This is a genomic window from Spirabiliibacterium falconis, from assembly GCF_014885015.1.
In the GTDB taxonomy this organism is placed as follows: Bacteria; Pseudomonadota; Gammaproteobacteria; order Enterobacterales; family Pasteurellaceae; genus Spirabiliibacterium; species Spirabiliibacterium falconis.
On sequence record NZ_JABMIJ010000006.1, the window covers coordinates 1 to 57671 of the forward strand.

The following is a 57671-nucleotide window of genomic DNA, read 5'->3' on the forward strand; positions in this document are numbered from 1 at the left end:
CAATGACAAGGAGAGTAGAGAAAAAGTAGAAAAAGGCAAGGGTAAAGTGCGGTTAGACCGCACTTTGGCGTGGGATTTTATGAACCGCACTTTTAAAAGTGCGGTTTTGCTAAGGGAATATCTTAAATAAATTGTAGAACTACCATGTAAAGGGCGATAACCAGTAATATTAAACCTAGTAGCGTGTTGGCGAGTTTAGGTTTAAGTACGCCACGAATTTTCATGGAGAAAAAGCTCATAACAAAAGAGCTGATCACGACAATGCTGACGATTGAAAAATTAACATATCCAATTTGCCATGAATTAGCGAGATGAATACTTGGCGTTTTTGAGAGGTAGCCATATAGGCTACCAAGTCCACCGATGACCATCATCCAGTTGGTATAGGCAGAAACTTGATGCGGCTTTACGCTGGGGAGTTGGTTGACTAGCGGCGCCATAATTGAGCCACCTCCGATGCCTGTCATGCCTGCGACACTGCCTCCAAATAAACACACGCCAATGCCTTTCCAAGTGTCATTTGGGATTTTTTCGCCCTCTTTTATGGCTGTTTTGTATGGTGATGTGAGAAATGTTTTGAGTGCCAGTATAAGAAGTGTGACGACAAAAACGGTAATGATAATCCAATCTGCAACTAAAAAACTGATCTCAAAGCCAGCTTGAACGCCGATTATCATTCCAACTGACCATAAGAGCATACTGCGCATATTAATTTTAATTTGTTGTTTATGAAAGGAAATTAAATTAATCAGTGCGGTTCCCATCACAATGGTCAGTGAGGTAGCCGCCACCATTTGTAATGGAATATCAGGGAATAATGTATGTAGTGTTGGCACCATGAGTACGCCTCCGCCAATACCAAACAGCGCGGACATTAAATTTGTCAAGATGCCGCAAATAATCAGAATACAGATAAGTGATATTGTCATAATCGTTATCAAATGGTGTTAGGTTGTACTATTGTGACGGAAATTAGACATTACACGCTATGATCATAGTCATATTTTAACAATATTTTATAACCGCACTTAGTATGGCTCTAAGTGCGGTCATTATTACGCACCCGTATACTTTGGATTTGGTTGTGGAATTCGTGCACCTACATCCACTTTCCATTTATCCAATTTTGCTTTTAGTTTGTTCACAATGTCAGGGTGTTTCGCACTCAGATCATGTTTTTCGCCTATATCATGGTGAATATGGTAAAGCTCTAATCTTCCGTCTTCAAAAAATTCAAGTAATTTCCATTCTCCATCACGGATTGAACAGCCTGGGGTACATCCTTGATTGCTATAATGCGGATAGTGCCAGTAAAGTGCTCTATCAAGTGCGGTTTGCTCTTGGGTCAGGATTGGCAAAATGCTAACACCATCGCAATGTTGTTCTGGTCGCAACGGTAGACCAGCAGCTTCCAGCAAAGTGGGATAGAAGTCAGTTGAGGTAACGGGTGTTTCCAGTAATATATTAGGTGCGATTTTTCCCTTCCAGCGTATAATGAGAGGCTCTCGTGTACCACCTTCATACATCCAGCCTTTGCCTTCACACAATGGCTTATTTGTGGTTGGTGAACCTTCGGCTGTGGCAAGCCCGCCATTATCACTATAAAAGATGACAATGGTATCTTCTTCAAGTCCATTTTCTTTTAAGCAGTCAAGCACACGTCCAATGTTCCAGTCGAGATTTTCCACCATTGCGGCATAGGTCGGATCACTTTGCACGGTGCGACGCAGCACGTAATCATCTTGTTTGTGTATGCAAGGGAAGTGTTCGCCTTTTTCAAATGGATTGATTTGATCAAGCCCTAGACTGCGTGCTTTTTTGCGATATTTTTCCACCAGTTCTGCATAGCACTCAATTGGGGTGTGTACGGCGTAGTGGGAGAGATACATAAACCATGGTTGATCACTGTTTTGTCCTTCGTTGATCAGCTTGATGGCCTCGTCAGTAAGGCGGTCAGTAAGGTATTCACCTTCTGGACCATCTTCAAGAGTTTCAATGCCATAAGGGGAGAAATAGCCTTTAAATGGGTGTCCCCAATCGCAACCACCAATGTTGACATCAAATCCATGTTTATCAGGGTAGGTTTCAAAGCGGCGTTCATCATGTTTGCTTAAATGCCATTTTCCGACATGCCAAGTGCGGTAGCCACCTGCTTTCAAGGCGTTGGCAAGGGAAAATTCATCGGTGCTGAGGTGATCGATATAAGGTACATCGGCAAGTTTGCCTTCTGAGCGTCCACCAAGCCACTGGGTCATGCCTAAGCGGGCTGGATATTTACCCGTTAAAATACTGGCTCGTGTTGGTGAGCATACAGGACAAGAGGCGTAAGCATCGGTAAAACGTGCTCCCTCTTGCGCCAACTGATCTAGGCGTGGTGTTTCATAGAATGTGCTGCCATAGCAGCCAGTGTCTGTCCAGCCGTAGTCATCGAGCAAGATAAATAAGATATTCGGTTTCTTTGCCATAATCATGACTCCTTATTATGATTGTAGCGGTTTGCGATATAGCGATTATAGATGGGCTGAACTTTTAAGTGTAGCCACAGGCAAACTGCAACACAAAGTGCGGTTGTGAGAATAAAATAGGTCCAAAAGTCAGGGGAAACGACATCGTCTGCATAGGCTAATCCCACTTTTGAGAACACGACATAAATTAATGTTGCACACGAAAGTAGAATGCCGCTGGTTAGCAGTGAATAGTTCCACGCATTCATATTGACTTTGGCTTTGTGTGTGGCGAGTGCAGTTTTTGTTTCGCCTGGGCGCACTTTTGCCCATACGATCAACATAATCATTTCAAAGATGAAAAGTAAGCCATACACGTGCATCCAGTGGATATGAATATATTTTTTCAAACCAAAAACCAATAAATAGTATACGATCACATGGAAGATAATCATAAATTTCGCAGCAAATTCGCTCACATGGATACGTTTGCCAAATAAACCGAGTAAAACTAGGCTAACGATTGGAATCGCAATGAAGCCAGTGAATTGTTGTAAGAAAATAAATAAGCCTTGTGGTGCATAGAAGAGGTTAGGGGCAATTACAATGGTGAGTGCTGAGCACGCAATTCCAAAGACTTTTGAGACTTTAATCACTTTCTCATCATCCGCATGAGGATTCACAATCGGTTTATAAATATCAACTGCAAACAGTGTGGAGGCAGAGTTGATCAACGAGTTATACGTTGAAAATACAGCCCCCAGTAATACCGCAACAAATAAACCGAGTAATGGTGCGGGCAAGACATTAGCCACTAAGGTTGGGTAAGCTAAATCTTTACTTTCAAAGCCAGCACCATAAAGGTGAAATGCAATTAATCCAGGGAAAAGTGCAATAAACGGCACAATCATTTTAAAGAAGCCTGCTAATAGCAACCCTTTTTGACCAGCACGCAAGCTTTCTGCACCCAATGCCCGCTGAATGATGAATTGGTTTGTTCCCCAATAGAAGGTGGCAAGCACCATTAAACCTGTGAATACCGCAGCAATAGGGATGGCATCAAGTGTTGAGCTTACGCCAATCGCATCCAGTTTTTCCGTATGTGTTACAGCAATATAGTGTAGGGCTTCAACTAAATTTCCTTGAATTTTATCGCCTAATGCCACTAAGCCAAATACAGGAATCATACAGCCAATGACCAACAGCCCAATGCCATTTAACGTATCAGACACCGCAACGGCTTTCAGACCACCTGCAATAGCATAAATAGCACCGATAATACCAATCACTACAGTACATAGCCATAACGCTTCCATTTTAGACAGCCCAAGCCAATGCTCAATATTGAGAATTTTCATCAATGCCAGTGCACCCCCATAAAGTACAGTTGGGGACCACACAAACAAATATCCAAACATAAAAAGGTAAACTATCAATTTACGAGTACCTTCGCCGTAGTGGGAGCTTAAAAATTCAGGCATTGTTGAAAATGCGCCCCCTAAATACATTGGTAGGAATAAAATGGCTAACAAAATAATACCGCGAATGGCCCAAATTTCCCATGCAAGTGCGGTCATATTCCCTGCATAGGCGACCCCACTTTGCCCAACAAGCTGCTCGGTAGAAATATTCGTTAACAGCAGAGAGCCGGCAATGAATAAGGCACCGAGTTTATTGCCAGCAAGAAAATAGCCGCTAGAGGTTGAAACGGTTCCTTTCGTTTTATACCACGAAAACCAAGCCACAAATGCCATAAAGGCAAAACACGTTATGAATGCAAACATACTTTTCTCCTGTGTTTTAAACATGCCAAATTAGTGTAAAGCGAAGATGCGAAAGCAATTATGATCGCAGTCAGAAACTGAATGTGAAATAACTCACAAAAATAAAAAGTGCGGTTGAAAAGAAATTAAAAATAGTGTGTTTCGTGATTGAGATCACTTGTACTATATGATCATTATCATAACGATTTTCTAACAAAAGCAACTACGCTAAAGTGGCACTCTCCAAGAAGGAAGTGATTTTACAATATATTGATCTTTATGATTATTTTATCTATCGCGCATAAGGTGCTGCAAAGTGCGGTTTAAGGAGCAAATATGTTTGTTACAATTATGAGTTTTCTCGTGGTGACAGGGCTGGTCGCCTTGTTTTCATGGTATAGAACTAAAAATGATGATTTAACCACATCCAAAGGCTATTTTTTAGCAGGGCGTGGATTAGGTGGATTAGTGATTGGCTGTTCCATGGTGTTGACATCATTATCAACAGAGCAGTTAATTGGTGTAAATGCGAATTCGTATAAAGGCAATTTCTCTATTATTGCCTGGACAGTGCAGTCAGTAATTCCGCTGTGCTTTTTGGCGTTATATCTATTACCGAAATACATTAAAAATGGCTACACTACCATTCCAGAATTTTTTGAAAATCGCTTTGACCGCCAAACACGGCTCATAATGTCAACGCTATTTTTGATTTTCTATCTTTTTATTGCTATTCCAACCGCACTTTATACTGGCGCAATTGCGTTTAATAAAATCTTTAATCTGGAGACGATTTTTGGCATTACCTATGCGGAATCAATTGTTTACACTGTGATCGCCATTGGTATTGTCGGGTCGATTTATGCTATTTTTGGTGGCTTGAAAGCAGTTGCTGTATCAGATACCGCTAATGCGATTATCTTAGTAATTGGTGCGTTATTAGTGCCACTTTTTGCCCTTGCCTATTTGGGCGATGGTAGCTTGACGGATGGGATGAAAATTATCACCACAACGCATGTGGAAAAATTCAACGCCATTGGTAGTGCGACAGATGCCGTGCCATGGCCTGCGATGTTTACAGGTATCTTGATTGTTAATTTCTTCTACTGGACAACGAACCAAGCCATTGTGCAACGTGCATTGGGGGCTAGAAATCTGCAAGCTGGGCAAAAAGGGATATTAATTGCGGCACTTTTCTTACTCTTATTACCAATTATTTTGAATTTGCCAGGGTTATTGAGCTTCCACATTGTTGGCCCTGGTCTTGATCCAATTGATTTATCGTATCCAGAGTTGGTTAATCGCGTACTACCAACCGCACTTAAAGGCTTTTTTGTGGCTGCACTATTTGGGGCGATTTTGAGTACATTCAATTCATTTTTGAACTCTGCAGCCACTATTTACTGTAAAGATTTGCTACCGTCTATTAGCCATAAAGTGCGGTCTGAGCAAGAACTTATTCGGCACGCCAAAAAAATCTCAGCTGTTATGGCTGTCATTACGATGATTATTGCTCCGCTCTTAATGTTTGGTACAGACGGTATTTTCCTTGTTGTAAAACGTTTTGCAGGCTTTGTGAACATTCCTATCGTGGCACTCTTCGCGGTGGGGATTTTCAACCGTACTGTGTCAGGTAAAGCGGCACGCATTGCAGTATTACTACACATCATTTTATATTTCACATTAGTGTGGGTATTGCAAGTGAAAGCCAACTTTGTGTACGTTATGGCATGGTTGTTTGTGTTTGATGTGGTTGTGATGTTGGTATTGGGGCAATTCATGAAACGCGTAGAACCTTATCAAGATAGCGTAGTCAACAAAGGGGATGTCGATCTTTCAAATTGGAAATATGCTAAGATGACCGTGGCATCACTGGTATTAGGTTTGGTAACACTCTATTCGCTATTATCGCCAATTGGACTCGCATCAGATTGGGGTAATCCGTCAATGATTTTATTAGCGTATGCTGTTATCCAAATTATCATAATCCTTGTTATGCGTAAAAAAGCATAGGAGTAAACGATGAATAATGTTGTCTATATTTTGTTGGATCAGGTTAGAAAGGATATGCTGGGTGCTTATGGGCATAAAATTGTTAAAACACCCAACATTGATCGACTTGCTAAAGAAGGGATTCGTTTTAATAATGCGTTTACCCCCGCCTCCGTGTGTGGACCAGCAAGGACATCATTATTTACAGGACTAATGCCGTCATCGCACGGCATTATCCGCAATGGTGAAAAAGGCGGTACGGGAGAGATCAGTCGAGATCAAGCTAATATTGCGAATGTGCGTGGTTATAACACCTATGTAGTGGGTAAATGGCATGTCGGAACACGGTCAGTGCCAGAGGATTATGCCATTCAAGGGCATAATTTTGATGGCTATGGCTACCCAGGCAGTGGCGTATATAAAAACTTGGTGTTTGATCAGCCGCCAACACACTCGAACCGCTATAAAGAGTGGTTAGAGGAAAAGGGCTTTGACATTCCTGAAGTGAGCCGCGCTTATTTTGGCGACAACCCGCACTTGCGTGTTCAAGAGTTGTGCGGGTTGCTTTCAGGCACAAAAGAAGCCACTATTCCGTATTTCATCATAGATGAAGCCAAACGCTACATTCAAGAATCGATTGATGAAAACAAACCGTTTTTTGCTTGGGTCAACTTCTGGGGGCCACATACTCCGTGCATTGTGCCTGAGCCGTATTATTCGATGTATAACCCAGATGATGTGGTGCTGGATAAAAGCTTTTTCACACCACTGGAAGGCAAACCAGGTCATTACAAAACCATCTCTAAGATGTGGGGCATGTGGAGTGCCAGTGAAGCGCATTGGAAAGAGGTTATTTGTAAATTCTGGGGCTACATTACCCTCATTGATGACGCCATCGGTGAGCTTTTTGCCTTTTTAGAAGAAAAAGGGCTTTATGACAAAACCTTTGTGGTGGCAACGGCGGATCACGGTGATGCCATGGGCGCACATAAAATGATTGAAAAAGGTGAGTTTATGTTTGAAACCACCTATAACATTCCTATGATTATCAAAGATCCGCAATCAAATCGCGTGAATGAAGAAGATGATAATCTGATTTACCTCCACGATCTCACTTCAACCGTGTTTGATATTGCTGGGCAAGCTGTGCCTGACACATTTGAGGGCGAAAGTTTGTTGCCAATTGTGCGAGAACATAAAAATAATACCCGCAAAGGAGTGTTAGGGCAGTTGGCAGGGCATTTTGTCTATTTTGAACAGCGTATGTGGCGACGCAAAGATTACAAATTGGTGTTCAACGCCAGCGATGTATGTGAACTTTATGACATCAAAAACGATGTGGAAGAATTACATAATCTTTTTTATGACAACGCATACCGTGCGATTAAAAAAGAGATGTTGGAAGAAATGTATGCCGAAATGTTGCGTCTTAAAGATCCACTAGCAAATTGGGTGTATCGCATTATTGATGAAATCTAATTAAGCGAGGTATTTAATGAAATATTATGCAGGTGTTGACATTGGCGGCACGAATACCAAAATCGGGCTGGTGGATGGCAGTTTCAATGTGCTGGTGCAAACTCAAATTAAAACCCTTTCTAGTGAAGGTGCTGAGCGTACTTTTACCCGTATTTGGGATCGTATTAAGCAACTTGCCAGCGAGCAGGGGCTTGATATAACCGCACTTAAGGGGATCGGGTTAGGCATTCCTGGACCAGTTGTGGATAACGCCATCGTTAAAATTGCCGCTAATTTTTCTTGGGGTAATGATTTTAATGCCAAAGCATTGCTGGAACGCATCTCCAATAAACCCGTAAAAGTGGATAACGATGTGCGTGTTATTACCCTTGGCGAAAAATTGTTCGGACAATGTCAAGACTACCAAAATGCAATCGTCATTCCAATTGGTACAGGTGTTGCTTCAGGGCTCATTATCAATGGTCAAGTTGTATCAGGTTCTGTAGGTTTTGCTGGCGAATTTGGGCATATTTGTGTAGAAGAAAATGGCTATAAGTGCGGTTGTGGTTTAACAGGTTGCCTCGAAACCTATGTTTCTGCACCAGGGATTGTGCGTGCGGCGAAAAAAGCACTTAAAGATAATCCAAAGGGCATACTTTATCAAAATTTTCATAACTGCTTAGAACGCCTTGAAGCACACCATGTTTTTGAGTGTGCTCAAGCAAATGATGAAGTTGCTATACATGTGATCGACCAATTTTGCCGCCATCTTGCATTTGGAATGGGGGTATTAGTGAACCTACTCAATCCGCAAGCGATTGTTTTGGCAGGTGGTGTGGCGAAATCGGGCGATTATATTATTCAACGCGTGTGGCATTATCTACCGCACTTTGCACTTGGTGTGTCGCTCAAATCACTTAGCATAAGTGCAACCGCACTTTCAGAGGAAGCGGGAATCAAAGGGGCTGCAGCATTAATGATTAATGACTAAAAGGGCGCAATGCCCTTTTTTATTATCTGTTATCTCTATCACAAATTTATCAATTGCATTTTTTATTCGCTCAAAAGCGTGGCAAAATCAAGCAAAGCAGTTATTGAGATGAATTATGCAAATACCAAATCACGCATTGAAAAATTGTCAATTAACATATCTCCACACACTCGATAAAGGTACAACGATCTACAAACAAGGGGAGCGAGCCAACGAATTTTATTTTGTTGAAAGCGGTTTAATCGGGCTTTATCACACCCTTGAAAATGGCAAAGAAAGTTTGCTGAGGTTATATCAAAAAGGTGATTATTTTGGCTTTCGAACCTTATTTGGCGGGCACTTTTACCATTGCAGTGCTAAAGTGCTGATGGAGGCGGAAGTAATCCGCATTCAACCCCACGATCTATTAAGTTTTTTGAAAGATAATCCCGAAACAGGGCGACAGCTACTTTACACGCTTGCAAATGAGTTGGGCGATGCTGAGCATCGTTTGGCGAAAAGCGCTTATTTAAAAAGTCTCGATCGGGTGATTGATAGCATCTATTTTTTGAGCGAAAACTATCCTGATTATGCGTGGACATACCGTGAAATTGCGGAATATGCCGGTTGTGAAACCGAAACAGCAATCCGTATCGGGCGAGAGCTTAAGCAAAAAGGATTACTGAAAAGCAGCGTGCGTCATCCACAGCGAAAAAATGAACATTAATTGCCATTCGACAGCATTTTGATTCTGTGCAACAATGCCATATAACTTACGTTCAGGAGAAATTATGTTAACGGTATATGGCATCAAAAATTGCGACACAGTAAAAAAAACGCTGCAATGGCTAGCGGATAATGGCATTGAAGCGACACTGTATGACTATCGTCAAGACGGCATTGATAGTGCATTAATAGAAAAGCTAACCGCACTTTTCCCATGGGAGGAGTTAGTCAATAAACGCAGTACCACATGGCGAAACCTTGATGAGACGAACAAAACCGCACTTTGTGAGCACAATATAAGCGATGTATTACTTGCCAACCCAACATTAATTAAACGCCCGATTGTATTGGGCGGTTCTCAGCCACTCATTGGATTTAATGCTCAAACTTATGCCAGTGTCCTTAAGGGGGAATAATGCAACAAGACATACTTGAACTGGCACAAGCCCTTATTCGTCGTCCGTCTATTAGCCCACAGGATTTAGGTTGCCAAGAAATTATTGCGCAATACTTGCAAAAGTGCGGTTTTCAACTCGAGTGGTTACCGTTTGGTGATACCCTCAATCTATGGGCAACTCATGGTAGCACTGCACCGTGTATTGCCTTTGCAGGACACACGGATGTGGTGCCTATCGGCGATGAAAAACAGTGGAAAACACCGCCCTTTTCGGCAGAGATCATCGACGGAATGCTTTATGGGCGTGGTGCTGCGGATATGAAAGGTTCACTGGCGGCAATGGTTATCGCTGCGTGTCATTTTGTGAAACATAATCCAAATCATCAAGGTAAAATTGCGTTTTTGATCACCTCTGACGAAGAAGCGGCTGCGGCCCATGGCACAGTGAAGGTGGTGGAAACCTTAATGCAACGTGGAGAATCCATTGATTTTTGTATGGTGGGAGAGCCGTCAAGCAATCAATTCTTGGGTGATATTATTAAAAATGGGCGACGTGGCTCGCTAACAGGGAATTTGACGATTTTCGGCGTGCAAGGGCATGTGGCATATCCGCACTTAGCGGAAAATCCCGTTCATCATGCACTCAAAGCCCTTGATGAACTGCTGAATATCCACTGGGATCAAGGCAATGCCTATTTTCCGCCTACCAGCTTGCAAATTGCAAATATTCAGGCAGGCACAGGCAGTAATAATGTGATCCCTGGTGAACTTTTCGTGCAATTTAATTTACGCTTTAGTAATGAGCAAACCGCGGAGAAAATTAAACAGCGCGTAACCGCACTTTTAACGCATTATGGCTTGAAATATGATCTGCAATGGCATTTATCGGGCAGTCCATTTTTAACCCCCGAAGGCGAATTTGTAAATGCCGTGAAACGTGCGGTGCAGGCCGTTCTCAATACTACGCCGAAACTTGATACGGGAGGCGGCACATCGGATGGACGTTTTATCGCGCAGATGGGAACGCAAGTTGTGGAGTTTGGGCCGTTAAATCGCACCATCCATAAAGTAGATGAATGTGTGAGTATCCAGGATCTTTATGCACTGGGTGAGGTGCATTATCATTGGCTAACCCAATTATTAGGGCAAGCCGAATGATGTTTACGCCAGAGATGCTGACAGGCAAAAGTCAAGCGCATTTGGTGGAGTTGCCTTCACCGTATGCGTCGCACCATAAATTGCATTATGATACGGTGAGTGCATTTCAAAGTTTGCAACAAAGTGCGGTCAAGGCTGGTTTTGATTTGCAACCCGCTAGCTCATTTCGTGATTTTGAGCGGCAACGGTTGATTTGGAATCGAAAAATGTGTGGTGAACGGAAAGTACACGATGACAATGGCACGGCACTGGATTTCACCCACTGCGATGAATGGCAAAAAATTCAGGCAATTTTGCGTTGGTCGGCAATGCCAGGTGCGAGCCGACATCATTGGGGGAGTGATATTGATATTTATGACCCAACGCGTTTGCCCGTGAATCAAGCGTTACAGCTGGAACCGTGGGAATACCAAAAACAAGGGTATTTTTATGAATTAAGTTGTTGGTTGCAAGAAGCTCTACCGCACTTTGATTTTTACTTACCGTTTAGTTCACTCGTGCACAAAGAAATAGGTCATGAACCGTGGCACATTAGTCATCGTGCAGTGGCAGATAGGGCATTTAGCCTGTTTAGTCCCGATGTATTGAGGCAAAGTTGGCAGGATGAGGCTATTTCAGGGAAAAATGTGCTTATAACGCATTTAGATGCGATTTTTTCACGATTTATTTTATAGAATTAATTTTATATATAATGGAATTATTTTTTATTTTTAAAAAAATGTGATCTCGTCCATATTCTTGATAATTTCATATAAAAACTATTGCCGAGCACCTAACAGCTCGGTATATTTTGTAAACGTGCTTATCATAGCAATATTACAAAAATTAACTTATTTTCATCATCTCCATTTTTAACATTTAGGAGTCATTTATGTCGAATGTATTTGCAAATGTGCAAAAAGTCGGGAAAGCATTGATGCTGCCTGTGTCTGTGCTTCCGATAGCCGGGATTTTACTCGGAATTGGGGCAGCGCACTTTTCATGGATGCCTGACATTGTGTCCAATTTATTTGAACAAGCTGGTGGCTCAGTGTTTGGGCAGATGGCATTGTTGTTTGCCATCGGGGTGGCACTGGGATTTACGAATAATGATGGAGTTGCAGGGCTTGCGGCAACCGTAGGCTACGGTATTTTGATTGCGACGCTTAAAGTCATGGCACCGATTGTTGGCGTTGAATCTATCGATACAGGCGTGCTTGGCGGTATTTTAGTTGGTTGCGTGGCAGCATGGTCATTTAATCGTTTCTTCCGCATTCAACTGCCAGCATATCTTGGCTTTTTTGCAGGCAAACGTTTTGTGCCGATTGTAACAGGTTCATTAACTATTTTGCTTGGTGTGGCATTGGCATTTATTTGGCCGCCCGTAGGGCATGTGATTGATTTGTTCTCCAACTGGGCAGCAGAACAAAATCCACAATTGGCATTTGGCATTTATGGTGTGGTAGAGCGGACGTTAATTCCTTTTGGCTTGCACCACATTTGGAATGTGCCTTTCTTCTTCCAAGCGGGGACTTGCCAAAATGCCAGTGGCGAGGTGTTGCATGGTATTGTCACCTGCTACGTTTCTGCAACAGAGGCAACACGTACGGCTGAAATGGGATATTTTGGGCAGCTTGCTGGAGGCTATATGTTCAAAATGTTTGGGCTACCTGCCGCGGCGATTGCCATTTGGCGAGCCGCAAAACCTGAAAACCGCGCTCGCGTTGGTGGTTTGATGATTTCTGCTGCATTAACATCATTCCTAACAGGGATCACTGAACCGCTTGAATTTTCGTTTATGTTCGTTGCACCTATTTTGTATGTTGTGCATGCGGTCTTAGCGGGTTCTGCCTATGTGGTGACAAACATGCTTGGCATGGTGCATGGTATGACATTCTCCCACGGTTTTATCGACTTTGTGGTGCAATCATCTAATTCGCATAAATTGTGGCTATTCCCAGTGGTTGGGGCGATTTATGCGGTGATTTATTTCACGGTATTTACGGTGTTGATTAAAGCGATGAATTTGAAAACGCCAGGACGTGAAGATGCAACGGTGGAAGCGTCAAGCAGCAGTGAGCAAAAACAAGATGAAATGGCGGCTAACTTGGTAGCAGCATTCGGTGGCAAAGACAACATTAAGAGCTTAGATGCTTGTATTACACGCTTGCGTGTAGGCGTTCACGACATTGCGAAAGTTGATCAAGCGCAATTAAAAGCACTTGGTGCAGCGGGTGTTGTGGTTGTTGGAAGTGGCATTCAAGCGATTTTTGGGACACGCTCTGAAAACCTCAAAACGGATATGGATCATTGGATTAAAGCAAACTAACCGCACTTTTAGTTTAAACCCTGTCATTTGGCAGGGTTTTTTATTATTTAAGATCAGGCTAGAAAAAACACTTGCAATCATGTTAAAAATGCCTATACTAGTAAACTAGTACACAAAATCAAAAAATAGAAAGGATGATACCATGAAATTCGTAAAAGGCTTATTATTCTCTGCACTAAGTGCGGTTGCATTGGCGGGTGGGGCAAACGCTGCAGATAGCGTTAAAAAGGTGGCGATTACCACCATTGTTGAGCATCCTGCCTTGGAAGAAATTCGCAAGGGAATTGTGGATCAACTTGCCAAGGAAGGCTTCATTGACGGCAAAACCATCAAAATTGATTATCAAAATGCGCAAGGCAGTGCGGCAACCGCGGGGCAAATTGCACGCAAATTTGTCGGAGATAACCCTGATGTGATCATTCCTATTACCACACCAAGTGCGCAGCCTGTGGCGGCAGCAACACGCACGATTCCAGTCATTTTTAGTGGCGTAACCGATCCTATCCATGCGAAATTAGTCAAACAATTTGGAAAAAACGCAGGCAATATTGCTGGGGTGTCAGATCAAACACCGCTTGAGCCACAAATTGAGTTAATGCAAGCTTTGGTGCCACAATTGAAAACAATCGGATTTATTTATAGTCCTGGTGAAGCAAACTCCGTTGCGGTGCTTGAAATGCTGGAGAAAGCGGCAAGTCAAAGTGGCTTAAAAGTATTAGCCGTGCCCGCACAGCGTACAGTGGATATTTCAACAGCTGCCGCAAGTTTGGTTGGAAAAGTGCAATTAATTTATACCTCAGAAGATAATAATGTGGTGTCCGCTTATGAAGCACTTTATAAAGTTGCGAGCCAAAACAAGATTCCGCTTGTGGCATCAGATTCGGGTTCCGTGAAAAAAGGGGCTATTGCAGCCATTGCAACAAATCAATACAATATTGGTGTAGAAACGGGTAAACTTGCTGCTCAAGTGTTGCGTGGTGATGCGGTGTCAACGTTGGATACAATTCGAGCCGATCACGATTTAGATTTCTTTTTAAATGTAAAATCTGCAAAAGCGCAAGGTATTGACATTCCGCAAGTGTTACGTGAAAAAGCCACGCAAATTATTGAATAAGGTTAAACATGAGAAAACCGCACTTTAGTTAAAGTGCGGTTTGGTATTTTTTTATGACATCTGTGTTATTTTTAGGTGCGCTGGAAATTGGCTTGATTTATGCCTTAGTCGCTCTTGGCGTGCTCATTTCTTTTCGTGTCTTAGACTTTCCTGATCTTACTGCGGATGGCAGCTTTCCTTTAGGGGGAGCTGTTTGTGCGGTGTGTATTATTCACGGTGTAAATCCTTGGGTGGCGACCATTTTAGCTACCTTTGCAGGTGCACTTGCTGGATTAGTGACTGCATGGCTTAATGTGTCACTCAAAATTTTGCAATTACTCGCCAGTATTTTAGTCATGATTGCCCTTTATTCTGTGAATTTACGCATTATGGGATCACCCAATGTATCATTGCTTGGTGAACCGATTATTTATACGACATGGTCTGGCGACGATTTTGATGCGCTACATTATTGGCAACCCTTAATTGTGCTCGGTTTTGTGATGTTGGGCAAAGTGTTGCTTGATTGGTTTTTTAACACAGAAACAGGCTTAGCGGTGCGAGCCACGGGAGCGAATGCGCGAATGGCGAAAGCACAGGGCATCTCTACGGGGAAAATGGTCTTTCTCGGCATGGCAATTTCCAATGCGTTGATTGCGCTTGGTGGGGCATTATATGTGCAAAGCCAAGGGGGGGCAGATATGTCCATTGGCGTTGGTACCATTGTCATCGGGCTTGCGGCGGTTATTATTGGTGAAACATTATTACCTTCTAAAAAAATGATCGTCATTACATTAGCTGTTGTAGTGGGTTCTATTCTCTATCGCTTTTTTATTGCCATTGCATTAAGTAGTGAAACATTGCGTGAAATTGGCTTTCGCTCACAAGATCTCAATTTAGTTACAGCGATTTTAGTGGTATTCGTGTTGATTGCACCGCAAATGAAAGCAAAAATGCTCGCTCATCGTAGGAGGTAACGGCTATGATGAAATTGATCAATCTGCATAAAACCTTTAATCGCGGCACACCAATCGAAAACCCCGTATTGCGAGGTATCTCTCTTGATATAGCGGAAGGGGAGTTTGTCACTGTCATTGGCAGTAATGGGGCGGGCAAATCGACACTACTTAATGCCATCTGTGGTGATTATCCCGTTGATTGTGGCAAAATTTTTCTCAGTGGTATTGATGTTACCAAGCAGGGCACTAGCCGCCGTGCGGCAATGGTGGCGCGTGTCTTTCAAGACCCTATGCAAGGTACTTGTGAGGGATTAACTATTGAGCAAAATATGGCGTTGGCCTATTATCGTGGACGGCGACGGGGTTTAGGCTTTTTTAGCAACAAAAAAACGCGCGAATTATTTCAAGAAAAGTTGTCAATGCTCAAACTGGGGCTTGAAAATCGCTTACATGATCGTATGGGCTTGTTATCGGGCGGGCAACGCCAAGCGGTGAGTTTATTAATGGCATCATTGCAGCCTTCGACAATTTTATTGCTGGATGAACATATTGCCGCACTTGATCCGAAAACAGCAGATTTTGTCATGACATTGACCGATAAAATTGTGCGAGAAAATAATCTTACGGTATTGATGGTGACCCATTCTATGCGTAAAGCATTAGATCACGGCGATCGCACTGTGATGTTACACCAAGGGCAAGTCGTGCTTGATGTAAGCGGACAGACACGTAAGAATATGGATGTGCCCGATCTACTCGCCATGTTTGAGCGCACGCGAGGTGAACAAATTAGTGATGATAGCCTGTTATTAGGCTAACGCCATTGCAACCACACTGTAAAAAGCACCAAAGTGCGGTTACGTTGATAGTGACCGCACTTTATACGTTCACACGGTTGCTACAAATAAATTCACCTGATTGCCCATCCCATTCAATTTCCGCAATCGTTGCGGTGCTAAAGCCAACTTGCTGTGGACTATCACAAAGTGCGGTAACTAAATCATCTACAAACGGCAAATGTGAGACGATCAACACATTTTTCACGCCTTCATCAAGCAGCGTTTGCAGATAATCTAAGACCAATGACGTGTTGCCATAAGGCGTGAGTGCATCCCATGTTTCGATTTCATTTGGCAAGGCTGTTGCAGTCTGACTTGCCAGTTTGTCGTAGGTTTGCATCGCACGGTAATATGGGCTAACCAACACTTTATCAATATGATTGGCAGCGTCACTTAGCCATAGCCCTTGTTCAATGGCTTGCTTTTGCCCATATTGGGTTAGGTTACGTTGCGCATCCGATGCCGCCATAATTTCCGCTTCGCCGTGGCGCATAATAAAAATTCGCATAGTAGCCTCCTTGTGATTGCATTGTCTCTGTCTATGATTGCATATATTTTGACATGAGGGGAAGCTATCGTAGCACCGTAAAGCACAAATTTTCCAGTTTGTGATCTCGATCTAATTTTAAAATCAGCGTATAATAACGCATATTTTTATGATTGCGCATTGGGCGCAGACAGTTATTTTTTCAATATAACCATTTTTAGGGGTGTAAGAATGTCGAGAAGACTAAGAAGAACAAAAATCGTTTGTACTATGGGGCCTGCAACGGATCGCGATAATAATCTTGAGAAAATTATTGCAGCAGGGGCGAATGTAGTGCGAATGAATTTTTCCCATGGCACACCAGAAGATCATATTCAGCGTGCAGAGCAAGTGCGTGCGGTGGCGAAAAAATTAGGTAAACAAGTTGCGATTTTGGGCGATTTACAAGGGCCAAAAATCCGTGTTTCTACCTTTAAAGACGGTAAAATCTTCTTAAATATTGGGGATAAATTCACCCTTGATGCCGATTTGCCAAAAGGTGAAGGTAACCAAAGTGCGGTCGGGCTTGATTATAAAGAGCTACCAAAAGATGTAGTGCCTGGCGATATTCTATTGCTTGATGATGGCCGTGTTCAGTTAAAAGTCTTATCCACTGAAGGCAATAAAGTGTTTACCGAAGTGACGGTAGGCGGTCCATTATCGAATAACAAAGGCATTAACAAACTGGGTGGCGGGCTTTCTGCCGATGCGTTAACGCCAAAAGATAAAGCCGATATTATTACTGCGGCAAAAATTGGGGTGGATTATTTAGCAGTTTCATTCCCTCGCAATGGTGCCGATTTGCACTATGCTCGCCAATTAGCAAAAGAAGCGGGGCTAAATGCAAAAATTGTTGCCAAAGTTGAGCGTGCTGAGGCGGTTGCAACTCAAGAAGCAATGGACGATATTATTTTAGCGTCAGATGTGATTATGGTGGCGCGTGGCGATTTGGGCGTTGAAATTGGTGATCCTGAATTAGTGGGCGTACAGAAAAAATTAATTCGCCGCTCGCGTCGTTTAAATCGCGTTGTGATTACTGCAACCCAAATGATGGAGTCGATGATTAGCAACCCAATGCCAACACGTGCTGAGGTCATGGATGTGGCAAATGCGGTGCTAGATGGTACAGATGCGGTAATGTTATCAGCTGAAACAGCAGCAGGGCAGTATCCATCAGAAACAGTATCTGCGATGGCGAAAGTGTGCTTGGGTGCAGAAAAAATGCCAAGTGTTAATGTATCACGCCATCGTATGGATTTAACATTTAACAGCATTGAAGAGTCGGTTGCGATGTCTGCAATGTATGCGGCGAACCATTTAGAAGGTGTGCGTGCGTTAATTGCTATGACCAGCTCTGGTCGTACCGCACTTTTAATGTCGCGTATTAGCTCTGGCTTGCCAATTTTTGCCCTTTCTCGCAATCAAGAAGCCCTGAATTTGTGTAGCTTATATCGCGGTGTAACGCCGGTGTTCTGTGAGGAAATTAGCCGCACTGTTGAAGGCGCGAAAAGTGCGATTGCATTATTGAAAGACAAAGGTTATTTGGTCACAGGCGATTTGGTTTTATTGACGCAAGGTGATGAGCTTGCAGCAGGGAATACCAACACATGTCGTACGTTAGTGGTTGAGTAATCTTAACCGCTATGATAAAAAGCCATTGCGTTCGTCAATGGCTTTTTTGTTTCTAGGCTAAATGCGGCTCAATCAGGCTCACCATCATGGCGATATGGTCATCACGGTCATTTAAGGCAGGAATATAGCGGTACTCCTGTCCGCCATGCTGCATAAAAAGGGTTTTATTTTCTTCAGCAATTTCTTCTAAGGTTTCCAAACAATCCACGGCAAATCCGGGGCAGACGACTGCTACACGCGTGTATTCACCCGTTTTAGCAATATTTTCAAGCGTTTCGTCGGTATAAGGTTGTAGCCAAGGTTCCTTACCAAAGCGAGATTGAAACGTGACTTTCCATTGCAGCTCGTTCAGTCCAAGTGCGGTGGCTACTGCAAGTGCGGTTTGCTGACAGTGTTGAGGATAAACATCCCCCTCATCGGCATAACGTTGTGGGATACCGTGAAAAGAGAATAGCAATAACTCATCTTCTCTGAGCTCACCAATACTATTTACAAGTGCGGTAATATAGTGCGGATGATTATAGTAATGATGAATAAATGCCAGTTGAGGGATAAAACGGTGCTGTGTTAGGCTTGCAGCCAATGCGTCAAACACGCAGGCGGTTGTAGTCGAAGAATATTGTGGGTATAACGGCAGCACAACGATTTTTTCCCCCCCTTGTTGGATGAGATTATCAACCGCACTTTGTATGGATGGTTCACCATACGTCATACCCAGCTCGACAATACAGCCTTGCTTGGCAAACTGGTGCTGTAATTTTTGTTGCTGTGCTCGGCTAATTGCGAGCAGTGGCGATCCTTGCGCTGTCCAAATGGATTGATACAGTTTTGCCACCCGTGGAGAACGAGAAGGTAAAATAATACCATTGAGAATGAACGTCCATAACCAACGTGGGGCATCAATGACCCTACGATCAGACAGAAACTGACGCAGATAACAACGTACCGCACGTGTGGTGGGGGCAGAGGGAGTGCCTAGATTAACTAATAAAATACCTGTTTTCATTACTGTCCTTATCAAGGTTGTGCTTTAACCACTTGCAATGTCAGCCTGCTTTGGCACACTAACCGCTGGCTGCCATCTACAATAGCGATATGCCATACATGTTGTGTTTTGCCAAGACGTAACGGAGTGGCGCGAGCATATATTGTATTGCCTACTTTCACAGGGCGAAGATGGCTGGCGTTAATTTCACTACCTACCACCGCAAATCCTTTTTCGACGCAGCATAATCCTGCTAATGAGCCAACGGTTTCCGCCAGTAGTACAGAGACACCGCCGTGCAAAAAACCCATCGGTTGGCTGCACTGTTGTGAAACGAATAAACTGGCTTCGAGAAAATCGTCGCCCTGATTGATAAACGTAATGCCCAAATGGCTGACCGCACTTTGGGCACATAGCGCATTAAGATCATCTATACTCAAATCACGCAGCCACATTTTCATTCTCCCATAAGGATAATAGTGCTTGAATAGGGTGCTTGGCGGTGAAATGTGCCATGCGTTTTACCTGAGAGCGGCATGAATAGCCCGTGGCAAGGCAATATTCAGCTGGGCGAGCAGTGATTTTGTCTGCCCAAGAGAGTTGATAAATGGCTTTTGACATCGCAATATGTTGGCTTTCATGTCCAAATGTGCCAGCCATTCCGCAGCAGCCAACGCTTTCGCATTCCAGTTGTTGATCAAAATGAGCAAAAATATGCTGCCATAAATGCCCACTGTTTGGCACGGCGGTAATTTCTGTGCAATGTGGATAAAGATACCATTTATGCGGTGAAAATGCCTGTTTTGGTAAGGTGTTGGAGTCCAATTGTTGGCTGAGCCATTCATTAACCATCTGTACATGAAAGCGATGTTCATTACCTAATATTTCGCGGTATTCATCCCGATATGATAAAACAATCGCAGGATCAACACCCACCAGAGTAATACCCAATTCACTGATACGATTGAGAAATGTGCCTTGTGTTTGTGCTGTTTTAGCAAAACGTCGGAGAAAGCCTTTGATGTGCTGTGCTTTACCGTTGGGTTTGAACGGAAGTACATAAGCCGTAAAGCCTAATTTTTGTGCTAAGCGGACAAAATCGCCGACAACGCGAGCATCATAAAACGAAGTAAAGGGATCTTGCACCACCAAAACCGATTTGGCTTTTTCTTGAGGGCTGAGTTGCGCTAATTTTTCCAATGAAAACTCAGGGCAGCCGCACTTTTGTAGCTGCTCGTTCAGTGTTGGCGTGCTGAGTTGTGGCAAATCCACCATGCCGAGCGTTTTTTCAGCGAATATCGTTGTGAATGAATTAGCCGTCAATGCGTTAGCGATTTTCGGCATTTTAGCCATCAGCGGCGCATAAAGCTCAACGTTCGCGACCACGTGATCTTTGAGTGGACGCAAATAGCGTTGATGATAAAAATGATTGAATTTCGCACGAAATCGTGGCACGTCAATTTTGATCGGGCATTGGCTAGCACACGCCTTGCACGCAAGGCAGGTGTCCATTGTGGCTTTAACTTCGTGAGAGAAATCGTACTCTCCTCGCCATTTCTCCCAACTGTTACGCCATTTCGCCACGAGATCTCGCACACTGACCGCACTTTTCGTGTTGAAATCAAGCGCATCAGGTTGCACACCTTGCTCGCTTAACAGCCGCAACCATTCTCGCACCATTGCCGCACGCCCTTTAGGTGAAAAAGTGCGGTCGCGGCTGACTTTCATGGAGGGACACATTGGGCTATGCACATCATAATTAAAGCATAAGCCGTTCCCGTTGCAGTTCATCGCACCTGCGAATTGTTGACGTGTTTGTATCGGGATTTGACGGTCAAAATCGGCACGCATTGGTGATAAAACAGGGTAAAGTGCGGTGTCGTTTTCGAGTGGCGTGCAAATTTTGCCAGGATTGAGACGATTTTGTGGATCAAACCACGTTTTGATTTGACGCAGTTGTTGCCATAGTGTTTCACCAAAAAAGCGTTGTGCATAGCCAGAACGCATGCCTTTGCCGTGCTCACCCCAAATCAAGCCACCATATTTGGCGGTTAGTTCAACCACCTGATCTGAAATAGTTTTAAGCAACCGCACTTGGTGTTCATCGCATAAGTCGAGTGCAGGGCGTACGTGTAATACGCCAGCGTCCACATGCCCAAACATGCCGTATTGTAGGTGATGTGAGTCCAGCAGGGCACGAAATTCGGTAATGTAGTCCGCTAAATGTTCTGGCGGTACGCAAGTGTCCTCCACAAAAGGAAGCGGTTTGGCATTGCCTTGTGTATTCCCCAATAACCCCACCGCTTTTTTACGCATGGCATAAATTTTTAAGATAGAAGGAAGATCATCACAGCGTTGATAACCAATAATTCCCCCTTGCTTAGCGGTGATAGCATTATCTAGTTTTGCACATAATGTGCTAACACGTTTTTCGATTAATTGTGGATTATTACCTGCAAATTCGACAATATTTAGCCCAACGATTGGATTCGCTTCCTCTTCTGTTAATAACTCGTTGACCGAGTGCCAAATAATATCGTGTTTCGCAAGGTTTAGCACATTGGCATCGACGGTTTCCACGGAAAGTGCGTTAGCTTGCACGAGCAAAGGAGCACTACGCAGGGCAGAATCGAAAGAGTCGTATTTAATATTGAGCAAAGTGCGGTATTTCGGGATAGGCAACAAATTGAGCTTTGCTTCACACACAAAAGCAAGAGAGCCTTCTGACCCCGTTAATATACGGCTTAGGTTAAAGTGTGTTAATTCATCGTTATACACATTTTTGAGATCATAACCTGTGATAAAACGGTTGAGTTGTGGCAAATCATGTAAAATAGTGTGGCGATGTTTACGGCACTGTTGTGCAATATTGTGGTGTAATTGATAAGCAAAAGGAGAAAGTGCGGTTTGATTTTGTTCTAATGCATCAAGACTTAGCGATTCTGTTGTTAAAATTTCGCCATTAATCAGGACGGATTTGAGGGCAAGCACGTGATCAGAGGTTTTTCCATATTGTAGTGATCCTTGCCCTGATGCGTCAGTGTTGATCATCCCACCAATGGTGGCTCGATTGCTGGTTGATAATTCTGGTGCAAAAAAGAGCCCATAAGGTTTTAAATAAGCGTTGAGTTGATCTTTTACCACCCCTGCTTGCACGCGTACCCAGCGTTCTTGCACATTAAGTTCCAAAATGTCAGTCATATGGCGGGAAAGATCAACAATAATATTATTATTCAGTGCTTGCCCATTGGTGCCTGTGCCTCCCCCGCGTGGGGTGAACGTTAGCGTAGCAAAGTGCGGTTGTTGTGCCAGTTTTGTAAGCCGCACCACATCGGCAATATTTTTAGGAAATAAAATCGCCTGCGGGAGCTGTTGATAGACACTGTTATCCGTTGCAAGACTAAGACGAGCAGCGTAGTCAGAGACAATATCCCCTTCAAATTGTTGCACTTGTAATTGTGCAAGATAAGATTGTGTTATGTGGTTTAAAGCAGGAACGGTGTGCAAGCGTGGCAACATAATGAATATCCAACAATAGCATTTAAATTAAAAATAGCGTAAAATAGTGTTAAATTTTAACATATTTGGCTATTTAAAAAAGCAAAATGCGATGTTTACACCCAATTTTATTAGGCATCGCTTATCTTGAAAAGTTCAAAAAATAGGCAATAAAACGTGAGATAACATGCTTTTTTGATTGTTTTTTAGTCAAAAGACGCTATTTAAAAGTCAATTTGGTTGATTTTCGGCTTTTTGTCGTTGATAATAAACGAACACTCAGAAGAGCAATCTTCAGAGCTTGTTAGTCTGTATAGAGTTGCTCTATAAAACGGATTAGCCGATTAACTTATATTAAATTTATTAAATCGGCGAATACTTAACTCAAATTAAAGAGGACATTGAAATGAAAAAAACAGCAATTGCATTAGCTATTTCTGGTTTTGCGTTAGCGTCAGTAGCTCAAGCTGCTCCACAAGCAAACACTTTCTACACAGGTGTTAAAGCAGGTTGGGCAAAATATCACGACGGCGTGAAAGTTGGTAGCAACGTTGTTAATGAAGGTCAATATGACAAAACTCGTCGTAACTCTGTAACTTACGGTGTTTACGGTGGTTATCAAATTAGCCCTAACTTCGCAGCAGAATTAGGTTATGACTACTACGGTAGCTATGAATTAAAATCACCAGGTGCAGATAAATTCAAACACACTGCACACGGTGCTAACTTAAGCTTGAAAGCAAGCTACCCAATCGTAACTGATTTAGATTTCTATGCGAAAGTGGGTGCAGCGTTAGTCCACTCTAACTACAAATTTACAGGTAAAGTTGCTGAGAAAAAACACTCTAACCGTGTTTCAGCTCTTTTCGCTGGTGGTTTAGAATATGCAATCACACCAAGCCTTGCTTTCAACGTTGAATATCAATGGTTGAACAATGTAGGTAAATTAAAACTTGATGAAAAAACTGTTGACTATCGTCCAGACATCGGTTCTGTAACTGCAGGTTTAACTTACCGTTTTGGTCAATCAGTTCAAGCACCTGAAATCGTAACTAAAAAATTCGCATTCAGCTCTGATGTATTATTTGCATTCGATAAAGCGGATTTAAAACCAACTGCAGCACAAGCAATCGACACCATGACTGCTGAAGTTGCTCAATCAGGTCTTAATAACCCTAACTTCAACGTTGCTGGTTACACTGACCGTTTAGGTTCTGATGCTTACAACTTAAAACTTTCTCAAAAACGTGCTGAAACTGTGGCTAACTACTTAGTGTCTAAAGGTGTTCCACAAACTAACGTTTCTGCAGTAGGTTACGGTAAAGCAAATCCTGTAACAGGCAGCAACTGTGACGCAGTTAAAGGTCGTAAAGCACTTATCGCTTGTTTAGCGCCAGATCGTCGTGTTGAAGTAGCTGTACAAGGTGCTAAAACTTTCAAAATGTAATCATTGATTACATATAACGTTAAAGATAAAACCCAGCTACGGCTGGGTTTTTTAATGTGTAACCAAAAGTGCGGTTTGGCATAAAAAACGGTATAATGCGCACGTTTATATCGTATTGGAATCATTTTATGGAAAAAAAGCAAGATCCAAATATTCATCTTTACCCAGAACACCACCATACACATTTTGTGCCTATTGTTGTCACAATCGCGTGTTCAATTGTTATTCTGGCTGGTGTTAAAGCAGCATCAGATCTATTAACCCCCCTATTATTAGCGTTATTTATTGCGATAGTTTGCTCGCCGTTAATAAAAAAAATGATGCGGTATAAAATTCCGCAATGGCTGGCAATTGCGATTTTACTGCTGGTTATTTTTATTGGCTTTAGTATTTTTGCCTCAATGATTGGTGCATCGATCAACGAATTTACTGCCTCATTACCTGAATATAAGATTTTACTTTCGCAAAAAATGCAATGGATTTTAAAATGGGCACATCACTATAATCTTAATGCCTTAATTCCACAGCAAAAATTAGCTGAAAGTTTTGACCCGAATATTGTGATGAATGTTATCAGTAATGCTTTAGGTCAAGTGTCTGGCATGGTGAGTGACATTTTTGTGCTATTTTTAATCGTAGTGTTTATGCTTTCAGAAATTCCACTAGCAAAACGTAAGCTAAATTATTTGGTCAGTGGGCAGACAGTTGGTGAGCAGCGTCAGGTCAAAAGTGATGTTTATCGTGTAGTGGACGGCGTGATTCAATATCTGTCCATAAAAACAATCACCAGTTTGATAACGGGCATTGTAATATATATCGTGTTGAAATTGCTTGGCATACAATATGCTATTTTATGGGGAACATTGGCGTTTTTACTTAATTATGTGCCCAATATTGGCTCAATTATTGCAGCTATACCTGCAGTGGTTCAGGCATTTATTTTAAATGGCGTGCTTGAAGGGGTTGTGTTAATTGCCATTTATACCGCAATAAATATTGTTGTAGGGAGTGTCGTCGAGCCGAAAATGATGGGTTCTCGCCTTGGTCTTTCGACATTGATTGTTTTTATTTCGTTGATTTTTTGGGGCTGGTTACTTGGCATTGTGGGAATGTTTCTCTCCGTGCCACTTACTATGGCAACCAAAATCGCTTTAGAAGCGAATCCTGCCACAGAAAAATTAGCTTATATTTTAGGTAATGGTGAAAAATAAGGATTATGAAATTTATTCACGTTTAATGTGAAAATATCCACGTTGACTTATTCCCCATCGCTGTTTATTTTAGACGTCTAAACATCTAAAAATAACAATGTTGGGGTTTTTTATGAGTTATGCAAGAGAAATAAATGCGTTAAACCAAAGTGTGGCAGATTTAAATGGAAAAATTAATATCTCTTTTGAATTTTTTCCGCCTAAAAATGAAAAAATGGAAACCTTATTATGGGATTCAATTGACCGATTAAAAACCCTCAAACCTAAATTTGTATCAGTAACGTATGGTGCAAATTCAGGCGAACGTGAACGAACTCATAGTATTGTAAAAGCGATCAATCAGAAAACAGGCATTGAATCAGCACCGCACTTAACAGGTATTGATGCAACACCTGATGAGTTACGCCAAATTGCACAGGATTATTGGGATAGTGGCATTCGTCATATTGTGGCATTACGCGGTGATGAGCCTGCAGGTTATGACAAAAAGCCATTTTATGCCAACGATTTAGTAGCTCTTCTACGCAGTGTAGGAGATTTTGACATTTCAGTGGCGGCATATCCCGAAGTTCACCCAGAGGCAAAATCTGCTCAGGCAGATTTACTTAATTTAAAGCGCAAAATTGATGCAGGTGCTAGTCGCGCTATCACACAATTTTTCTTTGATATTGACAGTTATTTGCGTTTTCGTGATCGTTGTGCCACTGTGGGCATTGATGTGGAAATTGTGCCAGGGATTTTGCCTGTATCGAATTTCAAACAATTGCAACGTATGGCTAAAATCACCAACGTTAATATTCCAAGTTGGATGAGAAAAATGTATCAAGGATTGGATAATGATCAAACCACGCGTAATTTGGTCGGTGCAAGTATTGCTATGGATATGGTCAAAATTCTTTCGCGTGAAGGCGTTAAAGATTTCCATTTTTACACCCTAAATCGTTCTGAACTGACGTATGCCATCTGCCACACACTTGGTGTGCGTCCTGATATGACTTAAGCTAGAACAATTTTTTGCTATACTAAGGGCATGATGCCCTTTTTTATTGGAGTTCTTTGTGGATATTATTTTGCGTAAAGTATTGTTAAACGCTTTATTGCCACCGTTTAATATCATTTTGCTGCTACTATTTGCGGGTGCGTGCTATTATGTTGACTGGAAAGTTATCGCACGCATAAGTGCGGTTTGTGCAATAGCATTACTCTTTTTGTTAAGCACCCCGTTTGTGGCGCATCATCTACAAAAATCCCTGACGTCACGGTTAACCCTACCCACGTTAGATGAATTTAGCCAAGGTGATCTGATCATTGTGCTCGGTGGTGGAGTGCGAGAAAGCGATCTTGGCATCCATGAATGCACGATTAGTGGTTTGCCGCTTGAACGTATGCGTTTTGGTGCTCAACTGCATAAAAAAGTGCGGTTGCCGTTGTTGGTTTCAGGTGGTAGTCTATTTGATTGTGAGGCAGAAGCCGATGCAATGGCACGCGAATTTGATTATTATTTTAATATCCAGCCCAAATGGATTGAAAATAAATCGCATACAACCACTGAAAATGCACGCTTTAGTCGAGAACTACTGGAAAAAGAAGGAATCAAGCAGCCAACTATTGTGCTCGTAACAAATGATTGGCATATGCAACGGGCAAAATTTTTGTTTGAGCGACAAGGTTTCACGGTTTTGCCAGCAATGGTCAACACGCAAGTAGAACTTGATAGTGGCATCATTAATATTATTCCTCAAGCATCTGCATTGCTAAGTAGCCAGCAGGCATTGAAAGAGTGGTTAGGGTATTGGGTGCTGAAATGGAATCTGATGAAATGAAAAAGTGCGGTCATCGACCGCACTTTGCGTTTTATTTTGCAATACGTTTATATTTCATGCGTTTTGGTTCAACGGCATCAGCACCAAACGTTTTCTTCTTCCATTCCTCATAATCTGAGAAATTGCCTTCATAGAAGGTGACTTCACCTTCATCGCCGTAGTCTAAAATATGGGTTGCAATGCGGTCTAAGAACCAGCGGTCATGGGAAATAACCAATGCACAACCTGGGAACTCTAAAATCGCATTTTCCAACGCACGCAGTGTTTCTACGTCAAGGTCGTTGGTCGGTTCGTCGAGTAATAACACATTACCGCCCGCTTGTAATAATTTGGCTAAATGCAATCGACCTCGCTCACCACCTGAGAGTTCGCCGACACGTTTTTGTTGATCGACACCTTTAAAATTAAAGCGACCTACATATGCACGGCTTGGAATTTCAAAATTTCCGATTTTCATAATGTCCAAACCATTTGATACCTCTTCCCAAACGGTTTTTGTATCATCCATTTCATCACGGAATTGATCGACACATGCCAGCGTTACAGTTTCGCCGACGATAATCTCACCACTGTCGGGTTGCTCTTGACCAGATAGCATTCTAAATAATGTGGATTTTCCTGCACCATTAGCACCGATAATACCAACAATCGCCCCTTTCGGAATCGTGAAAGACAAATCATCAATCAAAGTGCGGTTGCCATAGCTTTTGCTAAGGTTTTTCACTTCAATGACTTTATCGCCCAAACGTTCACCCGGTGGAATAAAGAGCTCATTGGTTTCATTGCGTTTTTGATATTCGCTAGAATTAAGCTCTTCAAAGCGAGCCATACGTGCTTTGCTTTTCGCTTGGCGACCTTTTGGATTTTGGCGAACCCATTCAAGTTCTTTCTCAATGGATTTTTGACGCGCACTTTCGCTGGCGGCTTCTTGCGCAAGCCGTTTTTCTTTTTGCTCCAACCAAGATGAATAATTTCCTTCCCAAGGAATGCCTTCACCACGATCAAGCTCTAAAATCCAGCCCGCTACGTTGTCTAGGAAGTAGCGATCGTGGGTAATGGCAACCACAGTCCCTTCATAATCATGCAAGAAACGCTCTAACCATGCAACGGATTCGGCATCTAAATGGTTGGTTGGCTCATCAAGTAAGAGCATATCAGGTTTTTCTAATAATAAGCGGCACAACGCAACACGGCGACGTTCCCCCCCTGAGAGGTTTTCAATTTTTGCCTCCCAATCAGGTAGGCGTAAAGCATCAGCGGCTCGTTCAAGCTGGTTATCGAGATTGTGTCCATCATGCGCTTGAATGATGGCTTCTAACTCGGCTTGTTCGGCTGCTAACGCATCAAAATCAGCATCGGGATCGGCATAAGCAGCATAAACGTGGTCCAAACGTGAAAGTGCGGTTTTTACTTCACTGACGGCTTCTTCGATCGCCTCTTTTACTGTTTGTTGCGGGTCAAGTTTGGGTTCTTGCGGTAAATAGCCTATTTTAATGCCAGGTTGTGGGCGAGCTTCACCTTCAATGTCTTTATCGATACCCGCCATAATGCGTAGTAGCGTTGATTTTCCTGCGCCATTTAAGCCTAACACGCCGATTTTTGCGCCTGGAAAAAAGCTCAGGGAAATATTTTTCAAAATGTGTCGTTTTGGTGGGACAACTTTGCCCACACGGTGCATAGTATAAACAAATTGGGTTGACATAATCATTCCGTTTTGGTGATGTGAAAAATGCTGTTATTCTAACGTAAAAGTGCGGTTTAGGCTAGAAAGTAGGATGACCGCACTTTGATTATCTAAGAGTGAGGAAAATATAGCCATTATAGGCAATATAACAGAGGAGCAATAATACCCCAGCCCAGCGATGAATATGCCCACTTGGTGCGCGATAGCGATAACCAATGACAAATAGCAGTAAGGTGAGCAGTAGCATCACAGGCATATCGCGATAAACCACATCAAACCCTGCGTGCATCGGTTTAATCGTGCCAGCCAGCCCTACCACAGCAAGCGTGTTGAACATATTTGAGCCGATCACATTGCCGAGAGCCAGATCGTGCTGTTGCTGACGAGCAGCAGAGATAGAGGAGGCCAGCTCAGGCAAGGAAGTGCCAATCGCAATGACCGTTAAACCAATAATTAAATCGCTTACGCCAAGTGCTTGTGCGATATACACTGCGCCCCATACCAATAATTGCGAGCTGGCGACTAGCAAGAGTAATCCAACACAGAGCAACAAGAGAGCTTTTCCAAGACTAAGTGAGGGATCAATTGTGATTTCATCTTGCGGGAGATATTTTGCACGTAGCCCTTGATAAATACTCCACGCCATAAATGCGACGAATAGCAGTAATAGCATGATACCATCAAAGCGTGATACGTTGCCGTCGTAGAGTAAGCCGATGGAGATGAGTGTAACCAGTAAAAGTAAGGGAAGCTCTTTGCGTAGGGTTGCGGGAGCGACTAAAATGGGGCTAATAATTGCCGTAACCCCTAAGATTAAAGCCAAATTGGCGATGTTTGAGCCATAAGCATTGCCCAGTGCAATACCTGGCGTACCTTCAATTGCAGAGGTGACGGAAACGACGATTTCAGGGGCAGAAGTACCGAACCCGATAATTAACATGCCAATTAAAATTTTCGGCATACCGAAATGATTGGCAACCGCACTTGAGCCTTCCACGAAGCGATCGGCACTCCACACCAAGACAGCAAGTCCGATGATGATAGCGAGAATGGCAAATATAAGCATCATTAGCGTTATCCTTAAATACAAAAGTGCGGTTTTAGATAAAAATAAAGCCCGTAATTGAAAGACAATTAAGGGCTAAGCTCTATTGGCTATAAAAAGCATTTTACAAAAGGAGACAAATAAAAAGCCAACCAATAGAGAAAAATGGCTCCTCCTGCTGGACTTGAACCAGCGACATACGGATTAACAGTCCGCCGTTCTACCGACTGAACTAAGGAGGAATAAATTTTGTTATCGCATTACGATTAAGGCTGGCTATCTTAGTGATTTCTCATGGGCTTGTCAAGCCTGAAAAGTCAAAAAATGTCAGATCACCAACTGCAATTTTATATCCACATGAGCTGTGGATAACATTGTGGATTAGTTTTATGATAATCCTGCGAATAGTAGAAATAATCGGGCTTAAAAGCATGCGAATAAAATTTGATTATAAAATAACTTTTTGTTACTTATCAATAAGATATAAAAAATCCAGTCTTTTTTTAAGAATTTTTTTGCAAAATTTGAAGTAGAACACTTGACATTAAAAAGACTGTGCAAAACGCACATTTTTGTTTTCGTTTTTTAATCGTTTCAGCACCATTTATACCGCACTTTAGGTAGTGTCGATGCTGAATAACTGCGATAAGAATTTTCAAAAAAACTATGCTAAAATCATTTAAATTTTTTTGTCATTGAGTAACACATGTCGAAAACGCACTTAAAAGCCAAACCCTTTAAATTACACAGCGAATTTTCGCCCTCAGGCGATCAGCCGCAAGCAATAGAAAAAATCATTGAGGGCTTAGAAAATGGCTTGGCGCATCAAACCTTGTTAGGGGTGACGGGATCGGGTAAAACATTCACGATGGCTAATGTGATTGCTCGCCTTAACCGCCCAGCGATGGTGTTTGCACCGAATAAAACGCTTGCCGCACAACTTTATGCTGAAATGAAAGCGTTTTTTCCTGAAAACGCGGTGGAGTATTTCGTATCGTATTATGATTACTATCAACCCGAGGCCTATGTACCTGCCAGCGATACATTTATTGAAAAAGATGCTTCGATAAACGATCAAATTGAGCAAATGCGCCTATCGGCGACCAAATCTTTTCTTGAACGGCGAGATACCATCGTGGTGGCATCCGTGTCAGCCATTTATGGTTTGGGTGATCCTGATTCCTATTTGAAAATGATGCTCCATCTGCAAGCTGGGGAAATCATCAACCAGCGTGATATTTTAACTCGACTGGCTGAATTGCAATACACCCGCAACGATCAAGCCTTTCAGCGGAGCACCTTCCGTGTGCGTGGGGAGGTGATCGACATCTTCCCCGCCGAGTCGGAAGACGAAGCACTACGGGTTGAGTTATTTGATGATGAAATTGAACGACTGAGCTTATTTGACCCGCTCACTGGTCATAATTTTGGAGCTATTCCACGTTACACCATTTACCCGAAAACGCACTATGTTACCCCACGGGAGCGCATTTTGCAGGCGATTGAACACATAAAACAAGAGCTTGCCGAACGGCGTGAATATTTGTTGAAAGAAAATAAACTGCTTGAAGAGCAGCGCATCACGCAGCGCACCCAGTTCGACATTGAAATGATGAACGAGCTTGGTTATTGCTCGGGGATCGAAAACTATTCCCGTTACCTTTCAGGGCGTAAAGCAGGCGAGCCACCGCCGACGCTATTTGATTATTTACCCGCCGATGGTTTGCTTTTTATTGATGAATCTCACGTTACCATTCCGCAAATTGGGGGGATGTATCGTGGCGACCGTTCTCGTAAAGAAACCTTAGTAGAATATGGTTTTCGCTTGCCGTCCGCGCTGGATAATCGCCCGCTGAAATTTGAAGAATTTGAGCGTCTTGCGCCGCAAACCATTTATATTTCTGCCACACCAGGGTCTTACGAGCTGGAAAAATCAGGCGGTGAGGTGATCGACCAAGTGGTACGCCCAACGGGGTTACTCGATCCCGTGTTGGAAGTGCGCCCAGTGTCCACCCAAGTTGACGATTTATTATCTGAAATTAAAGTGCGGTCAGATAATCATGAGCGTGTGTTAGTAACTACATTAACAAAACGCATGGCAGAAGATTTAACGGATTACTTAGAAGAACACAATGTGCGAGTTCGCTATTTGCACTCTGATATTGATACCGTCGAGCGTGTCGAAATTATCCGTGATTTACGACTTGGTGAGTTTGATGTATTGGTTGGGATTAACTTACTGCGTGAAGGATTGGATATTCCAGAAGTGTCGCTGGTCGCTATTTTGGATGCTGATAAAGAGGGCTTTTTGCGTTCGGAGCGTTCGCTGATTCAAACCATTGGCCGTGCTGCGCGCAACCTAAACGGCAAAGCGATTTTATATGCTGACACCATTACCCATTCTATGCGGAAAGCCATTGACGAAACAGAGCGGCGGCGTGAAAAACAGATGGCATTTAATGCAGAACATGGTCTCACACCGCAAGCACTGAATAAAAAAGTCGGTGAATTGCTTGATATTGGGCAAGGCGGCTCACGCAAAAGCAAACAAAAAGGACAACATAAACAAAAATTGGCCGAATTGGTGGCGAATAGTCTTGATATGCCGAAAAATGCCAAAGAATTTGAACAACAGATCAAAAAACTTGAGCAACAAATGTATCACCATGCTCAAAACTTGGAGTTTGAACAAGCTGCCGCCGTGCGTGACCAACTCCACCAACTGCGGGAGCAGTTTGTAAAACTGTAACGGATAACGATGAAACAGGAAAAAAACAAAAAAATGAAAGTGCGGTCTGACGTATCGCCGATGCAACAAACATTACTTTCGCAGCTTGATGATGTGATGTTGGCTGACAAACAACGTTTACGGCGGCGGATTTTGGGCATGGCAAAAGTGCCTGAAGGCGGACAAAGTGCGGTGGCCGCTGAGATTGTGCGGGATATTGAACACGCACAACAGCGTTTGTCACAGCGACAAACCGCACTTTGTATCGAATACCCTGATTTGCCTGTCAGTGCACGACGTGAGGAAATTTTAAACACCATTCGAGATCATCAAGTGGTGATTATCGCAGGGGAAACAGGCTCGGGGAAAACCACGCAGCTGCCGAAAATGTGCCTCGAACTCGGGCTTGGCACTAGGGGGATGATTGGGCACACGCAGCCACGACGAATTGCCGCACGCTCGGTTGCCACGCGTATTGCCGACGAGCTGAAGTCGCCACTGGGCGAGTTGGTGGGGTTTAAAGTGCGGTTTAGCGATCACGTCAGTGATCATTCACGCATTAAATTGATGACCGATGGGATTTTGCTGGCAGAAATTCAGCAAGATCGTTTTTTGAATGCCTATGATACGTTGATCATTGACGAAGCTCATGAGCGTAGTTTGAACAATGATTTTATTTTAGGCTATCTCAAACAATTGTTGCCTAAACGTCCAGATTTGAAGGTGATTATTACCTCGGCGACCATTGATGTGGAGCGGTTTTCAAAGCATTTTAATCATGCGCCGATCATTGAAGTGTCAGGGCGTACCTATCCTGTGGAAGTGCGTTATCGTCCATTGACAGACAATGACGACGGCGATCAAATTCAAGGCATTTTAGCCGCTGTTGATGAATTGCAACGAGAAGGGCGAGGTGATATTTTGGTGTTTTTAAGCGGAGAGCGGGAGATTCGCGACACCGCCGAGGCACTAGCTAAGCATCAGCTTAAGCACACCGAGATTTTACCACTTTATGCTCGCCTTTCGGCACAAGAGCAGAATAAAATTTTCCACCCAACGGGAAGTAACCGCATTGTGTTGGCGACTAACGTAGCGGAAACCTCGCTGACGGTGCCAGGCATTAAATATGTGATTGACCCAGGTACTGCACGCATTTCACGTTATAGCTACCGCACTAAAGTGCAACGTCTGCCGATTGAGGCGATTTCGCAAGCCAGTGCCAATCAGCGTAAAGGTCGCTGTGGGCGGGTGAGTGAGGGGATTTGTATTCGCCTTTATTCTGAAGAGGATTTCAACGCACGCCCTGAATTTACCGATCCTGAAATTTTACGCACCAATCTAGCGTCGGTGATTTTGCAAATGACCGCACTTGGGCTGGATGACATTGAGAAATTCCCTTTCGTGGATGCCCCCGATAGACGTTATATTCAAGATGGCATCAAGCTGCTTGAAGAGCTGCAAGCATTCAAAACCATTAAAACCCGTGTGGGGGATAAACGTATCTTGACTGAGGACGGCAAGCGATTGGCGACGTTGCCAATTGATCCGCGCTTGGGGAAAATGGTGCTAAGTGCGGTCAAGTTTAGTAGCCTGCGTGAGATTATGATTATCGTCGCTGCGTTATCCATTCAGGATGTGCGAGAACGTCCGCAAGAAAAGCAACAAGCCGCAGATGAAAAACACCGTAGGTTCTTAGATGAACGCTCAGATTTTATGGCGTATCTGAATTTGTGGGAGTATTTGCAAACCCAGCAAAAAGCGTTGAGCAATAATCAATTCCGTAAATTGTGCCGTGCGGAATTTTTGAATTATTTACGCATTCGTGAATGGCAAGATATTTATCACCAACTGCGCTTAAGCGTGCGTGAAATGGGGCTGCATATCAACAGTGTGCCTGCCGATTATGCTGCAATACACCACGCATTATTGACAGGATTACTTTCTCACATTGGCATGAAAGAGGCTGAAAAACAGCAATATCTTGGGGCTCGCAACACACATTTTGCCATTTTTCCGAATTCTGCCCTGTTTAAGAAAAACCCAAAATGGGTTATCGTGGCGGAATTGGTGGAAACGAGCAAATTATGGGGACGGATTGCGGCGAAAATAGAGCCTGAGTGGATTGAGCCATTAGCACCGCACTTAGTTAAATCCAGCTTCAGTGAACCGCACTGGGAGAAAAATAAAGGGGCGGTTATTGCTCAGGAAAAAGTGGTGCTATATGGTTTGCCGATTGTGATGAATCGCCCTGTCAATTATGGTCGCATAGATCCCGTTGAAAGCCGAGAGATCTTTATTCAATCGGCACTTGTTGAGGGAAATTGGCATACCAAACACAAATTTTTTGCTCAGAATTTGAAGTTGATCCGTGAAATTGAAGATCTCGAGCACAAATCCCGTCGGCGAGATATTTTGGTGGACGAGCGAGAGTTGTTTGCGTTTTATGATCAGCGCATTGCGCCCGAAGTGGTCTCTCAAAAGCATTTTGACCGCTGGTGGCAACATGTCTCTAAAAGTCAACCTGAGTTGCTCAATTTTGAAAAATCCTTTTTAACCCGTGATGCTGCGCAAACGGTCAGCCAGCTTGACTTCCCGAATTTTTGGTATCAAGGAGACATCAAACTCAAATTGAGTTATCAATTTGAGCCTGGAAGTGACGCAGATGGTGTAACGGTGCATATCCCGTTGGCATTACTTAATCAAATTGAGCCACAAGGATTTGATTGGCAAATTCCAGGGCTTCGCCGTGAGTTGGTGATCGCCTTAATTAAAGGATTGCCAAAATCATTACGTCGTAATTTTGTGCCTGCACCGAATTATGCGGAGGCTTTTTTAGGGCGTGCAGAGGCGATGTGTTCCCCACTAGTGGAAAGTTTAAGTTATGAGTTACGCCGTATGACAGGGGTTTTGGTGGATGTGGATGAATGGAATTTTGCGCAATTACCTGCACATTTAAAAATGACATTTCGGGTTGTCGATGATAAAGGGCGGAAAATTCAAGAAAGTGCGGATCTGGATGCCTTGAAGTTTGCATTAAAAGATCAAGTGCAAGCAACACTTTCTGCGGTAGCAGATGAGGGTATTGAACAAAGCGGCATTCATATTTGGAATTTTGATACCTTACCGCACTTTTATCAGCAGAAAAAGCGGGGTTACAGTGTGAAAGCCTATCCCGCATTAGTTGATGAGCAAGATGCGGTTGGAATCAAATTATTTGAAACCGAATTTGAGCAAATGTGCGCAATGCAAGCAGGATTACGCCGTTTATTGTTGCTCAATGTGCCATCACCGATTAAATATTTGCATGAAAAATTACCGAATAAAGCGAAATTGGGGCTTTATTTTACGCCGTTTGGACAAGTGCTAGCTTTAATTGATGACTGCATTGCCTGTGCAGTGGATAAATTAATTGCGGATTTCGGCGGTGTGGTATGGCAAGAGGCGGAGTTTGAACGCTTGCGTGATCATGTTCGCGAGCATCTCAACGAGGTGACGGTGGATATTGCGCAGCAAGTTGAACAAATTTTAAGCCTTAATTTTCAAATTAGTAAACGGCTTAAAGGTAAGCTCGACTTCACGATGGCATTTGCCCTTTCAGATATTAAAGCTCAGCTTGCTGGGCTAATTTATCCGCACTTTGTGCAGCAAACAGGCTACGCTCGCTTGCCTGATGTTTTGCGCTATTTAAAAGCGGTAGAAAAACGGCTTGATAAATTGGTTGTTGATGTTAATCGTGATCGTGCAAATATGTTGCGTGTTGAACGAGTTGCTCAGGCTTATCAACACTTGCTGGCAAAATTGCCAAAATCGAAGCCAATGCGTGATGAGGTGTTGGAAATTCGCTATATGATTGAAGAATTGCGTGTTAGTTTGTTTGCACAACAGCTTGGCACGCCGTATCCTATTTCAGATAAACGGATTCTCAATACGATCAATGAACAAAGCTGACCGCACTTTGCATTTTTGCATGAAAAGTGCGAGCAATCTGTGTTATGTTGATCGTAAAAATGACAAGGAGAGAATATGCACTGCCCATTTTGTTCTGCCATTGATACCAAAGTGATCGACTCACGATTGGTATCTGATGGTTATCAGGTGCGCCGTCGGCGTGAATGTCTTCAGTGCCGAGAGCGATTTACAACTTTTGAATCGGCGGAATTGATTATTCCTAAAGTGATTAAAAATAACGGTAATCGTGAGCCATTTGATGAAAACAAATTGCGTTCTGGGCTTTCGCGGGCACTGGAAAAACGCCCCGTCAGTGAAGAAGATGTACAAAAAGCCGTTAATCATATCATTCACGAGTTGCAAGCCACAGGTGAGCGAGAAGTGCCGAGTCAATTTGTGGGAACGCTAGTGATGAATGCACTGAAAAAATTGGATAAAGTAGCATATATCCGTTTTGCCTCGGTTTATTTAAGTTTTGATGATATTCAGCAATTTGGTGATGAAATTGCCAAGCTGACAGAAGAGAGTGATAAGGATTAACATGACAGCGGCAGAATTTGATCGCAAAGCAATGCAACGTGCTATTGATCTCGCATGGCAAGGGCAATTTACCACGACACCTAACCCGATGGTCGGGTGTGTGATTGTTAAAAACGGCGAAATTATCGGTGAGGGTTATCACCAAAAAGCAGGCGAGGCGCATGCCGAAGTCGCTGCACTACAAGATTGTGCGGCACGTTGCATCAACCCACATGGTGCAACAATGTATGTGACGCTGGAGCCTTGTGCACATACAGGCCGCACGCCACCGTGTGTAGAGCGTATTTTAGCCGCACAACCTGAGCGTGTCGTGATTGCGCTGGAAGATCCGAATCCTAAGGTGGCAGGAAAAAGTATTCAGCGGTTACGTGAAGCGGGCATACAGGTGGAGGTTGGTCTGCTCGCTTCTCAGGTAGAGGCACAAAATAAAGGCTTTTTAAAGCGAATGCGTACAGGTACGCCGTATGTTCAACTCAAAATGGCGATGACCATAGATGGCAAAACGGCAACCGCCAGCGGTGAGAGCCAGTGGATCACCAATGCCAAATCACGCCAAGATGTGCAACTGCACCGTGCTCAAGCGTGTGCGATTTTATCTGCAAGTGGCACTGTATTGGTGGATAACCCTAGTTTAAATGTACGTTGGAACGAATTACCAAGTGCGGCTCAAGCAAGTTATCCAGAAAACATGGTGCGTCAACCTGTTCGTATTGTGATGGACTCTAAACACCGCATTCGTCCTAACTTGAAACTATTTGAAATACCAAGTGCGGTCTGGTTGGTGGGTGCGGATAATATAGAGCGTGATCTTAGTGCATTTCCTGACTATTGCCGAGCATTACAACTGCCACATAATGAATCACAATTGCCGGCATTAATGAGCGAGCTTGGCAAACGGGAAATCAATACGGTATGGATTGAAGCGGGGGCAAATTTGGCAGGTTCGTTGATTGCTTCAGGCGTGGTGGACGAGCTCATCGTCTATATTGCGCCGAAATTACTTGGCGATCAAGCACAAGGCTTGTGCCACTTGCCAGATGTGCATACCCTTGCGGGCGCACCGCACTTTATCTTGTGTGGTTGTGAACAGTTTGATGATGACCTTAAAGTCATCTATCGCCCGAAAATCAAGGAGTGAGAATGTTAAAAAAAATCCTACAAGCCATTGTTGTTGGGTTATGTGCTGCGGCGATTGTACTGCTGGCTCTCCCCATTTTAGAAAAGCGAGATTGGACGTTTGGGTATCAGAAAAACACAATTGTCAGTTATGCCCAAGCGGTACATATTGCTGCACCTGCGGTGGTGAACGTGTATAACCAGTCACTGCAAAACCGCACGTTGGAGCAACATTCCAGCGATCAACTGCGCGTGAATAATCTGGGCTCTGGGGTCATTATGCGCAAAAATGGTTATATTCTTACTAATCGCCATGTCATTGAAAATGCTGATCAAATTGTGGTTGCGTTACAAAATGGACAAATTTTTGAGGCACATCTGATAGGCTCTGATACATTAACTGATTTAGCCGTACTGAAAATCGAAGCAGATAATTTGCCTACGATTCCACAAAATTCACAACGTCAATTGCGAGTGGGCGATGTTGCACTGGCGATTGGCAATCCATATAACCTTGGGCAGAGTGTGAGTCAAGGGATTATCAGCGCACTCGGACGCAGTGCATTAGGTGAAATTGGGCGGCAAAATTTCATTCAAACAGATGCGTCCATTAATCGTGGTAATTCAGGTGGTGCATTGATCAACACCGCAGGTGAATTGGTCGGAATTAATACGCTCACGCTAGGAAAAGATCAAAATGAGATTGCTGAAGGTTTGAGCTTTGCGATTCCCGTGAGCATTGCGAATACTATTTTGGATAAAATTATCAAAGATGGGCGTGTTATTCGGGGCTTTTTTGGGGTGGAGAGTCAAATTTTTTACAACAATAATGAGCAAATTGGATTAGATAAACAAGGCGTGTTAGTGACAGCCGTAACCCCAAATGGCCCTGCTGCCCGTGCAGGTATTTTACCTGGGGATTTGATTAAACAATTTGATCAGCAAACCGTGAATTCGCCAACAGAATTAATGCAGAAAATTGCTGAAATGAAGCCGGGTAGTCGAGTTAGTGTAGAAATTGAACGGTTAGGCAACGTTATCGATGTGCCAGTGACCATCGCAGAATATCCACGCAGTGAATAAAAAGGAAAGTGCGGTATGACAACAACGAGCCATTTTTTTGCCTGCCTTGATCGCCTTAAGCTCATTCAGCGTTGGTCATTAATGCGTAAAATAGAACAGGAAAATCTTGCTGAACATAGCTTGCAAGTTGCGCTGGTCGCCCATGCACTGGCGGTGATTAAAAACCGATTTTTTAACGGTGATGTCGTGCCAGAAAAGGTAGCATTGGTTGCACTTTATCACGATAGTAGTGAAATTTTTACGGGTGATTTGCCGACACCCGTGAAGTATTTCAACCCAGAAATTACCAGTGCGTATAAGGAAATTGAAGCACAAGCTGAGCGGCACTTGTTATCCTTGTTACCGCCAGCGTTGCAAGCAGATTTTGAGCCAATTTTGTGCAGTGAACATATTGATGCACAAACCCACCACCTAGTGAAGCAAGCCGATGTGATTTGTGCGTTTATCAAAGCCAAATCGGAGCTTGAACACGGTAATCAAGAATTTAAACCAGCCCTATCACGTCTCGAAAAACTCTTATCTCAATGGCATAGCGATGAAATGGCGTATTTTCTGGATGTATTTGTCCCTAGCTTTGGCAAAACGATAGATGAATTTGCGTTGTGATGAAAAGTGCGGTTAGACCGCACTTTTGTTTTGCTTATAGCCAGAAATAGTATGCTAAGAGACCGATCACTAGCACACAGAATATATTCAACACGATCCCCACTTTTGCCATATCAGATTGTTTGATATAGCCTGTGGAATAAACAATCGCATTGGGTGGCGTAGCGATGGGGAGCATAAAGGCACAGCTTGCCCCACACGCAATAATGGCAGCTAATGCAATTGGCGGTGCGTTAAGGCTGTCGGCAACGGAAATAAAAATAGGCATTAGCAATGCCGCACTGGCAGTGTTTGAGGTAAATTCAGTCAAAAAGATGATAAAGCAGGTCAGCACTAATGTGATGATTAACCAATGTTTATTTCCGATAAATTGCACGATGCTGTCGGCAAGAATATGGCTTGCACCTGAACTTTTAAGTACCACGCTTAATGTGAGCCCGCCGCCAAAGAGTAGCAATACGCCCCACTCGACGTGTTTTTGCACTTCGCTCCAGCGTGCCACCCCACTGGCAGTGAGTGCCACTACCGCAGTTAATGCGATAATGCTATCAAAGCTTTGAATTTTCTCGCTTAAATTTAACAGTGTTGTCAACATAGGGTTAATGAGCGAGCTGAAAACCAGGATAAGTGCGGTCAATCCAAAAATAATCAATGTTAACCATTTTTGTCGATCAAGTGTGACTTTTTCCATGTTAAATGTGAATTGAATATTAAAATTAGGGCGTAAGATAAGCCATAGTGCAATAATCATTGATGGCATTAATAGCATCATCACTGGAAAGCCATATTTCAGCCATTCGGCAAAGGAAATATCTAATTGTGAGGCTAAAATGGCATTGGGCGCACTGCCAATGAGCGTGCCGATCCCACCAATGCTTGAGCTAAACGCCATACCAAGCAGAATAAAAATATATAAAGTGCGGTTTTGTTTATAATCAATATCACGCAATAGCCCTAAGGTGAGGGGTAACATCATTGCAGCTACTGCGGTATTATTGATCCACATGGATAAAAATGCAGTAACCGTGAAGAGATATACCACCGTTAATGCTAAATTACCTCCAGCGAGGCGGATAATATAGTGTGCGATGAGCTTATCTAACTCTTGTAGACGCAACACCGCTGCTAACACAAATCCACCAAAAAACATAAAAATGATCGGCGTGGCGAAAGGGGCAAGTGCCGCTTTGGTATTGATCAGCCCCAGTAAGATTGCTACAACGGGCACCATCAGGGATGTTACCGTGATATTAAATGCCTCGGTCAACCATAAAATGCCGATGAAACATAACAGTGCCAAGCCGCGATTCTCAGTTGGTGAGAAAGGTAACGTATTACATAAAATAAACAGCAGAATGACATCCAATAGAAAAATAATCCCACTGCGGTAGGATTTTAATCGTTGCCAGTAATTTGATGATGTTGTCATAGTTTTATCCTAATAGATTATTTTAGGTATAATTTTTAACATAATCACAACTAAAAATAAAAAATCTTTTATATGATGTGTGAACTGGGTTACAGTTTATGTGATGTTAATGCGATTTTCATCGTGTTGAAAATGAAAGTGCGGTCAGACCGCACTTTGCTATTTATTGTGTGGATTGCGTGTATTCGCGTTGACTAAGTTACGCATTAATAGTGCATAATTAAGATCAAGATCGGCAGGCACTTCAAGAAAGACAAAATGCCCATCACCAAGAGCCGCATCGACATGTTCACCTTTACGATTGAGCATTTTTTCAATTTTGAAGACTACGTTGCCTTGCGGTGTCATCATTTCAACTTCGTCGCCGAGCAAAAATTTGTTTTTCACCGCCACTTCCGCCAGATTCTCTTTGCGTACGCCTGTAAACTCCCCGACAAATTGCTGTTTATCCGAAATAGAATAGCCATAATTATAATTTTGGTATTCATCGTGGGTATGACGGCGCAGAAAGCCTTCGGTATAACCACGATGCGCGAGTGATTCAAGCGTCGTCATGAGGCTTTCATCAAAAGGTTTGCCCGCGGCGGCATCATCAATGGCTTTGCGATAAACTTGTGCGGTGCGGGCGCAATAATAAAATGATTTAGTACGACCTTCAATTTTTAAGGAATGAACCCCAAGTGCGGTTAAACGCTCTACGTGCTGCACGGCTCGTAAGTCTTTAGAGTTCATAATATAAGTGCCGTGCTCATCTTCAAATGCGGTCATTTCATCATCTGGACGCTGGGCTTCGGTTAAGAGAAACACTTTATCTGTGCTTGCACCTTCTCCCAGTGTTGGGGCAACGTTTTTCACCTCAATGCGTTGTGAGGCGTCCACAATCTCGCCCAATTCGTTTTCTTGCCCTTCTTTAACGTTATATTCCCAGCGGCATGCGTTTGTACAGGTGCCTTGATTAGGATCTCGTTTATTAATATAACCTGATAATAAGCAACGCCCAGAATATGCCATACACAATGCACCGTGTACAAAGACCTCTAGCTCCATTTCAGGCACATGCGTGCGAATTTCCGCAATTTCATCGAGTGATAATTCTCGAGATAAAATCACGCGGCTTAACCCCATTTGCTGCCAAAATTTCACGCTTGCCCAGTTTACAGCGTTAGCTTGTACGGAAAGATGAATAGGCATTTCAGGAAAATGTTCGCGCACTAGCATAATTAAGCCAGGATCCGACATAATCAACGCATCAGGCTGCATGTCTATCACAGGGGTGAGATCACGAATAAAGGTTTTTAATTTTGAATTGTGAGGTGCGATATTCACAACCACATAGAATTTTTTGCCTAATGCGTGTGCTTCATCAATACCAATTTTCAAATTGGCGTGATTAAACTCGTTATTACGCACCCGCAAACTATAACGAGGTTGCCCTGCATAAACGGCGTCAGCACCATAAGCAAAGGCATAACGCATATTTTTCAATGAGCCCGCAGGTGAGAGAAGCTCAGGTTTTTGTGTTGTCATAAAATGTCTCTTTCTGATGTCAGGTCAGGCTATACCAAAGTGCGGTATAGGGGCGGCAATTTTAGTCTTTTGTTTGGGGCGGTGCAAGCAATCTGATTGAATTTCCGTCAAGTGCGGTTATAATCGCACTATATTTCAAGAGTATAAGGCTAAAAAATGGATCGCATTTGGGTTGATCGAATTCAAGATGATAATGCACGTGACAATGATCATCGTTCTCCCTTCCAACGAGATCGTGGGCGGATTTTGCATTCAGCAGCATTTCGTTGCTTGCAAGCTAAAACGCAAATTCATGCCGTCGGGGAGAATGATTTTTATCGTACACGTTTGACGCATTCTTTGGAAGTGGCGCAAATTGGTAGCAGTTTGCGAATGCAACTCAAACAACCGAATGTACTGGCAAAGCTAGGATCTGCACATCTGGCAGAACAGGCGAAGGCAACATTGCCGACGATTTCATTGATTGAGTCACTCTGTTTTGCACATGACATTGGGCATCCTCCTTTTGGGCACGGCGGGGAGATCGCACTCAATTATATGATGTGGCAACATGGGGGATTTGAAGGGAATGCTCAAACATTTCGCATTTTAACCAAGTTAGAGCCATATACGCAAAGTGCGGGTATGAATTTAACGCGTAGAACTTTGCTTGGCGTCATTAAATATCCTACATTATTGGATACATCATCACCGCAGTATGCCCACATGGCAACGCCTTCAGTGCGTGATCCACGCTATATTAATATGAATCAATGGCGACCAGGTAAAGGGCTTTTTCGCGATGATAAAGCTATTTTTGATTGGGTGTTAGCCCCATTAAATGCACAGGAACGAGCTGAATTTTGTAGTACTCAAGAGCGTACTTACGCGGAGCAACATCTTAAAACACGTTATAAATCACTTGACTGTTCCATTATGGAACTGGCCGATGACATTGCCTATGCGGTACATGATCTAGAAGATGCGATTGTCGTCGGGGTAGTTAATTTACAACATTGGCAACAGGCACTGACCCAATTAAAACAGTGCCACTCTCGTTGGATTCGTGAACATATTGATTGCCTCACAGACAATCTATTTTCACCTTTACATTTTGAACGCAAAAATGCCATTGGTGCACTGGTAAATTTTTTTATCACCGCCGTTCGCTGGAAAATACAACCTGCATTTCAGACCGCACTTTTGCGTTTTAATGCCGAATTGCCTGAAGAAGTGATAGAAGTATTGCGTATTTTCAAATGTTTTGTGCGTGATTACGTTATTTGCCACGTGAATACCCAGCGAATTGAGTACAAAGGGCAGCGCATTCTCACAGAATTATTTCAAATTTTTGATGCGGACCCCGTGAGATTATTACCAACCAATACCGCTAATCGCTGGAAAAATGCCGCAGAGCACGATAAAAAACGTGTGATTTGTGACTACATTGCAGGAATGTCAGATTCCTATGCGTTAAAAGTGTATCAACAGCTATAAACGTCAAACTTAAGGCAAAAAAAAGCCCTTCATCAGAAGGGCGAAGTATTTGGAGTCATACTTTTTAGGGTATGACTTCATTATAATGTTTCTTTGTTACATTTCAACAACAAATTTAACTTTTGTTTAATAATGTGATAATGATCACGGTTTTATAGAAAATGGTAATTTTTAATTTTCGTCACATACTGGCGTAATATCTTGAAATAAAATATAAATATTAATATTAATTGTTACGCGGTGGCTGTTGCTACTAGTGGCTGTTGTGACGTTTTGCAAATGTCACTTTTAAATAACAGCCACCGAACAGCCACCAGCGGGGAAATTTTGCAAAAGTGCGGTGGCGTTTAGGCATAAAAAAGCCGCCTTATTTAGCGACTATCTTTTTGAATTTATTGACTATTTTAAATGGTGCCCGAGGCCAGTTCAAGTCTGGCCTCGGGCACCATCTCATTCTAATCTTCTCTCCTCTTTTAAATAAAAGTACTATTATTCTAATACCTCCTTAACATTCATTTTTTATAACTATGAGAGCTTGTGTAATTGCCATCGTTTCAATTGTTACTTTTCATGTAAAAATGAACCAGGCGGATTGCGGTAAGATTATTGAAAAGTGATCGACTGCGTCTTTTGATAAACTCCTTGTTATTTAAACAGAGAATAACCTGGTATGCTTTGTATGGAAACTATCTTAAAAATTCGCCGTCTTTATCATAAAGCTGAGCTTTATCAACGTAAAATTGCTGAAAAACTTCGCTTTTGTTGAATTTCCCCAATATCAACGACAACACACTATTTTCCCTAAATTAGCCCCTTATGAAATACTATTGATTGATTATCTTCAAGCAGGGATGAATAAACCTCCTACTCATTTTCGACTGTGTCATTCTTGAGCTTATTTTAGGCAAACCTTAGAAAGGCTAATGGATACCCATAATCATGTCTTTGCCTATTTCGGTGGTGTAATATCAAGAGGGAGTTATAATAATCCACCGTAGTAAACAGATAAAACAGGCTAAAGAGTGGGCATTTAATAAGGGATTTTGGTGAATATGTAGGAATAATAGCTGCAGAACTTGCTTTATAGCGAGGATTACCTACTGTAGAAGCCGTTCTCAATCATATTTTCGTTGGACGTCCTGGAATAAAGCCCACTTAGCAACAGCACTAGGGCTACAAGTGACAGAGCAAGGTTATAAGGTTTGTTTTTTAAGTTAATCAATTTGAATTAGACAAGGGAACAAAGTAATTTAAACTTATCCTACAAATAACGGTCAAGATGGTGTTATTTTGGATGAATTAGGTTATCTGCCTTTTGGTTAAAAGAGCGGTTCGTTATTGCTTTATCTAATGAGTCAATTCCATGAATATACTGGAAATGGGGGATGAATTTTACCAATTTAAACATCGTAATTAACCAATAGAGAATAATCAAAGTGGATCACTTTTGATAGATCTTTGTGGTTCAATTTTAGAAGATCATTGACAACATAGTGCTTTCGCTTCGCCTATATATGTTCAAAGGGTGTGTAAGCAGTAGAAGTGGCCCACCAGAGGGCCTATAATATTGGATGAGTGGTTTATAACTAGTTGATAAAGCTGGATAATATTGAATATTATTCAAATTCTAACTCAACTTGTTGTTCACCGAGTATACCTGATAGTGTATCTAATAGGGTATCATTTGGTGTGATTCGCCATTGGGTGCCTAAATGTAATCTCGCTCGCCCTTGTGCACTATGATAATAAATATTAATGGGTAATACACCGTGACTATGTGGTGTGAGTAGGGTTTTGAGTTCATTAACAAAGTGCGGTGTTAGCATATCTTCACTCACACTTAAGGCAAGACTTTTTGCATAGCGACTGCGCGCTTGATCAAGAGTTTGCAATTCACGCACATTCATGCGTAGTCCTTGTGAGTAATCATCAAAACTGATTTGTCCTGTAATAATGACAATATTATCTTTGCTTAGGTATTCTCCATACTGCTCTAATGTTTCTCCAAATAAGGTCGCATCAAGTCGTCCTGAGCGGTCATCAAGTGTGATAATACCAATACGATTTCCTTTTTTTGTCACGGCAATACGCGAATTAACAATTAAGCCATACGCACTATCAAGCTGCCCACGGCGTGTTGGGTTAAGATCGGTTATTCGATTTTTACAATAGTGGGAAAGCTCTTTTAAATAGGGGCTAATAGGGTGTGAACTTAAATATAGCCCTAATGTATCACGCTCACCTTCAAGAATCGTTTTTTCTGACCATTTTGGTGTATTAGCATAAGCAATTTCGACTTCTTCAGGGGCTTGCGTGAGGACTCCAAACATATCGACTTGCCCCATTGCTTCATCTTTAGCGTGTTGATCGGAGGCTTTTAATGCGTCTTGTAAATTTTGGGCAAGTGCGGCACGATGCGGTCCGAGTTTATCAAACGCACCTGAGAGAATGAGGTTGTCAAATGTGCGTCGATTAATTTTTTTCAAGTCAACACGCGCGCACAAATCAAATAAATCTTTAAACCGTCCATTTGCTGCTCTGGCGTCAATAATCGTGCTAATAGGGGCTTCTCCAACCCCTTTGATAGCCCCCAGTCCATAGACAATTTCACCTTTCTCATTAACGCTGAAGCGGTATTCTCCATTATTAATATCTGGCGGTAATACGGTCAACCCCATACGCAAACATTCATCATAGAAACCAACAATTTTGTCGGTGTTATCCATCTCTGATGTCATGACGGCAGCCATAAATTCCGCGGGATAATGGGCTTTCAGCCATAGTGTTTGATAAGATACTAGTGCATAAGCAGCAGAATGCGATTTATTAAAGCCGTAGCCGGCAAATTTCTCTACCAAATCGAAGATTTTCATCGACAAATCGCCGTCGATGTTATTTTGGATTGCACCTTGTTCAAAAACACTACGCTGTTTTGCCATTTCTTCAGGTTTTTTCTTACCCATCGCTCGGCGTAATAAGTCTGCACCACCAAGTGTATAACCTGCAAGCACTTGGGCAATTTGCATCACTTGCTCTTGGTAGAGAATAATGCCATATGTAGGTTCTAAAATAGGCTTGAGCGATTCATGTTGATATTGTGCATCTGGGTATGAAATCTCTTCTTCTCCGTGTTTACGGCGGATAAAATTATCCACCATGCCCGATTGGAGAGGGCCAGGACGAAAGAGTGCGACTAATGCGATAATATCTTCAAAGCAGTCAGGTTTTAAGCGTGAAATGAGATCTTTCATCCCTCGTGATTCAAGCTGAAAAACGGCAGTTGTTTGTGCATCGAGTAGCAGTTTGAAGGCTTTTTCATCATCTAATGGAATTCGATCAATCGCAACGGGTTCTTTACCTTCTCGAGCCAAACGTGCGTTAATCATATCCACTGCCCATTTTATAATGGTTAAGGTACGCAAACCGAGAAAGTCAAATTTTACTAACCCTGCATATTCCACATCGTTTTTATCAAAATGGGTGACAGGGTGTAGCCCCTCAGGATCACAGTAAAGTGCGGCAAAATCGGTGATAGTGGTAGGCGAAATAACAACCCCTCCAGCATGTTTGCCTGCATTGCGAGTTACGCCTTCTAATTTGCGCGCCATATCAATCAAGGCTTTCACTTCTTCATCGCTATCGTAGGCTTGCCCTAATTGTGGTTCTTCTTCAAAGGCTTTAGCTAGTGTCATTCCTGGTGTTGGCGGAATTAATTTTGCAATGCGATCGACAAAACCATAAGGATGCCCAAGTACTCGCCCCACATCTCGAATTACCGCTTTGGCAGCCATCGTTCCGAAGGTGATGATTTGTGACACCGCGTCACGTCCATACATATCTGCCACATGATCAATTACGCGGTCACGTCCATCCATACAAAAATCAACGTCAAAGTCTGGCATGGATACCCGTTCAGGGTTTAAAAAACGCTCAAAGAGAAGATCAAATGCTAAAGGGTCAAGATCGGTAATTTTTAGGGCATATGCGACTAAAGAGCCAGCACCCGAGCCTCGCCCTGGTCCAACAGGAATGTCATTATCTTTTGACCACTGGATAAATTCCATCACGATTAAAAAGTAGCCAGGGAACCCCATTTGGTTGATCACGTCCAACTCAGTTTGTAATCGTTCGTCATACGTTGGCCGTTTTTCTGACCGCACTTTAGGATCAGGAAAAAGTGCGGTTAGCCGCTCTTCTAATCCTTCTTTTGCGCGTTTGATGAGGTAATCTTCTGTGCTTAGCTCGCCCGTTGGAAATTGAGGAAGAAAATATTGCCCCAGTCGAATCGTGACATTACAGCGTTGGGCTATCATAAGGGAATTTTCGATAGCTTGTGGAATATCAGCAAACAACTCGCACATTTCCTGTTCGCTTTTTAGGTATTGCTGGTTGCTATACCGTTGAGGGCGTTTAGGATCATCGAGTGTATAGCTATCATGGATGGCGACGCGAATTTCATGCGCCTCAAAATCATCTTGTTTTAAAAAGCAGACTTCATTTGTGGCAACAATGGGAATATGGTGCTTTTGCGCCAATGGAATAGCTTGTTGGATATATAATTCTTCGTTTTCACGGCCTGTGCGAACAAGCGTTAGGTAATAATGGTCAGGAAAATGCGTTTGATAAAACGAAAGTGCGGTTTCAGCAGCACCGAGTTGATTATTAACCAAAAAACGTCCTACATCGCCATTACGCCCACCTGAGAGAATAATGATGCCGTCTTTATGTTCAATGAGCCAATCTTGATCGATCGTCGGTTTATTGAAATAGCCCCGTTGATAGGCCTTGGAGACCAACAGTGTGATATTTTTATAACCGTCGTTATTTTTAGCCAATAGCGTTAAGGCAAAAGGCTCATTTCCTGCAAGTTCACTTTGCACTAACACATCAACACCAATAATCGGTTTGATGCCCTTGCTTAAAGTTTCGCCATAAAAACGCACTAAGCCACAAAAGTTACTAAAGTCGGTCAGTGCCATGGCGACCATGGTGTTTTCAGCGCACTGTGCAACAAGGGGCTTAACTTTGGCTAAGCCATCCACCATAGAAAAATCACTGTGTACTTGAAGATGTACAAAGCGTGCATTGTTTTGCGTTTGAATATTTTGCATATTATTTTGATAAATAGGCGTTGAGATCGTCATTATGTTTGTGTTTGATCAATCGACTAGCTGGGCGTAGATAATCCTCCTTATTCGGATCAACTTTTTTAGCCTTTTGTATCATACTTTCAATAGTAACACCTTGCACTAAAATAGAAAACATCACCACTGCATAAGTCATGACCAAAATAACATCACGCACATCAAGACCGCTATCCGCAATATTGGCCACACCGCTTGGAATGGATAATGCCATTGCAAGTGCTAATCCGCCGCGTAAACCGCCCCACGTCATAATTTTGAGGGTATATGGATTGTAAGTGCGGTAAAAACGAAAGAATTGGTATGGAATCCATAGGCTACAATACCGTGAAATCAGGCAAATCGGTATAGCAAGACAGAGTAGAATTAGGCTTTGCCAAGATACCGTAATAAGTAATAAGGCAAGTCCAATCAGCAAAAAGAGAAGTGAATTGAGAAAATGATCAATCATTTCCCAGAAATGATCCAAATAACGCTGACTTTGCTCAGAAAAACCTTTATTGCGCGTCCAGTTACCCACCATAATGCCTGATACGACCATTGCTAGAGCACCAGAAACATGCAAATGATTGGCTAAAATAAAGCCCGCGGTTGGAATGGTCAGCGTGAGTAAGATTTCCATACTGCCGTCATCCGTTGCAGAGATAAGGTAATGCGCGATCACGCCGAGTATAAGCCCAAATGCAATTCCACCTATGGCTTCATGCAAAAACAGACTTAAAATACCGCTAAAAGTGGGATCTTCACCGCTAAATGCGACGGTAAAGATCGTAACGAAAATCACTAAACCTACGCCGTCATTAAATAATGATTCTCCTTCAACTTGCATTGAGAGCCGCTTAGGCGCGCGTAAGTTTTTGATAATGGCTAACACCGCAATGGGATCGGTTGGTGAGATTAATGCCCCAAACAACACACAATAAATAAATGGAATGGGGAGGGCAATGAGATGGGCGGCGAAATAAATTAAAATGCCGATAAAAAAGGTTGACGCAAGCGTAGAAAACAGTGCAAAGACCGCAATTTCCCATTTTTGATCTTTTAAAATGGGAATTTTAATCCCCAGTGCGCCAGCAAATAGCAAGAAACCTAAAATGCCATTTAATAGAAAACTTTTAAAATCAATTTGTTGCATGACATTGGTGGCGAGATTTTCTAGACTAAACCAACCCAGTGCACCACAAATCAGTAAGATAAGTGAACCCACCATTGCGGTTGCACTAATTGCAATTGTTGACTGAATGCGTGCACTGATCTTGCTTGTGATAAAACCAATTAAAATAGACACTGCCGATAAAAAACAAATATAGGTATAAATACCCATCAATTACACCTTTTCTAACTATAATTGCGCAAATTAAACCAATTTCCCCTTCGTATGTAAAGCAACAAATTGTTATATTAGTTGTCTAACGTGTTGAGCAGGCAAAATGAATGAAACATAAACGCAAAATATGGTGGCTGGGCGCAGTTATTTTAGGAGTAGTCGTGGCTTATCAGTATATTAAACCCTTAAAAATTTTTACTCAGCCTGAAATTGACACCATCAATTTGCCAGCACCGACTCATAGCGAGCAATTGGCGCAACGTACGCATAATTTACGCTGTTTTGAACACCCCCAAACACAACCGATCACCGATAAAATACGCTTTCGTTTAGTGAATTGGAATATACACAAAGGTGAAGATGCTGGTTGGCAAGAAACGTTACAGCATTATGCTACACAGGCGGATTTTCTCTTGTTACAAGAAGCAACACAGCATAATCAAATCGCCGATATTTTGCCACACACGAAGCCGTGGTACGGCATTCACGCTGGGACATTTTCTTACCATAATGATATGTCGGGTGTGATGTTGTTAGCGAATTACCGTCCTCATCGCTATTGTATCGCGTCAGAGCAAGAGCCTTGGATTCGCATTCCTAAAATTGCCCAAGCCGCTCACTTTACCCTGCCAGATCACCGCACTTTATTGCTAATTAACGTTCATTTAGTGAATTTTGAATGGAATCCGAAAAATTACGAGCAGCAGCTTAAAGCGATGTTTGAACTGATCAGTCATCATCAAGGTCCTATCATTTTAGCAGGCGATTTTAACAGTTGGCGAGCACGTAGAATGCGCTTATTAATGCGGTTAGTGGAGCAGTATGGCATGCGGGCAGTGAAATTTAATCCTGACTTTCGTAAACACTTTATGCACAATAGGCTAGATCATATTTTCGTGCGTGATCTCAAGATAGTGAATGCGTGGACAGAGAAAACAACTGCTTCCGATCACAACCCACTAATTATGGATTTTCAGCTAGAATAAGTTGCGCTTTGGCATGTTGCACTAATGCGATACGCGTTTTTGTTAATTGTTCACGAATTTGTGCACCGTGAAATCCGCTTGTAATAATGTCTTGCACATTCGTTTGACAGGCAGCACGATATAATTGCAACGCTAACGCAGCTTGTGGATAAACCGCATTTTCAAATCCCGTACGCCCACGACTATCGGCTGTGCAGACAAGGGTTAAATCAGTCAGATTATCGGGCTTACGCCATACATCAATACGATCAAAAAAGCGAATAATGGTGCTGGCTTTCATCTCGGTGATACGATGAATATGAGAATGATAACGGCAACTTAAGATAGCAAAGTGCGCAACCGCACTTGGCACTTTTAGTCGCTGGCAGAGCTGTTGAGTTGGCTGCACGCCACGTTCTTCGTGCCCATAATGATGGGGGAGAATGTCCTTAGGCGTTAGTGCTTTCCCTAAATCGTGGGTGAGTGCAGCAAACCGCACTTTGATTTTTCGCTCACTGCTTTCATTAGCGGTTAGTAGTGCACTTTGATGCAATACCATTAGCGTATGGATACCGCTGTCAATTTCAGGATGATGCTTGGCAGGATTAGGTACGCCAAATAGTGCATCGATTTCTGGAAAGAGAATCGCCAGTGCGCCGCATTCATGCAACGCAGAGAAAAAATGCTCTGGATTTTGACTTAACAGTGCTTTTTCACATTCCAACCACACGCGTTCAGGTGTGAGAAATGCCAGTTCACCACTTTTAGCCATATCACGCATTAGGGCAAGGGTTTCAGGTGCAATCGTAAAACCGAGATGGGCAAATCGGGCATAAAATCGTGCCACTCGTAACACCCGCAGTGGATCTTCTTTAAACGCATCAGAAATGTGGCGTAAAGTGCGGTTGGCTAAATCGTGTTGTCCGCCGTAAGGATCGATAATTTCACCGTGTTCATTTTCGGCAATGGCATTAATGGTTAAGTCACGCCGTTTGAGATCTTGCTCAAGTGTGACGCTTGGAGGGAAATCGACATTAAATCCTTGATAGCCGTGCCCTGATTTGCGTTCAATGCGTGCAAGGGCATATTCTTCGTGAGTTTGCGGGTGTAAAAATACAGGGAATTGATTGCCAACTTGTAAAAAACCTTGCGCTAACATGACCTGTGGGGTTGTCCCTACAACAACGAAATCGCGATCAACAACCTCCAATCCTAGTAGGCGATCGCGCACTGCGCCGCCTACGAGATAAATTTGAGGGTTGACCGCACTTTGCATTACGCCCAGCCATCACGCCGACGGCGTGGAAATAAACGTGGGATAATTAAGCCCAACAATAAGCCGACCAACATAACCGAACCGCCGTATAAGAACCAGCGAATAATGATCTCTTGTTTTTCGGCACTTAACAGGGCTTCATATTCTTTATTTTTATTTTGTACGGTGGTAAGTTGCCGTTTTAATTGACTATTTTGTTCTAGTAATTGACTGCTTTGTGCTTCGGCTTGGCGCGTTCGGCGTTGCATTTCACTGACACGTTGTTGCCATTCTTCGTCAATTTTATTGAGTTTTAAACTCAGCTCCTGAATTTGATTTTTGAGTGCAGGCACTTGCGTTTTTCCACTCGGCTCAGTGGATAATTCACTGCTTAAAATCCATCCTTCACGGTTGCGACTATCGCGAATTAAGCTGTATTTATCTTTTTGATTAAGCACATTAACTTTTTCGCCTGCTTTAATCGAGCCTGAAATACGATATTCATCACCCGCACCTTTACGAAGATAGGTGCCTAAATCGTCGGTAACATAACGCGTATCCGCTAAAATTGGGGCAGCAAAACAAAGAGAAAGTGCGGTTATAGTGAGTGTTTTCAATCTATTTTTCATAGAAATCCTGTTTATTGTTATGAAGTCGGTCAGAACAAACTGACCGACATACTTGAATTATAGAAAGATAGCGTGTAGTAGATAGTAAAAAATGATAGCAAAAAATGCACCAGCAGGTAAAGTGATCACCCAAGATGCGAAGATATTGCGAATAACGCCCAAATTAAGTGCGGCAATCCCGCGGGCAAAACCAACGCCAAGTACAGCCCCCACAAGGGTTTGTGTGGTAGAAATAGGTAGCCCTGTGCCTGATGCGACAACAACGGTAATGGCTGTTGCAAATTCAGCAGAAAATCCACGACTTGGGGTCAGATCGGTTATACCACCGCCGATGGTGCCCATTACACGGTAGCCCATTAAGGCTAATCCCAAAACGATACCAAGCGCACCAAGCGGCAAAACCCACCAAGCAATCGCACTTTGAGCGACAATTTCACCGCCACCTTGCACGATTGATACTACGGCAGAAAGAGGCCCGATAGCATTGGCAACGTCATTGGAACCGTGCGCAAATGCCATTGAACAAGCTGTAAGTAACATTAAAATGCTAAATACTTTTTCAACACCACCAAATGTGCCACCTTGTACACGATTTTCAAAAGATTGACTACGGAAATAAAAATAACAAAAAATGATAGAGCAAACACTAATCACAAGAGAGATAAGGAAAGTTTCCATGGTGGAGAGGTGAAGACCAACGTGTTTTAGTCCTTTTGTCATTGTCACGATGCTTAAAATAAAGCTGGTTAGCCCCATATAGTAGGGACCATATTTTTGAGCATTATCTAGCGGTGCATCGGTATCAAAAATCAGCTTTTGGGTGCTAATAAAAATAGCATAAGCGATAATCCCTGAAATAACAGGGGTAATAAACCAACTGCCGACGATACTTTTGACCGTGCCCCATTCCACCGTATGTGCACCGACGGTAACACAGGCAAAGCCAATTAATGCACCAACGATTGAGTGTGTGGTTGACACAGGCCAGCCCATATAGGATGCAATTAAGAGCCAAGCACCAGCAGAGAATAGAGCAGACATCATTCCTAAGATGAGTGTTTGCGGTTCACCAGCAAATAGGGTTGGGTCAATAATACCACTTTTAATGGTTTGCGTTACTTCACCACCAGCCAAATAAGCCCCAGCAAACTCAAATATCATGGCGATGATAATCGCTTGCTTGGCAGTGATTGTGCCAGAGCCAACAGATGTTCCCATCGCATTAGAAACATCGTTTGCACCGATACCGAATGCCATTAAAAGCCCAGCGATAGCAGTTATGATGACAATCATTTGCCCATATTGTGCAATAAATTCCATAACGAGATCCTTGCTTGATACTTACTTATGCTAAGAACGTGCCAACATTAATTCAATGCGTGAACCAACACGTTGTGCTTGGTCAGCCAGTACGCCAATCCATTCAATGATCTTATATAAGAAAATAATATCAACAGGCTTAAACTGATCTTCAATTGCCATTAAAGCACGACGTAATACCACTTGTTGATGATCGGTATCATCTTCGATAGTGTCTAGAGAATTAATCATTTTATTGACAAAATTCAGCTCACGACCTTTAAAGCCAGTTTCCAAGAGCCCTTCCATCTCTTCAATCACTAAATTGACTTGCCGTGCTGCATCAAGGCTACGTTTAACATACACCAAGAAATCGGCTTGCAACGCTTCTGGAATATATAACTGTCTACCAATAACACGCCCTGCAACATCTTTAGCGTAGTTTGCCAGTTTATCTTGTTGGGTGACTAATTCTAATAAATCAGTGCGGTCAACAGGCATAAACAAGCCACGCGGCAAACGTAGGCGAATCTCACGTTTTAATACATCTGCTTCACGCTCAGTCAATGAAATTTTTTCGCGTAATGCTTCTGCTTTTTCCCAATCTTTCGCAAATGATGCCTCAAAAAATGGCTCTAAATAATCACAGCATTCGCGCACTTTTTTGGAATGTTTTTCAAGAGGCTTAAGAGGTGATTGAGCAAAAAGCCCAAGAATATTATTGATTGGCATTGCATAACTCCTTCATTGGGATAAATCACAATTATAATAATGTTGATGGCATTATACCTAAAATAACCTTATTGCGCATTGAAAAATCGCCTATTATCTCATTTCCTGAGAAACCGCACTTTTCATTCGTGGATTAGCACAAATAGACAAAAGGCTGTTATAATCTCAAGTTACATTACACCATTTTAAGGAAATATATGTTGCCTGAAGTTGAAGTTAAACTCCTTGTGAAACCAAATGTCGCAACATTCTTAAGCCAAGCATTAAGCGATTATCGCCTACTTTCTCATACACAAGCCGTGCTTGGTAATTGCTATTATGACAGTGAAGATCACTATTTTTCACGCCATAAAATGGGATTGCGTGTGCGTACAATCAATCAAGCATTTGAGTTAACTTTAAAATTATCAGGTAACGTAACAGGTGGTTTACACCAACGTCCTGAATACACGGTTGCTTTGACGAGTCCAAAGCCTGATCTTGCACGCTTTTCTGTATTTCCAGAATTAACATTGGAACAACCATTGGCAGCCTTGCAGGCGAGCCTACGCGCGATTTTTAGTACAGATTTTTTACGCCAAACCTGGACGGTTGAACTTGGTACTGGCGCGGTGGTGGAAGTTGCACTGGATCAAGGCGAAATTATTGCACACTCTAAGCGTGAATCTATCAGCGAAATTGAGTTTGAGCTTAAGTGCGGTACGATCGATGAACTGCTGGTGTTTGTGTCTCAAATTGCTGCAATTGATGGGGCGCGTTTTGGGCAGGTTAGCAAAGCGGAGCGAGGTTATCAGTTAGCGGGAATTAGCCAAGTGTCGCCAGATCCCATCGTCTTACCACAGGCAATCACATTATCAACCTTGACCGCACTTTTAAGCCAAGAGCTACGTTATATTGATGCCATATTAGTAGATGGGCGGCGATGTGCTTTAGCTGAGCTGACCGCACTTTACCAATTTTGGCAAACGTCGCAGGCAACTATTACGCAGTGCATCGCACAGCAAAGCAAAGTGCGGTTGGAAAACGAACAAATTGAGCACTTTTTTGAGCTGAATACACGGATTTTGAGTAAATTACATGCGATTGCACAGCTTCCAACCGATGCACAACAGGTTGCTTTAGATCATCTGTTTTATTCTCATCTGTGTATGCGTCGTCACCTTTTCTTAATTCAACTGAGCATCGGATAATTATGGCAAAAGCAGCAAAAAAAGCCTATGTGTGCAATGATTGTGGTGCGGAGTATGCACGCTGGCAAGGGCAGTGTGGTGCATGTAAGGCGTGGAATACAATCACTGAGGTACGTATTGCGCCCGCTGTTGCAAAAGGTAGTCGCTTTAGCGGTTATGCAGGCGAACGCACCGCCAAAGTACAACTGCTGTCAGAGATTAGCTTGCAAGAGCTACCTCGCTTTTCGAGTCAATTTAGTGAGCTAGATCGGGTGCTCGGTGGCGGTGTGGTGCCAGGCAGTACTATTTTGATTGGAGGTCACCCTGGTGCGGGGAAAAGTACGCTACTTTTGCAAGTGATGTGTGCATTGTCGCAAAAGATGAAAACGTTGTATGTAACGGGGGAAGAATCACTGCAACAAGTGGCAATGCGAGCCAATCGCTTGGGCTTACCAACAGAACAGCTCAACATGTTGTCAGAAACATCCGTAGAACAAATTTGCGCGATTGCGGATGTCGAAAAGCCGCAGGTGATGGTGATCGACTCCATTCAGGTGATGCACTTGGCAGATATTCAATCTTCGCCAGGCAGTGTGGCACAAGTGCGAGAATGCGCCACGTTTTTAACCCGTTATGCCAAAACGCATCAAGTGGCGATTATTATGGTTGGGCATGTAACCAAAGATGGCACCCTGGCAGGGCCCAAAGTGCTTGAGCATTGTATTGACTGTTCTATTTTA

The 57671-nt window shown here is 42.8% G+C and carries 44 protein-coding genes and 1 tRNA gene (1 of these 45 running past the window's edge); 27 read left to right on the plus strand and 18 right to left on the minus strand.

Annotation, left to right across the window (positions count from 1 at the left end):
* Positions 1-122 precede the first annotated feature (122 nt).
* From HPC40_RS02665 to HPC40_RS02675, 3 genes are all read right to left on the minus strand, one after another.
* Complete coding sequence (locus HPC40_RS02665; protein WP_208117945.1) at positions 123-929, minus strand: sulfite exporter TauE/SafE family protein; 807 nt, start codon at positions 927-929, stop codon at positions 123-125.
* A 126-nt stretch (positions 930-1055) separates the two neighbouring features.
* Positions 1056-2465, minus strand: a complete 1410-nt coding sequence (locus tag HPC40_RS02670; RefSeq protein WP_208117946.1) for a sulfatase — start codon at positions 2463-2465, stop codon at positions 1056-1058.
* Between the two features lie 2 nt (positions 2466-2467).
* A complete protein-coding gene (locus HPC40_RS02675) occupies positions 2468-4228 on the minus strand; it encodes a solute:sodium symporter family transporter (RefSeq protein WP_208117947.1) in 1761 nt (586 codons plus the stop codon).
* Positions 4229-4543: 315 nt separating this feature from the next.
* On the opposite strand from HPC40_RS02675, the gene HPC40_RS02680 reads away from it, so the two are divergent.
* The 11 genes from HPC40_RS02680 to HPC40_RS02730 all read left to right on the plus strand — a co-directional run bounded on the left by HPC40_RS02680 (position 4544) and on the right by HPC40_RS02730 (position 16086).
* The gene (locus HPC40_RS02680; protein ID WP_208117948.1) at positions 4544-6220 is read left to right on the plus strand and encodes a solute:sodium symporter family transporter; all 1677 of its coding nucleotides are present in this window, start codon (positions 4544-4546) and stop codon (positions 6218-6220) included.
* A gap of 9 nt (positions 6221-6229) precedes the next feature.
* Entirely contained in the window at positions 6230-7678 is a 1449-nt protein-coding gene (locus HPC40_RS02685) for a sulfatase-like hydrolase/transferase (RefSeq protein ID WP_208117949.1), read from the plus strand.
* A gap of 16 nt (positions 7679-7694) precedes the next feature.
* Entirely contained in the window at positions 7695-8648 is a 954-nt protein-coding gene (locus tag HPC40_RS02690; protein WP_208117950.1) for an ROK family protein, read from the plus strand.
* Between the two features lie 115 nt (positions 8649-8763).
* Positions 8764-9354, plus strand: coding sequence for a Crp/Fnr family transcriptional regulator (locus HPC40_RS02695; protein ID WP_208117951.1), 591 nt, complete (start codon positions 8764-8766; stop codon positions 9352-9354).
* Between the two features lie 64 nt (positions 9355-9418).
* A complete protein-coding gene (locus HPC40_RS02700; protein WP_208117952.1) occupies positions 9419-9769 on the plus strand; it encodes a Spx/MgsR family RNA polymerase-binding regulatory protein in 351 nt (116 codons plus the stop codon).
* Positions 9769-10908 carry a succinyl-diaminopimelate desuccinylase gene (gene dapE / locus HPC40_RS02705; RefSeq protein WP_208117953.1) on the plus strand — a complete coding sequence of 380 codons (1140 nt, stop codon included), beginning with the start codon at positions 9769-9771 and terminating at the stop codon, positions 10906-10908. Before HPC40_RS02700 ends, dapE begins: the two co-directional genes overlap by 1 nt.
* The gene (locus tag HPC40_RS02710; protein ID WP_208117954.1) at positions 10905-11582 is read left to right on the plus strand and encodes a M15 family metallopeptidase; all 678 of its coding nucleotides are present in this window, start codon (positions 10905-10907) and stop codon (positions 11580-11582) included. The genes dapE and HPC40_RS02710 overlap by 4 nt, the downstream gene beginning before the upstream one ends.
* Before the next feature lie 197 nt (positions 11583-11779).
* Positions 11780-13216 (plus strand): PTS glucose transporter subunit IIBC, encoded by a 1437-nt coding sequence (ptsG, locus tag HPC40_RS02715; RefSeq protein ID WP_208117955.1) that lies wholly within the window; start codon positions 11780-11782, stop codon positions 13214-13216.
* Positions 13217-13358: 142 nt separating this feature from the next.
* Entirely contained in the window at positions 13359-14330 is a 972-nt protein-coding gene (locus HPC40_RS02720; RefSeq protein WP_208117956.1) for an ABC transporter substrate-binding protein, read from the plus strand.
* A 53-nt stretch (positions 14331-14383) separates the two neighbouring features.
* On the plus strand, positions 14384-15286 hold the full coding sequence (locus HPC40_RS02725; protein ID WP_208117957.1) for an ABC transporter permease: 903 nt from the start codon (positions 14384-14386) through the stop codon (positions 15284-15286).
* Positions 15287-15291: 5 nt separating this feature from the next.
* The gene (locus HPC40_RS02730) at positions 15292-16086 is read left to right on the plus strand and encodes an ABC transporter ATP-binding protein (protein ID WP_208117958.1); all 795 of its coding nucleotides are present in this window, start codon (positions 15292-15294) and stop codon (positions 16084-16086) included.
* Positions 16087-16147: 61 nt separating this feature from the next.
* On the opposite strand, the gene sixA is transcribed toward HPC40_RS02730, so the two are convergent.
* Complete coding sequence (gene sixA, locus HPC40_RS02735) at positions 16148-16615, minus strand: phosphohistidine phosphatase SixA (RefSeq protein ID WP_208117959.1); 468 nt, start codon at positions 16613-16615, stop codon at positions 16148-16150.
* Between the two features lie 210 nt (positions 16616-16825).
* Between sixA and pyk the strand changes: the two genes are divergently transcribed.
* The gene (gene pyk / locus HPC40_RS02740; RefSeq protein ID WP_208117960.1) at positions 16826-18265 is read left to right on the plus strand and encodes a pyruvate kinase; all 1440 of its coding nucleotides are present in this window, start codon (positions 16826-16828) and stop codon (positions 18263-18265) included.
* Between the two features lie 52 nt (positions 18266-18317).
* Here the strand turns inward: pyk and hemH are convergent, their stop codons facing one another.
* From hemH to ydiJ, 3 genes are read right to left on the minus strand one after another with little or no spacing between them, the layout of a single operon-like run.
* Positions 18318-19271, minus strand: a complete 954-nt coding sequence (gene hemH / locus HPC40_RS02745; protein ID WP_208117961.1) for a ferrochelatase — start codon at positions 19269-19271, stop codon at positions 18318-18320.
* Between the two features lie 11 nt (positions 19272-19282).
* Positions 19283-19711, minus strand: a complete 429-nt coding sequence (locus HPC40_RS02750) for a hotdog fold thioesterase (protein WP_208117962.1) — start codon at positions 19709-19711, stop codon at positions 19283-19285.
* Complete coding sequence (ydiJ, locus tag HPC40_RS02755; protein ID WP_208117963.1) at positions 19692-22769, minus strand: D-2-hydroxyglutarate dehydrogenase YdiJ; 3078 nt, start codon at positions 22767-22769, stop codon at positions 19692-19694. Before ydiJ ends, HPC40_RS02750 begins: the two co-directional genes overlap by 20 nt.
* A gap of 385 nt (positions 22770-23154) precedes the next feature.
* Here ydiJ and ompA point away from each other — a divergent pair, with 385 nt between their 5' ends.
* From ompA to HPC40_RS02775, 4 genes are all read left to right on the plus strand, one after another.
* Positions 23155-24195, plus strand: coding sequence for a porin OmpA (gene ompA / locus HPC40_RS02760; protein WP_208117964.1), 1041 nt, complete (start codon positions 23155-23157; stop codon positions 24193-24195).
* 128 nt (positions 24196-24323) lie between these two features.
* The gene (locus HPC40_RS02765) at positions 24324-25406 is read left to right on the plus strand and encodes an AI-2E family transporter (RefSeq protein ID WP_208117965.1); all 1083 of its coding nucleotides are present in this window, start codon (positions 24324-24326) and stop codon (positions 25404-25406) included.
* Between the two features lie 112 nt (positions 25407-25518).
* Entirely contained in the window at positions 25519-26406 is an 888-nt protein-coding gene (metF, locus tag HPC40_RS02770; protein ID WP_208117966.1) for a methylenetetrahydrofolate reductase, read from the plus strand.
* Positions 26407-26464: 58 nt separating this feature from the next.
* Positions 26465-27229, plus strand: coding sequence for a YdcF family protein (locus tag HPC40_RS02775; RefSeq protein ID WP_208117967.1), 765 nt, complete (start codon positions 26465-26467; stop codon positions 27227-27229).
* Between the two features lie 31 nt (positions 27230-27260).
* On the opposite strand, the gene ettA is transcribed toward HPC40_RS02775, so the two are convergent.
* The 3 genes from ettA to HPC40_RS02790 form a co-directional block, all read right to left on the minus strand.
* Entirely contained in the window at positions 27261-28931 is a 1671-nt protein-coding gene (gene ettA, locus HPC40_RS02780) for an energy-dependent translational throttle protein EttA (RefSeq protein WP_208117968.1), read from the minus strand.
* A gap of 88 nt (positions 28932-29019) precedes the next feature.
* Positions 29020-29979 (minus strand): calcium/sodium antiporter, encoded by a 960-nt coding sequence (locus tag HPC40_RS02785; protein WP_208118294.1) that lies wholly within the window; start codon positions 29977-29979, stop codon positions 29020-29022.
* A 145-nt stretch (positions 29980-30124) separates the two neighbouring features.
* A tRNA-Asn gene (locus tag HPC40_RS02790) sits at positions 30125-30200 on the minus strand.
* 464 nt (positions 30201-30664) lie between these two features.
* Between HPC40_RS02790 and uvrB the strand changes: the two genes are divergently transcribed.
* The 6 genes from uvrB (at position 30665) to yfbR (ending at position 39979) form a co-directional block, all read left to right on the plus strand.
* Positions 30665-32707, plus strand: a complete 2043-nt coding sequence (gene uvrB, locus HPC40_RS02795; RefSeq protein WP_208117969.1) for an excinuclease ABC subunit UvrB — start codon at positions 30665-30667, stop codon at positions 32705-32707.
* Positions 32708-32740: 33 nt separating this feature from the next.
* Positions 32741-36634: an ATP-dependent RNA helicase HrpA gene (gene hrpA / locus HPC40_RS02800; protein WP_208118295.1), complete on the plus strand. Its 3894-nt coding sequence runs from the start codon at positions 32741-32743 to the stop codon at positions 36632-36634.
* Positions 36635-36709: 75 nt separating this feature from the next.
* Complete coding sequence (gene nrdR / locus HPC40_RS02805; RefSeq protein ID WP_208117970.1) at positions 36710-37174, plus strand: transcriptional regulator NrdR; 465 nt, start codon at positions 36710-36712, stop codon at positions 37172-37174.
* A 1-nt stretch (position 37175) separates the two neighbouring features.
* A complete protein-coding gene (gene ribD / locus HPC40_RS02810; RefSeq protein ID WP_208117971.1) occupies positions 37176-38312 on the plus strand; it encodes a bifunctional diaminohydroxyphosphoribosylaminopyrimidine deaminase/5-amino-6-(5-phosphoribosylamino)uracil reductase RibD in 1137 nt (378 codons plus the stop codon).
* A gap of 2 nt (positions 38313-38314) precedes the next feature.
* Positions 38315-39373, plus strand: a complete 1059-nt coding sequence (gene degS / locus HPC40_RS02815; RefSeq protein WP_208117972.1) for an outer membrane-stress sensor serine endopeptidase DegS — start codon at positions 38315-38317, stop codon at positions 39371-39373.
* 15 nt (positions 39374-39388) lie between these two features.
* Complete coding sequence (yfbR, locus tag HPC40_RS02820; RefSeq protein ID WP_208117973.1) at positions 39389-39979, plus strand: 5'-deoxynucleotidase; 591 nt, start codon at positions 39389-39391, stop codon at positions 39977-39979.
* A gap of 34 nt (positions 39980-40013) precedes the next feature.
* Here the strand turns inward: yfbR and HPC40_RS02825 are convergent, their stop codons facing one another.
* Positions 40014-41408, minus strand: coding sequence for an SLC13 family permease (locus tag HPC40_RS02825; RefSeq protein WP_208117974.1), 1395 nt, complete (start codon positions 41406-41408; stop codon positions 40014-40016).
* A gap of 72 nt (positions 41409-41480) precedes the next feature.
* Here HPC40_RS02825 and HPC40_RS09445 point away from each other — a divergent pair, with 72 nt between their 5' ends.
* Positions 41481-41606 carry a hypothetical protein gene (locus HPC40_RS09445; RefSeq protein ID WP_268932801.1) on the plus strand — a complete coding sequence of 42 codons (126 nt, stop codon included), beginning with the start codon at positions 41481-41483 and terminating at the stop codon, positions 41604-41606.
* Here HPC40_RS09445 and trhP read toward each other — a convergent pair.
* The gene (trhP, locus tag HPC40_RS02830) at positions 41568-42935 is read right to left on the minus strand and encodes a prephenate-dependent tRNA uridine(34) hydroxylase TrhP (RefSeq protein WP_208117975.1); all 1368 of its coding nucleotides are present in this window, start codon (positions 42933-42935) and stop codon (positions 41568-41570) included. The genes HPC40_RS09445 and trhP overlap by 39 nt on opposite strands.
* A gap of 156 nt (positions 42936-43091) precedes the next feature.
* On the opposite strand from trhP, the gene HPC40_RS02835 reads away from it, so the two are divergent.
* Positions 43092-44411 (plus strand): anti-phage deoxyguanosine triphosphatase, encoded by a 1320-nt coding sequence (locus tag HPC40_RS02835; RefSeq protein ID WP_208117976.1) that lies wholly within the window; start codon positions 43092-43094, stop codon positions 44409-44411.
* 1616 nt (positions 44412-46027) lie between these two features.
* Here HPC40_RS02835 and dnaE read toward each other — a convergent pair.
* Together dnaE and HPC40_RS02845 are read right to left on the minus strand one after the other, a co-directional pair.
* A complete protein-coding gene (gene dnaE / locus HPC40_RS02840) occupies positions 46028-49522 on the minus strand; it encodes a DNA polymerase III subunit alpha (protein WP_208118296.1) in 3495 nt (1164 codons plus the stop codon).
* A 1-nt stretch (position 49523) separates the two neighbouring features.
* Complete coding sequence (locus HPC40_RS02845) at positions 49524-50879, minus strand: cation:proton antiporter (RefSeq protein WP_208117977.1); 1356 nt, start codon at positions 50877-50879, stop codon at positions 49524-49526.
* A 110-nt stretch (positions 50880-50989) separates the two neighbouring features.
* Here HPC40_RS02845 and HPC40_RS02850 point away from each other — a divergent pair, with 110 nt between their 5' ends.
* Positions 50990-51868, plus strand: coding sequence for an endonuclease/exonuclease/phosphatase family protein (locus HPC40_RS02850; protein WP_208117978.1), 879 nt, complete (start codon positions 50990-50992; stop codon positions 51866-51868).
* On the opposite strand, the gene HPC40_RS02855 is transcribed toward HPC40_RS02850, so the two are convergent.
* The 4 genes from HPC40_RS02855 to HPC40_RS02870 are packed head-to-tail and all read right to left on the minus strand — an operon-like array spanning position 51846 to position 55762.
* Positions 51846-53123 carry a multifunctional CCA addition/repair protein gene (locus tag HPC40_RS02855; protein WP_208117979.1) on the minus strand — a complete coding sequence of 426 codons (1278 nt, stop codon included), beginning with the start codon at positions 53121-53123 and terminating at the stop codon, positions 51846-51848. The two genes, HPC40_RS02850 and HPC40_RS02855, sit on opposite strands and share 23 nt — an antisense overlap.
* The gene (locus HPC40_RS02860) at positions 53123-53731 is read right to left on the minus strand and encodes a TIGR04211 family SH3 domain-containing protein (RefSeq protein WP_208117980.1); all 609 of its coding nucleotides are present in this window, start codon (positions 53729-53731) and stop codon (positions 53123-53125) included. Before HPC40_RS02860 ends, HPC40_RS02855 begins: the two co-directional genes overlap by 1 nt.
* 57 nt (positions 53732-53788) lie before the next feature.
* Complete coding sequence (locus tag HPC40_RS02865; RefSeq protein WP_208117981.1) at positions 53789-55051, minus strand: inorganic phosphate transporter; 1263 nt, start codon at positions 55049-55051, stop codon at positions 53789-53791.
* 30 nt (positions 55052-55081) lie between these two features.
* Entirely contained in the window at positions 55082-55762 is a 681-nt protein-coding gene (locus tag HPC40_RS02870; protein ID WP_208117982.1) for a TIGR00153 family protein, read from the minus strand.
* A 197-nt stretch (positions 55763-55959) separates the two neighbouring features.
* On the opposite strand from HPC40_RS02870, the gene HPC40_RS02875 reads away from it, so the two are divergent.
* Entirely contained in the window at positions 55960-56952 is a 993-nt protein-coding gene (locus tag HPC40_RS02875; protein WP_208117983.1) for a CYTH domain-containing protein, read from the plus strand.
* A 2-nt stretch (positions 56953-56954) separates the two neighbouring features.
* Positions 56955-57671, plus strand: the 5' portion of a protein-coding gene (radA, locus tag HPC40_RS02880; RefSeq protein ID WP_208117984.1) for a DNA repair protein RadA. Its footprint extends 657 nt past the window's final position; 717 of the gene's 1374 nt are visible here — the first part of the coding sequence; it begins with the start codon at positions 56955-56957; the stop codon falls past the right edge of the window.

Coding starts and splice junctions, on each gene's coding strand:
- HPC40_RS02665 (WP_208117945.1), bottom strand. CDS start 929: ATGACAATATCACTTATCTGTATTCTGATTATTTGCGGCATCTTGACA.
- HPC40_RS02670 (WP_208117946.1), bottom strand. CDS start 2,465: ATGGCAAAGAAACCGAATATCTTATTTATCTTGCTCGATGACTACGGC.
- HPC40_RS02675 (WP_208117947.1), bottom strand. CDS start 4,228: ATGTTTGCATTCATAACGTGTTTTGCCTTTATGGCATTTGTGGCTTGG.
- HPC40_RS02680 (WP_208117948.1), top strand. CDS start 4,544: ATGTTTGTTACAATTATGAGTTTTCTCGTGGTGACAGGGCTGGTCGCC.
- HPC40_RS02685 (WP_208117949.1), top strand. CDS start 6,230: ATGAATAATGTTGTCTATATTTTGTTGGATCAGGTTAGAAAGGATATG.
- HPC40_RS02690 (WP_208117950.1), top strand. CDS start 7,695: ATGAAATATTATGCAGGTGTTGACATTGGCGGCACGAATACCAAAATC.
- HPC40_RS02695 (WP_208117951.1), top strand. CDS start 8,764: ATGCAAATACCAAATCACGCATTGAAAAATTGTCAATTAACATATCTC.
- HPC40_RS02700 (WP_208117952.1), top strand. CDS start 9,419: ATGTTAACGGTATATGGCATCAAAAATTGCGACACAGTAAAAAAAACG.
- dapE (WP_208117953.1), top strand. CDS start 9,769: ATGCAACAAGACATACTTGAACTGGCACAAGCCCTTATTCGTCGTCCG.
- HPC40_RS02710 (WP_208117954.1), top strand. CDS start 10,905: ATGATGTTTACGCCAGAGATGCTGACAGGCAAAAGTCAAGCGCATTTG.
- ptsG (WP_208117955.1), top strand. CDS start 11,780: ATGTCGAATGTATTTGCAAATGTGCAAAAAGTCGGGAAAGCATTGATG.
- HPC40_RS02720 (WP_208117956.1), top strand. CDS start 13,359: ATGAAATTCGTAAAAGGCTTATTATTCTCTGCACTAAGTGCGGTTGCA.
- HPC40_RS02725 (WP_208117957.1), top strand. CDS start 14,384: ATGACATCTGTGTTATTTTTAGGTGCGCTGGAAATTGGCTTGATTTAT.
- HPC40_RS02730 (WP_208117958.1), top strand. CDS start 15,292: ATGATGAAATTGATCAATCTGCATAAAACCTTTAATCGCGGCACACCA.
- sixA (WP_208117959.1), bottom strand. CDS start 16,615: ATGCGAATTTTTATTATGCGCCACGGCGAAGCGGAAATTATGGCGGCA.
- pyk (WP_208117960.1), top strand. CDS start 16,826: ATGTCGAGAAGACTAAGAAGAACAAAAATCGTTTGTACTATGGGGCCT.
- hemH (WP_208117961.1), bottom strand. CDS start 19,271: ATGAAAACAGGTATTTTATTAGTTAATCTAGGCACTCCCTCTGCCCCC.
- HPC40_RS02750 (WP_208117962.1), bottom strand. CDS start 19,711: ATGAAAATGTGGCTGCGTGATTTGAGTATAGATGATCTTAATGCGCTA.
- ydiJ (WP_208117963.1), bottom strand. CDS start 22,769: ATGTTGCCACGCTTGCACACCGTTCCTGCTTTAAACCACATAACACAA.
- ompA (WP_208117964.1), top strand. CDS start 23,155: ATGAAAAAAACAGCAATTGCATTAGCTATTTCTGGTTTTGCGTTAGCG.
- HPC40_RS02765 (WP_208117965.1), top strand. CDS start 24,324: ATGGAAAAAAAGCAAGATCCAAATATTCATCTTTACCCAGAACACCAC.
- metF (WP_208117966.1), top strand. CDS start 25,519: ATGAGTTATGCAAGAGAAATAAATGCGTTAAACCAAAGTGTGGCAGAT.
- ettA (WP_208117968.1), bottom strand. CDS start 28,931: ATGTCAACCCAATTTGTTTATACTATGCACCGTGTGGGCAAAGTTGTC.
- HPC40_RS02785 (WP_208118294.1), bottom strand. CDS start 29,979: ATGCTTATATTTGCCATTCTCGCTATCATCATCGGACTTGCTGTCTTG.
- uvrB (WP_208117969.1), top strand. CDS start 30,665: ATGTCGAAAACGCACTTAAAAGCCAAACCCTTTAAATTACACAGCGAA.
- hrpA (WP_208118295.1), top strand. CDS start 32,741: ATGAAAGTGCGGTCTGACGTATCGCCGATGCAACAAACATTACTTTCG.
- nrdR (WP_208117970.1), top strand. CDS start 36,710: ATGCACTGCCCATTTTGTTCTGCCATTGATACCAAAGTGATCGACTCA.
- ribD (WP_208117971.1), top strand. CDS start 37,176: ATGACAGCGGCAGAATTTGATCGCAAAGCAATGCAACGTGCTATTGAT.
- degS (WP_208117972.1), top strand. CDS start 38,315: ATGTTAAAAAAAATCCTACAAGCCATTGTTGTTGGGTTATGTGCTGCG.
- yfbR (WP_208117973.1), top strand. CDS start 39,389: ATGACAACAACGAGCCATTTTTTTGCCTGCCTTGATCGCCTTAAGCTC.
- HPC40_RS02825 (WP_208117974.1), bottom strand. CDS start 41,408: ATGACAACATCATCAAATTACTGGCAACGATTAAAATCCTACCGCAGT.
- HPC40_RS09445 (WP_268932801.1), top strand. CDS start 41,481: ATGATGTGTGAACTGGGTTACAGTTTATGTGATGTTAATGCGATTTTC.
- trhP (WP_208117975.1), bottom strand. CDS start 42,935: ATGACAACACAAAAACCTGAGCTTCTCTCACCTGCGGGCTCATTGAAA.
- HPC40_RS02835 (WP_208117976.1), top strand. CDS start 43,092: ATGGATCGCATTTGGGTTGATCGAATTCAAGATGATAATGCACGTGAC.
- dnaE (WP_208118296.1), bottom strand. CDS start 49,522: ATGCAAAATATTCAAACGCAAAACAATGCACGCTTTGTACATCTTCAA.
- HPC40_RS02845 (WP_208117977.1), bottom strand. CDS start 50,879: ATGGGTATTTATACCTATATTTGTTTTTTATCGGCAGTGTCTATTTTA.
- HPC40_RS02850 (WP_208117978.1), top strand. CDS start 50,990: ATGAAACATAAACGCAAAATATGGTGGCTGGGCGCAGTTATTTTAGGA.
- HPC40_RS02855 (WP_208117979.1), bottom strand. CDS start 53,123: ATGCAAAGTGCGGTCAACCCTCAAATTTATCTCGTAGGCGGCGCAGTG.
- HPC40_RS02860 (WP_208117980.1), bottom strand. CDS start 53,731: ATGAAAAATAGATTGAAAACACTCACTATAACCGCACTTTCTCTTTGT.
- HPC40_RS02865 (WP_208117981.1), bottom strand. CDS start 55,051: ATGGAATTTATTGCACAATATGGGCAAATGATTGTCATCATAACTGCT.
- HPC40_RS02870 (WP_208117982.1), bottom strand. CDS start 55,762: ATGCCAATCAATAATATTCTTGGGCTTTTTGCTCAATCACCTCTTAAG.
- HPC40_RS02875 (WP_208117983.1), top strand. CDS start 55,960: ATGTTGCCTGAAGTTGAAGTTAAACTCCTTGTGAAACCAAATGTCGCA.